The 56,955-nt window shown below is 68.9% G+C and carries 49 protein-coding genes (1 of these 49 running past the window's edge); 21 read left to right on the plus strand and 28 right to left on the minus strand.

Going from position 1 to position 56,955, the window contains the following annotated elements:
* Positions 1–4: 4 nt before the first annotated feature.
* The 9 genes from ftsL to FZ033_RS21100 form a co-directional block, all read right to left on the minus strand.
* Positions 5–616, minus strand: coding sequence for a cell division protein FtsL (ftsL, locus tag FZ033_RS21060; RefSeq protein WP_149578010.1), 612 nt, complete (start codon positions 614–616; stop codon positions 5–7).
* Between the two features lie 5 nt (positions 617–621).
* Complete coding sequence (rsmH, locus tag FZ033_RS21065; RefSeq protein WP_149578011.1) at positions 622–1,659, minus strand: 16S rRNA (cytosine(1402)-N(4))-methyltransferase RsmH; 1,038 nt, start codon at positions 1,657–1,659, stop codon at positions 622–624.
* Positions 1,656–2,129 carry a division/cell wall cluster transcriptional repressor MraZ gene (locus FZ033_RS21070; RefSeq protein ID WP_149578012.1) on the minus strand — a complete coding sequence of 158 codons (474 nt, stop codon included), beginning with the start codon at positions 2,127–2,129 and terminating at the stop codon, positions 1,656–1,658. Before FZ033_RS21070 ends, rsmH begins: the two co-directional genes overlap by 4 nt.
* A 345-nt stretch (positions 2,130–2,474) precedes the next feature.
* Positions 2,475–3,380, minus strand: a complete 906-nt coding sequence (locus FZ033_RS21075; protein WP_149578013.1) for a hydroxymethylglutaryl-CoA lyase — start codon at positions 3,378–3,380, stop codon at positions 2,475–2,477.
* On the minus strand, positions 3,380–5,380 hold the full coding sequence (locus FZ033_RS21080; protein ID WP_149578014.1) for an acetyl/propionyl/methylcrotonyl-CoA carboxylase subunit alpha: 2,001 nt from the start codon (positions 5,378–5,380) through the stop codon (positions 3,380–3,382). Before FZ033_RS21080 ends, FZ033_RS21075 begins: the two co-directional genes overlap by 1 nt.
* A gap of 13 nt (positions 5,381–5,393) precedes the next feature.
* Positions 5,394–6,170, minus strand: a complete 777-nt coding sequence (locus FZ033_RS21085) for an enoyl-CoA hydratase/isomerase family protein (RefSeq protein WP_149578015.1) — start codon at positions 6,168–6,170, stop codon at positions 5,394–5,396.
* A gap of 46 nt (positions 6,171–6,216) precedes the next feature.
* Positions 6,217–7,824, minus strand: coding sequence for a carboxyl transferase domain-containing protein (locus FZ033_RS21090; protein ID WP_149578016.1), 1,608 nt, complete (start codon positions 7,822–7,824; stop codon positions 6,217–6,219).
* 203 nt (positions 7,825–8,027) lie between these two features.
* Entirely contained in the window at positions 8,028–8,789 is a 762-nt protein-coding gene (locus tag FZ033_RS21095) for a TetR/AcrR family transcriptional regulator (protein ID WP_232847594.1), read from the minus strand.
* A gap of 225 nt (positions 8,790–9,014) precedes the next feature.
* Positions 9,015–10,598, minus strand: a complete 1,584-nt coding sequence (locus FZ033_RS21100) for an AMP-binding protein (RefSeq protein ID WP_210247929.1) — start codon at positions 10,596–10,598, stop codon at positions 9,015–9,017.
* Between the two features lie 220 nt (positions 10,599–10,818).
* Between FZ033_RS21100 and FZ033_RS21105 the strand changes: the two genes are divergently transcribed.
* From FZ033_RS21105 to FZ033_RS21135, 7 genes are all read left to right on the plus strand, one after another.
* A complete protein-coding gene (locus FZ033_RS21105) occupies positions 10,819–11,661 on the plus strand; it encodes an ABC transporter ATP-binding protein (protein WP_232847595.1) in 843 nt (280 codons plus the stop codon).
* Between the two features lie 8 nt (positions 11,662–11,669).
* Positions 11,670–13,634 carry a long-chain fatty acid--CoA ligase gene (locus tag FZ033_RS21110; protein ID WP_149578018.1) on the plus strand — a complete coding sequence of 655 codons (1,965 nt, stop codon included), beginning with the start codon at positions 11,670–11,672 and terminating at the stop codon, positions 13,632–13,634.
* Between the two features lie 130 nt (positions 13,635–13,764).
* A complete protein-coding gene (locus tag FZ033_RS21115) occupies positions 13,765–14,658 on the plus strand; it encodes a branched-chain amino acid ABC transporter permease (protein ID WP_149578019.1) in 894 nt (297 codons plus the stop codon).
* 3 nt (positions 14,659–14,661) lie between these two features.
* Positions 14,662–15,732: a branched-chain amino acid ABC transporter permease gene (locus FZ033_RS21120; protein WP_012113886.1), complete on the plus strand. Its 1,071-nt coding sequence runs from the start codon at positions 14,662–14,664 to the stop codon at positions 15,730–15,732.
* Between the two features lie 131 nt (positions 15,733–15,863).
* On the plus strand, positions 15,864–17,144 hold the full coding sequence (locus FZ033_RS21125; RefSeq protein ID WP_149578020.1) for an ABC transporter substrate-binding protein: 1,281 nt from the start codon (positions 15,864–15,866) through the stop codon (positions 17,142–17,144).
* A gap of 142 nt (positions 17,145–17,286) precedes the next feature.
* Positions 17,287–18,135: an ABC transporter ATP-binding protein gene (locus FZ033_RS21130; protein WP_149578021.1), complete on the plus strand. Its 849-nt coding sequence runs from the start codon at positions 17,287–17,289 to the stop codon at positions 18,133–18,135.
* A 239-nt stretch (positions 18,136–18,374) separates the two neighbouring features.
* On the plus strand, positions 18,375–19,619 hold the full coding sequence (locus FZ033_RS21135; RefSeq protein ID WP_188079609.1) for a phenylacetate--CoA ligase family protein: 1,245 nt from the start codon (positions 18,375–18,377) through the stop codon (positions 19,617–19,619).
* 34 nt (positions 19,620–19,653) lie between these two features.
* Here FZ033_RS21135 and thiE read toward each other — a convergent pair whose 3' ends face one another.
* The 4 genes from thiE to FZ033_RS21155 all read right to left on the minus strand — a co-directional run bounded on the left by thiE (position 19,654) and on the right by FZ033_RS21155 (position 24,493).
* Entirely contained in the window at positions 19,654–20,289 is a 636-nt protein-coding gene (gene thiE / locus FZ033_RS21140; protein WP_149578023.1) for a thiamine phosphate synthase, read from the minus strand.
* A 66-nt stretch (positions 20,290–20,355) separates the two neighbouring features.
* Complete coding sequence (gene glcF / locus FZ033_RS21145) at positions 20,356–21,675, minus strand: glycolate oxidase subunit GlcF (protein WP_149578024.1); 1,320 nt, start codon at positions 21,673–21,675, stop codon at positions 20,356–20,358.
* Positions 21,676–21,733: 58 nt separating this feature from the next.
* The gene (glcE, locus tag FZ033_RS21150; RefSeq protein WP_149578025.1) at positions 21,734–22,957 is read right to left on the minus strand and encodes a glycolate oxidase subunit GlcE; all 1,224 of its coding nucleotides are present in this window, start codon (positions 22,955–22,957) and stop codon (positions 21,734–21,736) included.
* A gap of 27 nt (positions 22,958–22,984) precedes the next feature.
* Entirely contained in the window at positions 22,985–24,493 is a 1,509-nt protein-coding gene (locus FZ033_RS21155; protein WP_149578026.1) for an FAD-linked oxidase C-terminal domain-containing protein, read from the minus strand.
* Between the two features lie 153 nt (positions 24,494–24,646).
* On the opposite strand from FZ033_RS21155, the gene FZ033_RS21160 reads away from it, so the two are divergent.
* Both FZ033_RS21160 and FZ033_RS21165 read left to right on the plus strand, forming a co-directional pair.
* Positions 24,647–25,579: a LysR family transcriptional regulator gene (locus FZ033_RS21160; RefSeq protein WP_232847600.1), complete on the plus strand. Its 933-nt coding sequence runs from the start codon at positions 24,647–24,649 to the stop codon at positions 25,577–25,579.
* Between the two features lie 195 nt (positions 25,580–25,774).
* Positions 25,775–26,167, plus strand: a complete 393-nt coding sequence (locus FZ033_RS21165) for a NifB/NifX family molybdenum-iron cluster-binding protein (protein WP_149578028.1) — start codon at positions 25,775–25,777, stop codon at positions 26,165–26,167.
* A 27-nt stretch (positions 26,168–26,194) separates the two neighbouring features.
* Here FZ033_RS21165 and gyrB read toward each other — a convergent pair whose 3' ends face one another.
* From gyrB to FZ033_RS21180, 3 genes are read right to left on the minus strand one after another with little or no spacing between them, the layout of a single operon-like run.
* Positions 26,195–28,636, minus strand: a complete 2,442-nt coding sequence (gyrB, locus tag FZ033_RS21170) for a DNA topoisomerase (ATP-hydrolyzing) subunit B (RefSeq protein WP_149578029.1) — start codon at positions 28,634–28,636, stop codon at positions 26,195–26,197.
* Between the two features lie 53 nt (positions 28,637–28,689).
* Positions 28,690–29,439, minus strand: coding sequence for a 7-cyano-7-deazaguanine synthase QueC (queC, locus tag FZ033_RS21175; RefSeq protein ID WP_149578030.1), 750 nt, complete (start codon positions 29,437–29,439; stop codon positions 28,690–28,692).
* 45 nt (positions 29,440–29,484) lie between these two features.
* Positions 29,485–29,787 (minus strand): BolA family protein, encoded by a 303-nt coding sequence (locus FZ033_RS21180; RefSeq protein ID WP_232847596.1) that lies wholly within the window; start codon positions 29,785–29,787, stop codon positions 29,485–29,487.
* A gap of 229 nt (positions 29,788–30,016) precedes the next feature.
* Between FZ033_RS21180 and FZ033_RS21185 the strand changes: the two genes are divergently transcribed.
* From FZ033_RS21185 to FZ033_RS21210, 6 genes are all read left to right on the plus strand, one after another.
* Positions 30,017–30,634 (plus strand): J domain-containing protein, encoded by a 618-nt coding sequence (locus FZ033_RS21185; protein WP_149578032.1) that lies wholly within the window; start codon positions 30,017–30,019, stop codon positions 30,632–30,634.
* A 103-nt stretch (positions 30,635–30,737) separates the two neighbouring features.
* The gene (gene cobS / locus FZ033_RS21190) at positions 30,738–31,721 is read left to right on the plus strand and encodes a cobaltochelatase subunit CobS (RefSeq protein ID WP_149578033.1); all 984 of its coding nucleotides are present in this window, start codon (positions 30,738–30,740) and stop codon (positions 31,719–31,721) included.
* Between the two features lie 46 nt (positions 31,722–31,767).
* Positions 31,768–33,666 carry a cobaltochelatase subunit CobT gene (gene cobT, locus FZ033_RS21195; protein WP_149578034.1) on the plus strand — a complete coding sequence of 633 codons (1,899 nt, stop codon included), beginning with the start codon at positions 31,768–31,770 and terminating at the stop codon, positions 33,664–33,666.
* Positions 33,663–34,688, plus strand: a complete 1,026-nt coding sequence (locus tag FZ033_RS21200; protein WP_188079610.1) for an esterase-like activity of phytase family protein — start codon at positions 33,663–33,665, stop codon at positions 34,686–34,688. The genes cobT and FZ033_RS21200 overlap by 4 nt, the downstream gene beginning before the upstream one ends.
* 325 nt (positions 34,689–35,013) lie before the next feature.
* The gene (locus FZ033_RS21205) at positions 35,014–36,012 is read left to right on the plus strand and encodes an SPFH domain-containing protein (RefSeq protein ID WP_188079616.1); all 999 of its coding nucleotides are present in this window, start codon (positions 35,014–35,016) and stop codon (positions 36,010–36,012) included.
* A gap of 9 nt (positions 36,013–36,021) precedes the next feature.
* Positions 36,022–36,486 (plus strand): NfeD family protein, encoded by a 465-nt coding sequence (locus tag FZ033_RS21210; RefSeq protein ID WP_149578037.1) that lies wholly within the window; start codon positions 36,022–36,024, stop codon positions 36,484–36,486.
* A gap of 166 nt (positions 36,487–36,652) precedes the next feature.
* Here the strand turns inward: FZ033_RS21210 and FZ033_RS21215 are convergent, their stop codons facing one another.
* The 3 genes from FZ033_RS21215 to FZ033_RS21225 all read right to left on the minus strand — a co-directional run bounded on the left by FZ033_RS21215 (position 36,653) and on the right by FZ033_RS21225 (position 40,734).
* Positions 36,653–39,262 (minus strand): TIGR02302 family protein, encoded by a 2,610-nt coding sequence (locus tag FZ033_RS21215; protein ID WP_149578038.1) that lies wholly within the window; start codon positions 39,260–39,262, stop codon positions 36,653–36,655.
* A 163-nt stretch (positions 39,263–39,425) separates the two neighbouring features.
* Positions 39,426–40,205 carry an RluA family pseudouridine synthase gene (locus tag FZ033_RS21220; RefSeq protein ID WP_149578039.1) on the minus strand — a complete coding sequence of 260 codons (780 nt, stop codon included), beginning with the start codon at positions 40,203–40,205 and terminating at the stop codon, positions 39,426–39,428.
* Complete coding sequence (locus FZ033_RS21225; RefSeq protein WP_149578040.1) at positions 40,165–40,734, minus strand: O-acetyl-ADP-ribose deacetylase; 570 nt, start codon at positions 40,732–40,734, stop codon at positions 40,165–40,167. The genes FZ033_RS21220 and FZ033_RS21225 overlap by 41 nt, the downstream gene beginning before the upstream one ends.
* A gap of 110 nt (positions 40,735–40,844) precedes the next feature.
* Here FZ033_RS21225 and FZ033_RS21230 point away from each other — a divergent pair, with 110 nt between their 5' ends.
* A complete protein-coding gene (locus FZ033_RS21230) occupies positions 40,845–41,369 on the plus strand; it encodes a hypothetical protein (protein WP_149578041.1) in 525 nt (174 codons plus the stop codon).
* A 94-nt stretch (positions 41,370–41,463) separates the two neighbouring features.
* Here the strand turns inward: FZ033_RS21230 and FZ033_RS21235 are convergent, their stop codons facing one another.
* Positions 41,464–42,504: a patatin-like phospholipase family protein gene (locus FZ033_RS21235; protein WP_149578042.1), complete on the minus strand. Its 1,041-nt coding sequence runs from the start codon at positions 42,502–42,504 to the stop codon at positions 41,464–41,466.
* Positions 42,505–42,529: 25 nt separating this feature from the next.
* Positions 42,530–43,312 carry a 3-hydroxybutyrate dehydrogenase gene (locus tag FZ033_RS21240; RefSeq protein ID WP_149578043.1) on the minus strand — a complete coding sequence of 261 codons (783 nt, stop codon included), beginning with the start codon at positions 43,310–43,312 and terminating at the stop codon, positions 42,530–42,532.
* A 220-nt stretch (positions 43,313–43,532) separates the two neighbouring features.
* On the opposite strand from FZ033_RS21240, the gene FZ033_RS21245 reads away from it, so the two are divergent.
* The 4 genes from FZ033_RS21245 to FZ033_RS21260 all read left to right on the plus strand — a co-directional run bounded on the left by FZ033_RS21245 (position 43,533) and on the right by FZ033_RS21260 (position 47,074).
* A complete protein-coding gene (locus FZ033_RS21245; RefSeq protein ID WP_149578044.1) occupies positions 43,533–44,051 on the plus strand; it encodes a Fur family transcriptional regulator in 519 nt (172 codons plus the stop codon).
* Positions 44,052–44,168: 117 nt separating this feature from the next.
* Positions 44,169–45,515, plus strand: a complete 1,347-nt coding sequence (gene ispG / locus FZ033_RS21250; protein WP_149578045.1) for a flavodoxin-dependent (E)-4-hydroxy-3-methylbut-2-enyl-diphosphate synthase — start codon at positions 44,169–44,171, stop codon at positions 45,513–45,515.
* Positions 45,516–45,666: 151 nt separating this feature from the next.
* Positions 45,667–46,533 (plus strand): DUF2076 domain-containing protein, encoded by an 867-nt coding sequence (locus FZ033_RS21255; RefSeq protein ID WP_149578046.1) that lies wholly within the window; start codon positions 45,667–45,669, stop codon positions 46,531–46,533.
* Between the two features lie 175 nt (positions 46,534–46,708).
* Complete coding sequence (locus FZ033_RS21260) at positions 46,709–47,074, plus strand: helix-turn-helix domain-containing protein (RefSeq protein WP_149578047.1); 366 nt, start codon at positions 46,709–46,711, stop codon at positions 47,072–47,074.
* A gap of 28 nt (positions 47,075–47,102) precedes the next feature.
* On the opposite strand, the gene FZ033_RS21265 is transcribed toward FZ033_RS21260, so the two are convergent.
* The 3 genes from FZ033_RS21265 to FZ033_RS21275 form a co-directional block, all read right to left on the minus strand.
* Positions 47,103–47,546, minus strand: coding sequence for a Crp/Fnr family transcriptional regulator (locus tag FZ033_RS21265; protein WP_188079611.1), 444 nt, complete (start codon positions 47,544–47,546; stop codon positions 47,103–47,105).
* A 171-nt stretch (positions 47,547–47,717) separates the two neighbouring features.
* Positions 47,718–50,396 carry an ABC transporter ATP-binding protein gene (locus FZ033_RS21270; protein ID WP_149578049.1) on the minus strand — a complete coding sequence of 893 codons (2,679 nt, stop codon included), beginning with the start codon at positions 50,394–50,396 and terminating at the stop codon, positions 47,718–47,720.
* 60 nt (positions 50,397–50,456) lie between these two features.
* The gene (locus FZ033_RS21275) at positions 50,457–52,646 is read right to left on the minus strand and encodes a CHASE2 domain-containing protein (protein ID WP_149578050.1); all 2,190 of its coding nucleotides are present in this window, start codon (positions 52,644–52,646) and stop codon (positions 50,457–50,459) included.
* A gap of 425 nt (positions 52,647–53,071) precedes the next feature.
* On the opposite strand from FZ033_RS21275, the gene FZ033_RS21280 reads away from it, so the two are divergent.
* Positions 53,072–54,085, plus strand: coding sequence for a KpsF/GutQ family sugar-phosphate isomerase (locus FZ033_RS21280; protein ID WP_232847601.1), 1,014 nt, complete (start codon positions 53,072–53,074; stop codon positions 54,083–54,085).
* Positions 54,086–54,099: 14 nt separating this feature from the next.
* Here the strand turns inward: FZ033_RS21280 and FZ033_RS21285 are convergent, their stop codons facing one another.
* The 4 genes in view from FZ033_RS21285 to FZ033_RS21300 are tightly spaced (at most 60 nt apart) and all read right to left on the minus strand, a layout consistent with a single transcriptional unit that may run on beyond the window.
* A complete protein-coding gene (locus tag FZ033_RS21285) occupies positions 54,100–54,897 on the minus strand; it encodes an N-acetylmuramoyl-L-alanine amidase (protein WP_232847597.1) in 798 nt (265 codons plus the stop codon).
* Positions 54,894–55,601: a molecular chaperone DjiA gene (locus tag FZ033_RS21290; RefSeq protein ID WP_149578052.1), complete on the minus strand. Its 708-nt coding sequence runs from the start codon at positions 55,599–55,601 to the stop codon at positions 54,894–54,896. The genes FZ033_RS21285 and FZ033_RS21290 overlap by 4 nt, the downstream gene beginning before the upstream one ends.
* A gap of 60 nt (positions 55,602–55,661) precedes the next feature.
* Positions 55,662–56,495: a GNAT family N-acetyltransferase gene (locus FZ033_RS21295; protein ID WP_149578053.1), complete on the minus strand. Its 834-nt coding sequence runs from the start codon at positions 56,493–56,495 to the stop codon at positions 55,662–55,664.
* 37 nt (positions 56,496–56,532) lie between these two features.
* Positions 56,533–56,955, minus strand: partial view of a pyrimidine 5'-nucleotidase gene (locus FZ033_RS21300; RefSeq protein WP_149578054.1) — the 3' portion only. 327 nt of this gene lie beyond the right edge of the window; only the last 423 of its 750 coding nucleotides appear in the window; the start codon falls outside the window, past its right edge — the gene reads right to left on this strand; its stop codon occupies positions 56,533–56,535.

Consider the following 56,955-nt stretch of genomic DNA (forward strand, 5'->3'; position numbering starts at 1 on the left):
CTCTTCAGCGTTGCCCGGAGAACAGGCGCTTGAGCCCTTCGATGAGGTCCGGCCCCGGATCGGGACGGGCCTCAGGGGCCGCAGGCGGCGCAGCGGGGGCATTCTGGACAATGGGGGCAGTCGCGCGGGGCGGCCGGGGCGGCGCGCTCGCCGACGCGGTGCTCGCGGCGGGCTTGGGCGGAGTGGCGGGGCGCAGGGCCGAGGTGGCCGGCACCGAGGCGCCGCCCGTGCCGGTGGGGGCGGTGGGCGAGGCCGACGGCTTCGACGACGCGGAAGAGGTGACCAGCGGCGCATCCACCAGCGCCTCGAGCAGGCCGCCGATGCCGTCCGCGCTGTTGGCGGGCTTCTCGGGCAGGTCGTCGAGGCTGGAGATGGAATCGATGTCCAGCCGCTTCATGTCGAGGTGTCGCTCGGCAAGGCCCTGGATATAGATGGGCGAGGTGCGGCGCGCCCATTCGGCCCGCATCATGGAGATGGAGTCGCGTTCCTTGCGGATTTGCGTGCGCAGGGTGGCGAGGCGTTCGGCTTCGGCGGTGGACGCGTATTTCAGCTGGTAGACCACCGCGGCGGTCACCAGAAGCGCGACGACCATCACGACATTGGCGACCCGGAACATGTCTTCTAGCGTCTCCGCCCGTGGCGTTGCGGTGACGGGGCTGGAAGCAACCCCATCAGGTCACCGCCCGGATGCGCCGGGGCCTCCGTGCGCTCGGCCGCGCGAAGCTTCGCGGACCTTGCGCGCGGATTGCCTGCTACTTCGTCGGGACCGGGTTCCACCGCGCCTTTCGCCACGAGGCGGAAGGACGGCTCCGGCCCTTCCGCTTGTGGCATATGGCGCGAGGCGGAGGGTGCCTTTGCCCGGTTTGACAGAAAAGTCTTAACGATCCTGTCCTCTAGGGAATGGAAGGTGACCACCACCAGCCGCCCGCCCGGGGCAAGCGCCCGCTCGGCCGCCACAAGGGCTTGCACTAGCTCGGATAATTCCTCGTTCACGGCGATGCGCAGGGCCTGGAAGGTGCGGGTCGCCGGGTGCATCTCGCCGGGCTTTTGCCAGACGATGCGGGACACGATCTCCGCCAGCTGGGCGGTGCGGGTGATGGGCGATTCGCCCCGCGCCTTCACGATGGCGCGGGCGATGGGGCGCGAGTGCCGCTCTTCCCCCAGGCTCCAGATGAGATGGGCGAGCTGCACCTCGTCCAAAGTCGCCACGAGGTCGGCGGCGGAGGGGCCGGTGTCGCCCATGCGCATGTCGAGGGGGCCGTCGCGGCGGAACGAGAAGCCGCGCTCCGCCTGGTCGAGCTGCATGGAGGAGACGCCGATGTCCAGCACCACGCCGTCGAGGGGCGAGAAATCGTGCTCCTGCGCCACCGCGTCGAGCCGGGAGAAGCGGTCGTTCACCAGGCTGAGCCGCCCGGCGGCCTCGGCCACGAGGTCCGCGCCCGCGGCGATGGCGGTGGGATCGCGGTCGATGGCCAGCACCCGGCAATCGGCGGCGTTCAGGATGCCCCGCGTGTAACCTCCCGCGCCGAAGGTGCCGTCCACATAGCGGCCGGCGTCCTTCGGCGCGAGGTGCGCGAGAACCTCGGCGAGCATCACAGGCAGGTGACGGGCCGGTCCGCCAGCGGCGTCGGCGGGGCCGACCCCGTGGCCCGTCGTCATGCCTTGGTGCTCCTCGGGTTCTCCGCTCGGGAGCCGATGGCCTGGCGCAGCGCGCGCACCCGTTGGGTGGCCTCCGCGAGATGCGCCTTCAGCCGCTCCGGTTCCCAGATCCGGAATTTGTGCCCCAGCCCCACGAACGCCACCTGGTCGGTGATCGCCGCATGGGCCTTCAAGGTATCGCTCAGCACCACCCGGCCTTCCGGGTCGATGCGCAGGGTCTCGCTGGTGCCGTAGAGGGCGGCGGCCAGCTCCTCGCGCGCCTCGGAATAGGGCGGGTAGCTCTCGATCAGCGTGTCGATCTCGCCGATCAGGCGGTTTCCGCCCGCGTCCAGCGCGGGTTCGGCAAGGCTCGGATGGCAATGGAGGCCGTCCGTGCCGTCCTTGGCCAGCACCGTGCGGAAGGGCGCGGGGATGGAAACCCGGCCCTTGGCGTCGAGCCGCATCGTGTAGGTGGACACGAAGCGGTCCATGGCGCCCGGGTGCCCCTCTCTTCCGGCAGGCAGCGCTCAAAGCCGCCTGCGCGACGGCGAAGGCCGTCCATCGTGTTCATGGGTAACAATGGGCTAACATGGGATTTCATGGGCGTCAACGGAATGGCATGGGCGCATGCATGCGGAGGCGCCCCCTGTCCGGCTCGGGAAGGGGGTGCGGGGTTTCGTGGCCTGTTCGGGAGTTTGTGCGCGCGGCACGGCGTGGATGCCCGGGACGAGCCCGGGCATGACGCGGTTGCTACCGGCGAGCGCGCGGTGGTTTGGAACGAACGAGGACGGCGAAGCGCACGCGTGTCCGCCTTGCGGACTGGGCTGCGTCCCGCCTCACCCGGCCTTGGCGGCGAGCGCCTGTGCCACCTTCGAGGCGGGCGTGCGGCCCAAAGCGGCGGTGATGGCGCGGCCGGCGCCCGCGAGGGCGTTAAGGTCCACGCCGGTGTCCACGCCGAGGCCGTCCAGCATGTAGACGAGGTCCTCGGTGGCGAGATTTCCCGAGGCGCCCTTGGCGTAGGGGCAGCCGCCGAGGCCGGCTACCGCCGCGTCCACCGTGGCGATGCCCAGCTCCAGGCAGGCCAGCACATTGGCCAGCGCCTGCCCGTAGGTGTCGTGGAAATGCAGCGCCGTGCGCTCCACCCCGATCACGCCGGCCACCGCCCGCGCCATGGCCTTCGCCTTGTCCGGGGTGCCGACGCCGATGGTGTCGCCCAGCGAGACCTCATAGCAGCCCATGGCGATGAGGCGCTCGGACACCTCCACCACCTTGGCCACCGGCACCTCGCCCTGATAGGGGCAGCCCAGCACGCAGCTCACATAGCCGCGCACCGCCACGCCTTGCGCCTTCGCGAGGTCGAGCACAGGCGCGAAGCGCTCCAGGCTCTCGGCGATGGAGCAATTGATGTTTTTCTGGCTGAAGGCTTCCGACGCGGCGGCGAACACCGCCACCTCCTCCACGCCGGAGGCGAGCGCCAGCTCCAGCCCCTTCAGGTTGGGGGTGAGAACCGGATAGCGCACGCCGTCGCGCCGATCGATCTCAGCCAGCACGTGCGCCGTGTCCGCCATCTGCGGCACCCATTTGGGTGAGACGAAGGAGCCGCTCTCGATCATCGTCAGCCCGGCGCCGGCGAGGGCGTCGATGAGCGCCACCTTGGCGGCGACGGGGACGAGGCCGGGCTCGTTCTGGAGCCCATCGCGCGGCCCTACCTCGACGATGCGCACCGATGCCGGGCGGGTCATCACGCGTCCTCCAGAACCAGAAGCTCGGCGCCCTCGTCCACGAGGTCGCCCACGGCGAATTTCAGCGTCTTCACCTTGCCGTCGCGCGGCGCGGCGACGGTGTGCTCCATCTTCATGGCCTCCACCACCACGAGGGCGGCGCCCTTCGCCACCTCCTGGCCTTCCTCCACCGCGATGCGGATGATGGTGCCGGGCATGGGCGCCACCAGCCGGCCGGCGGTGCCGGTGGCGGCCTGGGAGGCAAGGCGCGGGTCGATGAACTCGACGCCATATTCCCCGCCCCGCACGAACACGGTGAGATGCGCGCCGGTGCGGATGACCCGCGCCGACAGGGCGACGCCGTCGAGCCGGGCGCGCAGGGTGCCATCGGCCTCCGTGTCGCCTTCCACGCTCATGTCGCCGCCCGGCAGGCTGAGGACGAAGCCGGAGGGCCGGAAATGGGCGCGCACGGCGATGCGTCGTTCGCGGTCGGCGAAGGTCAGGTCCACATGGGCGTCGCGGTTCAGCCGCCAGCCCGGCGCGAGGCCCCACGGCGAGAACGGGTCGGCCGCATCCACCGCCTCGGCGGACTGGCGCGCTTCCTCCTTCAGGATGGAGAGGGCGGCGAGCGCCAGCACCGTATCGTCCACCGGCTGGGGCGGGGGCAAAAGCTGGTCCTGGTGGCGGGCGATGAAGTTGGTGTCCAGCTCCGCCGCCGCGAAAGCGGGATGGGTGGCGATGGCCTTCAGGAACACCCGGTTGGTGGCAAGGCCCACCACTTCCGTGGCCGCGAGGGCGGCGTCCAGCCGGCGCACCGCCTCGGTGCGGTCGGCGCCGGAGACGATGATCTTGGCGATCATGGGATCGTAATGGATGGAGACCGTGTCGCCTGAACGCACGCCCGTATCCACCCGCGTGCCCTGGAGATGGAAGGGCAGCACCAGATGGTCGAGACGGCCCACCTGCGGCAGGAAATCCCGCGCCGGGTCCTCCGCATAGAGCCGCACCTCGATGGCGTGGCCCTTGAGCGGGATGTCGGCCTGGGCGAGGGGCAGCTTTTCGCCCTGCGCCACCTTGATCTGCCACTCCACCAGATCCTGCCCGGTGATGCTCTCGGTGACCGGATGCTCCACCTGGAGGCGGGTGTTCATCTCCATGAAGTAGAAGTGCTCGCCCTCGGCGATGAATTCCACCGTGCCGGCGCCCACATAGCCCACCGCCTTGGCGGCATCCACCGCCGCCTTGCCCATGGCGGCGCGGCGCTCCGGTGTCATGCCGGGGGCGGGGGCTTCCTCCACCACCTTCTGGTGGCGGCGCTGGATGGAGCAGTCGCGCTCGTGCAGATAGACCGCGTTGCCGTGGCTGTCGGCGAAGACCTGCACCTCGATATGGCGGGGGGTGGTGAGATATTTCTCCACCAGCACCCGGTCGTCGCCGAAGGCGCTTTTTGCCTCGCGCTGGGCCGAGGCGAGGGCATCCGGAAATTCTTCCGCCGACCGCACCACCTTCATGCCCTTGCCGCCGCCGCCGGCGGACGCCTTGATGAGCACGGGAAAGCCGATGCGTTCGGCTTCCCGGGCGAGCAGGTCCGGATCCTGGTCCTCGCCGTGATAGCCGGGCACCAGCGGCACGCCGGCCTTCTCCATCAGCGCCTTGGCCGCGCTCTTGGAACCCATGGCGCGGATGGCGGAAGCCGGCGGGCCGACGAAGACGATGCCCGCCTTCTCGCAGGCCTCGGCGAAGGCGGCGTTTTCCGACAGGAAGCCGTAGCCGGGATGGATGGCATCCGCCCCGCTCTTCCGCGCCGCGTCGAGGATGGCGTCGATTCGCAGGTAGCTCTCGCGGGCGGGTGCCGGGCCGATGGGATAGGCCTCGTCCGCGCTCGCCACGTGGAGCGCATGGGCGTCCGCCTGCGAATAGACGGCGACGGTGCGCAGGCCCAAGGCCTTGGCGGTGCGCATGACGCGCACGGCGATCTCGCCGCGATTGGCGACGAGCAGGGTGCGGATCGCTTTGGTCATGCGGCCCCCCGGTTCATGCGGTCCCCCATTTGGGTTTTCTTTTTTCGAGGAAGGCGGAAACGCCCTCGCGCCCGTCGGCGCTCACGCGCTGGTCGGCGATGCGGCGGGCGGTGTCCTGCAGCACGGTCTGGTCGAAGGGCCGGTCCACGGCGGCGATCAGCGCCTTGGTGGCAGCCATGGCGCCGGGGCTTGCCGCCTTCAGCGCCTTGAGATGCCGGGCGATGGCGGCGTCCAGTTCCTCGGCCGGCACAACCTCGTGCACGAGGCCCAGGGCGAGCGCGGTTTCGGCGGAGAAGCGCTCGGCGGTGAGGAAATAGCGCCGCGCCTGCCGCGCCCCCATGGCCCGCACCAGATAGGGGCTGATGACCGAGGGAATGAGGCCGATGCGCACCTCGGTGACGGCGAATTCCGCTTCCGGCACCGCCACCACGATGTCGCTCGCGGCGATCAGCCCGGTGGCGCCGGCGAAGGCCGAGCCGTGCACCCGCACCAGCGTCGGCTTGGGGCACAGGTCGATGGTGCGCATGAGCGTCGCCAGCGCCATGGCGTCGGCGAGGTTCTCCTGCCGCGAATAGGCGGCCATGCGGCGCATCCAGTTGAGGTCCGCGCCGGCGCAGAAGGTGGGGCCGTTGGCCCGGAGCAGGACGGCGTAGACCTCCGGATCGATGGTGGCGGCGTCATAGGCGCGGGTGAGCGCGGCGATGAGCGCATCGTCGAAGGCGTTGCGCACCTGCGGCCGATCCAGGGTGATGATGGCGACGCCATCCTCGACGGTGGTGATGAGGCTCATGGAGCGGTCCTCCGGACCCGGCCGTGAACGCGGGTGGCGCGCGCCATCACATGCGGAACACGCCGAAGCGCGTCTCCTGCTCGGGGGCGTTCAGTGCGGCGGAGAGGGCGAGGGCCAGCACCATGCGGGTGTCGGCGGGGTCGATGACGCCGTCGTCCCACAGCCGCGCCGAGGAATAATAGGGATGGCCCTGCACCTCGTACTGGGCGCGGATGGGGGCCTTGAAGGCCTCCTCCTCGTCGGCCGACCAGGTGCCGCCGCGGGCCTCGATGCCGTCGCGCTTCACCTGGCCGAGCACGCCGGCCGCCTGCTCGCCGCCCATCACCGAGATGCGGGCGTTGGGCCACATCCACAGGAAGCGGGGATCGAAGGCGCGCCCGCACATGCCGTAATTGCCGGCGCCGAAGGAATTGCCGATCACCACCGTGAACTTGGGCACGGCGGCGCAGGACACGGCAGTGACGAACTTCGCCCCGTCCTTGGCAATGCCGCCGGCCTCGTACTTCCGGCCGACCATGAAGCCAGTGATGTTCTGCAGGAACACGAGGGGAATATTGCGCTGGCAGCACAGTTCCACGAAGTGGGCGCCCTTCAGCGCGCTCTCGGAGAACAGGATGCCGTTGTTGGCGATGATGCCCACGGGATAACCGAAGATGCGGGCGAAGCCGGTCACCAGCGTCTGGCCATAGAGCGGCTTGAACTCGTCGAACTCCGACCCGTCCACGATGCGGGCGATGATCTGCCTCACGTCGAAGGGCTGCTTGGGGTCGGCTGAGACGATGCCGTAGATGTCCTTCGTATCGTAGAGCGGCGCGCGCGGCTCGCGGATGTCGAGGGAATGGGCCTTGGTGGCGTTGAGATCGGCCACGATGGAGCGGGCGATGCCCAGTGCGTGGGCGTCGTTCTCCGCCATGTGGTCGGCAACGCCGGAGGTGCGGGTGTGCACGTCGGCCCCGCCCAGCTCCTCGGCGGTGACCACCTCGCCGGTGGCGGCCTTCACCAGCGGCGGCCCGCCGAGGAAGATGGTGGCCTGGTTCTTCACCATGATGGACTGGTCGGCCATGGCCGGCACATAGGCGCCGCCCGCCGTGCACGAGCCCATGACCACGGCGATCTGCGGGATGCCGTCCGCCGACATGTGGGCCTGGTTGAAGAAGATGCGGCCGAAATGCTCGCGGTCGGGAAAGACCTCGTCCTGATTCGGCAGGTTGGCACCGCCGGAATCCACAAGGTAGATGCAGGGCAGGTGGTTTTCCCGGGCGATGGCCTGGGCCCGCAGGTGCTTCTTCACCGTGACGGGATAATAGGTGCCGCCCTTCACGGTGGCGTCGTTGGCGACGATGACGCATTCGCGGCCCGAGACCCGGCCGATGCCGGTGATGATGCCGGCGGCGGGCACCTCGTCGCCATACATGCCGTGGGCGGCGAGCTGCGACAGTTCGAGGAACGGCGAGCCGGTGTCGAGCAGAGTGCGGATGCGGTCCCGCGGCAGCAGCTTGCCGCGCTTCAGGTGTCGCTCGCGCGCCACTTCCCCGCCGCCCTCGGCGACGCGCTCCACCGTGGTGCGCAGGTCGGCGACGGAGGCCTCAAGGGCCTGACTGTTGCGGCGGAAGGTGTCGGAGCGGCGGTCCACCGCGTCCTCAATGATCGCCATGAGCGCTCTCGCCCCCGAAAAGACGGGCCGATGACCCCGGCCCAACTGCGATTGACCGAACGGAGAAGGACGCGCGCCCGTCGCCTCGATGGGCGGGCGGCAGGTGGGCGCGTCATCCTCCGGTGCCGGTCATTGCCGGCTTGGAAACGATCGTACGTTTTTTTCCGGGGCGCGCAAGGGCCATGGCGGCATGAAAAGGGCTTTTACGCGCGCGCCGTTTTGGGCCGTGCGACGCGGGGCTTGGCGCGCGTGCCGCTGTCGCGGGGCTGGGCGGCGACGGCTTCCAGCGGTTTGGCGCGGGCGGCGGTTGCCGGGCCGGGTCCGGTGGCGCCGTCCACCACGAGGCCGGTGTAGATCTCCACCAGCTCGTCCTGGGAGAGCCGCCCGCCGGGGCGGTACCACATGCAGATGCCGGTGAGCATGGAGATGATGGCGTAGGTGGCGACCTTGGGCTCGCTCACCTGGAACACGCCGTCCTGCGCACCCTGCCGCAGGATCTCCTCCAGCAGTCCTTCGTAGCGCCGGCGCAGGGCGACCACCACGGCGCGATGCTCGTCCTCCAGGCTGCGGATCTCCATGTTGGCGATGAAGACATGGGCCATGCGCGTCATGTGGTAGCGCAAATGGAAGGCGGAGAAGGTCTTCAGCTGCGCCAAGGGGTCGGTGATGCCCTCGAGGTCCGCCTCGGCCTTGCCGAGCAGGTCCTCCATGTGGTCGCGCACGATGTCGAACAGCAGGTTCTGCTTGTTCGCGAAATATTTGTAGAGCGAGCCGGACTGCAGCCCCACCTCGGCGGCGAGCTGCCGGAGGCTCATGGCCTCGTAGCCGTGCTTGTAGATGAGCTTGACGCCCGCCTGGCGGATGGCTTCGGCGGTACGGGCGCCGTTGGAACCGATGGTGCGCGCCATGGCCTTCTGGAACTTTTGTGCGCCCGGCCGCCGGGCGGTCGGAAGCGGGTGGGACATGCGGATCGAGGATCCGGCCCGGAGGGCGACTTTAGTCTGACGTGCGCCGCCCCCGCTCGGCAATGGCATCCTGCGACAAGAATTGCCGCTTGACCACAATAAAAAAGAACGCTTGATTGTTTATTGAACTCGGCAAAACGACCGGGCATGCGCCAAGCCAGCCGCATCAAGCGGGGCGCAAAGAACGAAGGGAGACGCAGACATGGCGACCGACAGGGCGCGACATCAATCCTTGTGCATCGAGATGGCGTGGGATGCCTGCCCGCTGTAGTGGACGCAGCCGTCGGCATCCATGTGGCCGGTATCCCCGATGATGTAATAGGCGCTTCCGAACCTGAATCTGGCTTTCGTTGCGGCCTCGTCCTTCCTGTAGGCACGAAACCAGAAAAGCGGCGAGCGCCGGACGTGGATCGCCAGTATTCCTTCGGTGCCCACGCCCAGTTCTGCACCATTGTCGTCGAGGACGACCAGGGAAAAGCCGGGCGCGACCTGGCCGACGGAAACCCGGTTCAGGGAGCGGGGGTCATGCGGGTCATGCTTCATGCCTATGATCATCCCCGCCTCGCGGTGTCCGTACTGGTTGATCAGGGGCACGCCGAGCTTCTGCGTCACCCAGGCGATGATGTCCCGAGGCAACGGCTCGCCGCCGACGGTCACCACGCGCAGCGCGAGCTGGTGCGAGGCCGCGCTGGGATCGCCGCGCCACCAGGCCTTGATCTGGGAGGGTGCGGCGGTGAGGTTGGTGACACGGAATTTCGACAGGACGCGATAGCCCTGCGAGACATCGTAGGGTCCATCGCAGAACAGGATGGAGCTGCCGATCAGGAGCGGGCCGACGAGACCGTAGAAGATCCCGTATTCCCAGCCCTGGTCGGTCATGTTCCAGAACACGTCCTCGTCCCGGACATCAAGCCCGAGACGCATGTATTGCTCGATTGCGGCCAGGGCGCGGACGGGGGTGAACAGGCCGTACCTGGGTTCGACCGTCTTCGTTGAATAGGTCATGATGAAAGGGTCGTCTGCCGCATAGGTCGCGGCTTCGGCCAACGGCTCGGCCTCGTAGATCGATGACCAGAACTGGGTGACCCGGCCTTCTATGCGGTTGATGTGGTCCCCTTCCACGAGAAAGACCGGCGTTGATGGCTTGATGTATTTGCGGGCGCGCTCCACCAGCACCCGATCTGCAACGATGGCCTTGACGCCGCTCGTTTCCAGGCGGGCGTTCACCGCCGAGGCGGAATAGGTGGAGAACAGCGGCATGTAGACGGCGCCGACCCGCCAGATGGCGAGCGCGGCGATGATCAGTTCGACGCCCTTGGGCAGCATGACGGCAACGCAATCGCCTTTCCTGATGCCGATGGTCGCCAATACACGGGCAAAGCGTGATGAATAGTCGGCAAGCCTGCCAAAGCTCAGTTCCGAAGTCTGGCCCGAGACGGATTCATGGATCATGGCCGGATGCGAGCGCTTGCCGGGCAGATGCCGGTCGCAGAGCAGATGAGCGAGGGCAATGGCGTCTCCACGATACTCCGGCCGTTGGTACAGGCTCGGAACCGATGCGGCATCGCTCTCCGTCGCGGTCTCCGCCGGCATCGTGCCCGCGCGGCGGCCGAGGCTCAGGCAGAAGGCGCCGAGCGTGTAGAGGCGGGTCGCCGGATCATAGGCGAGAAGGCCCTCGTGAACGAGCGTCGCAGCCAGGCGGTGGGTCGTGGGCTTCGACAGGCCGGTGCTCGCCGTGAGGTCGGCTAGCCGCGCGCCATGGGTCGGCGCGTCGGCCACCGCCCGCAGAACGGCAACGGCACGGGACAAGCTTTGAGCCCCCTTGGGGGAGGTAGAGTCGGGATCCAAAGGCTCAGTCATGTCTCATAATGTGAGACTAACAGGGGGTGTTGGCAATATTTTTTCGAAGTTGTCCGGATGCTCTTGAAACATTCGAGATGCCGCTGGATAATGATGATTAATACCGTCTCACAATATGAGACGATGGCTCAGAGAAGCCGCCCCGTGTACGGGAATGAGGGAGGGGAATATGTCGCTACCCGCAGCTTCGGCTGGGGCTGATCCGGGCACGGCTGCCCTCTTGAGTATCGAGAACATTTCGCTCCGGTTCGGCGGCCTCAAGGCGCTGTCCGATGTGAGCTTCCATGTGCGCCACGGCGAGCTGTTCTCCATCATCGGGCCGAACGGCGCCGGCAAGACCTCCATGCTCAACTGCATCTCCGGGCGCTACACGCCGAGCGAGGGGCGGGTGGTGTTCGACGGCGAGAATGTGACCCGGCTGAAGCCCAACCGCCGCGCCGCCATCGGCATCGGCCGCACCTTCCAGAATCTGGCGCTGTTCAGCCACATGAGCGTGCTCGACAACATCATGGTCGGCCGCCACCATCTGTTGAAGAACAACTTCCTCACCGGCGCGCTCTACTGGATCGGCGGGGCGCAGAAGGAAGAGCTGGAGCATCGCCGCAAGGTGGAGGAAGTGATCGACTTCCTCGACATCCAGCATGTGCGCAAGGCCGCCGCCGGCACTCTCTCCTACGGCCTCCGGAAGCGGGTGGAGCTGGCCCGCGCGGTGGCGCTGGAACCCAAGCTCATCCTGCTCGACGAGCCCATGGCGGGCATGAACCTGGAAGAGAAGGAGGACATGGCCCGCTACATCGTCGACCTCAACGAGGAGTGGGGCATGACCATCATCATGATCGAGCACGACATGGGGGTGGTGATGGACATTTCCCACCGCGTCATGGTGCTGGATTTCGGCAAGAAGCTGGTGGAGGGCGAGCCCGCCGAGGTGCTGGCCGATCCGCATGTGCGCAAGGCCTATCTGGGCGAGGACGATCTCGACGAGGCGGCCCCCGCCGCCATGACCGCGTGAGGTCCGCCATGTCCGATATCACCGCCGCCCCCCTTGCAGCCTATCCGGACGTTGCCGTCCACGACACCATGCCGAAGCTGCTGGCGCTCAACGCCCGCACCCACCCGAACGACACCTGGCTGCGCGAGAAGGACCTCGGCATCTGGATCTCTTACACCTGGGCGCAGGTGGCCGAGCGGGTGCGCAACATCACCCTCGGCTTCACCACGCTGGGGGTGGCCCGCGGCGACGTGATTGGGCTGCTGGGCGACAACCGCCCCGAATGGCTGATGGGCGAGATCGCCACCCACGCGCTGGGCGGCATGAGCCTCGGCATCTATCGCGACGCCCTCGGGGACGAGGTGGCCTATCTCATCACCTATGCGGACGTGGCGGTGGTGTTCGCCGAGGACGAGGAGCAGGTGGACAAGCTGCTCTCCCTCGAGGAGAAGATCCCCACCGTCCGCCACATCGTCTATGCGGACCCGCGCGGCATCCGCAAATATGACGACCCGCGCCTGATCTCCCTGAAGGATCTGGAAGCGCGCGGCGCGGCGGAGGCGGCGCGCGATCCCGCCGCCTATGACCGGCTGGTGGCGCAGGGCAAGGCTGACGACGTGGCCATCCTGTGCACCACCTCGGGCACCACGTCCCATCCCAAGCTCGCCATGCTCACCGGCGGCGCGCTGCTGCGCCACTGCCGCGCCTATCTGGACATGGACCCGCGCACCAGCGCCGACGAATATGTCAGCGTGCTGCAGATGCCGTGGATCATGGAGCAGATCTACGCCTTCGGCCAGGCGCTCATCTCCCGCATGAAGGTGAACTTCGTGGAGGAGCAGGAGACGCTCATGGCCGACATGCGCGAGATCGGCCCCTCCTTCGTGCTGTTCGCCCCCCGGGTGTGGGAGCAGATCGCCGCCGACGTGCGCTCCCGCATGATGGATTCTTCGGCCCTGAAGCGCGGCATGTTCGAGCTGGGCATGAAGCTGGGGCTGAAGGCGCTGGACCAGGGCCGGCGCTCGCCTTTGGCGGACTTCATCCTGTTCCGGGCGCTGCGCGACCGGCTCGGCTTCTCGCACCTGAAATCCGCCGCCACCGGAGGCGCTGCGCTGGGGCCGGACACCTTCCGCTTCTTCCTGGCGCTCGGCGTGCCCATGCGCCAGCTCTACGGCCAGACCGAGCTGCTCGGCGCCTATACGCTGCACAAGGCGCAGGACGTGGATTTCGACACCGTGGGCGTGCCCTTCGACGGCGTGGAGATCCGCATCGACGATCCCGATCCCAACGGCCTCGGTGAGGTGGTGACGCGCCACGGCAACGCCTTCACCGGCTACTTCCGCAATGACGAGGAGACCGCGAAATCCTTCGTGGACGGCGGCTGGATGCGCACCGGCGATGCCGGCTTCTTCAACACGCGCGGCCACCTCGTGGTCATCGACCGCATCCGCGACATGGCGCAGACGGCGCATGGCGATCGCTTCTCGCCGCAATACATCGAGAACAAGCTGAAGTTCTCGCCCTATGTGGCCGAGGCGGTGGTGCTGGGCGATGGGCGTGACAGCCTCGCCGCGCTCATTTGCATCCGCTTCTCCATCGTCTCCAAATGGGCGGAGAAGAACCGCATCTCGTTCACCACCTATACGGACCTCTCGGCCCGGCCCGAGGTCATCGCGCTGTTGCGCAAGGAAGTGGAGGCGGTGAACCGCACCCTGCCGGAGAAGCAGCGCATCGGCCGCTTCCTCCTGCTCTACAAGGAGCTGGACGCCGACGACGGCGAGCTGACGCGCACCCGCAAGGTGCGCCGGGGCGTCATCAACGAGCGCTACGGCACCATCATCGACGCCATGTACGCGGGCGAGAAGGTGATCGACGTGGACACCACCATCACCTTCCAGGACGGCACCCGCCAGCGCATCCAGACCAAGCTCGATGTCATCGACCTCGGCGCGCCATCGCCCCGCAAGGACGACGGGAAGAGGAGGGCGGCATGATGGTCTGTTCCGTTTCGCTCCGGCTTTCGCCCTCTGCGTGCAGAACCATTGCCGGTGCGGCATCCCGCCGCCCCTTCCCCCTCCCAACCCTCCCCCGCAAGCGGGAGAGGGCTTTTGACGGGAGCCTCTGATGCAATCCCAGCTCCTTCTCCAGCTCATCATCAACGGGCTCATCATCGGCACGCTCTATGGCGTGGTGGGCATGTGCTTCGTGCTCATCTACAAGGCGTCGCAGGTGGTGAACTTCGCCCAGGGCGAGTTCCTGCTCATCGGCGCCTGGACCTGCTGGTGGCTGCTGACGGCGTGGAACATCCCCTTCTTCTGGGGTTTCCTCATCGCCGTGTGCTTCATGATGGTGTTCGGCATCGTGGTGCAGATGGTGGTGCTGCGCCCGCTCATCGGCGAGCCGATCATCTCGGTGATCATGGTCACCATCGGCATGTCCATCTTCTTCCAGGCGCTGATGAAGTGGATGTTCGGCACCTTCGCCCAGCCGTTCCCGCCCATCTTCAGCGTGGACAAGGTGAACATCCTCGGCCTGCAGGTGCAGACCGCTTACCTGATGTCCACCGGCGTCAGCCTTGCCATCATGGCCGGCTTTGCGTGGTTCTTTAAGTATTCGCGGCTGGGGCTCGCCATGCGCGCCACCGCCTTTTCCCAGCAGGTGGCGCAGTCGCTGGGCATCTCGGTGCGCCAGGTGTTCGCCCTGTCCTGGGGCATCTCGGCGGCGGTGTCGGCGGTGGCCGGCGTGGTGGTGGGCATCGTGAACGGGGTGTCCTCCGCGCTGTCCTATTTCGGCATCAAGGTGTTCCCGGCGGTGATCCTCGGCGGTCTCGACAGCGTGTTCGGCGCGGTGGTGGGCGGCCTCATCATGGGCTTGCTGGAAAACCTCGCCCAGTTCGTCGACAGCCAGTACCTGAAATGGGGCAACCTCTATGAGATCGTCCCGTTCTACGCGCTCATCATCATCCTGATGATCAAGCCCTACGGGCTGTTCGGCACCCGCGACATCGAGAGGGTCTGATCCATGGCCATCGACACCCTGCGCCCGTGCGGCGACTACCGCACCAGCTACAAGGCCGACCAGACCATCTTCGCGACCCGCCTCACCATGCTGTTCTGCGTGGCGGGCGTGGTGCTGGCCTGTTTCGCGCCCTTCTTCTTCTCGCGCTACATTCTGAGCCTGATGATCCAGATCGGCTATCTGGGCATCGCCGCGCTGGGGCTGAACATCCTCGTCGGCTTCTCCGGGCAGATCTCGGTGGGCCACGCGGTGTTCTTCGGCTTCGGCGGCTTCGCCTCCGCCTTCCTCGCCGACAAGGGCGTGCCGGTGCCGCTGGCCATCGTGCTGGCGGGGCTGTGGACGACCGCGGTGGGCCTTCTGTTCGGCCTGCCGGCGGCGCGGGTGAAGGGGCTGTATCTCGCCATCGCCACGCTCGCCGCCCAGTTCATTCTGCAGGATTTCTTCGTGCGGGCGGAATGGTTCACCGGCGGCACACACGGCGCCATGGCCGCGCCCTTCACCCTGTTCGGCTACGACCTGTCCGGCGACGATCGTTATTTCTACGTGGTGCTGTTCTTCGTGGTGGTCATGTATCTGGGCGCCGCCAACCTCATGCGCTCGCGCGATGGCCGGGCGCTGATCGCGGTGCGCGACCATTATCTCTCCGCCGAGATGATGGGCGTGAACCTCACCAAGTACCGCACCATGGCGTTCGGCATCTCCTCCTTCTATGCCGGCATCGGTGGCGCGCTCTATGCGCACTATGTGGGCTTCATGTCGGTGGAGGGGCTGGATATCCTGTTCTCCATCCAGTTCCTCGGCATGATCATCATCGGCGGGCTCGGCTCCATCATGGGCTCGCTCATGGGCACCATCTTCATGGTGCTTTTGCCCGAGGCCACCGGCTGGCTCGCCTCGGCCCTGTCGGGTAGCGTCATCGACCAGGTGCTGCACCTGAAGGACGGCCTCACCTACATGCGCGAGATGCTGATCGGCCTCACCATCATCCTGTTCCTGATCTTCGAGCCGGACGGCCTCGCCCACCGCTGGCGCCTCATCAAGGCCTATTGGAAACTCTATCCCTTCTCTTACTGATCAAAAGCCCGCGCGGCGCTTGAGCGGTTCAAGGTGCGGATGCGTCAGCATCCTCGCACCTTGGTGAAAGACCCTGGACAGAGGCCACGCAGAACGGCCCGTCCAAAACGGAAACCCAAGGAGAGAACAAGATGAAGAAGATCGCTTTGTCCCTCGTCTCGGCGCTGGCGCTCACGGCCGCCGCGCCGGCTCTGGCCCAGTCCATCAACATCGGCCATCTCGCCGATTATTCCGGCGGCACCTCGGACGTGGGCCAGCCCTATGGGCAGGCCGTCCAGGACACCATCGCCTGGATCAACGCCAATGGCGGCGTCAACGGCAAGAAGATCGATTCCGACTTCAACGAATACGGCTACCAGGTGCCGCGCGCGCTGGCCGCCTTCAAGAAGTGGGTCGGCACCAACAAGGTGGTGGCCATCCAGGGCTGGGGCACGGCGGATACCGAGGCCCTCGTGGGCATGGTGACCAAGGAAGAGATTCCCTATTATTCCGGCTCCTATTCCGCCTCCCTCACCGACCCCAAGGGCAAGGTGAACGAGAAGAGCGAGCGCGCCGCGCCGTTCAACTTCTTCTACGGCCCGTCCTATTCGGACGCCGCCCGCGCCATGGTGAAGTGGGCCGCCGACGACTGGAAGGCCAAGGGCAAGCCCGGCAAGCCCAAGTGGGTGCACATGGGCGCCAACCATCCCTTCCCCAACTCGCCCAAGGCGGCCGCCGATGCTTATGCGAAGGAGCTGGGCTTCGAGGTTCTGGACCCCATCACCTTCGCCCTCACGCCGGGTGACTACACCCCCCAGTGCCTGACCTTGAAGCAGTCGGGCGCCAACTACGCCTATCTCGGCAACACCGCCGGCTCCAACATCTCGGTGCTGAAGGCCTGCAAGACGGCGGGCGTGGACGTGCAGTTCTTCGGCAATGTCTGGGGCATGGACGAGAACGCCGCCAAGGCCGCCGGCGAGGCGGCGAACGGCGTCGTGTTCCCGGTGCGCACCGGCGTCACCTGGGCCGGCAGCGCGCCGGGCATGGCGACCATGAAGGAGATTTCCAAGATCTCCGATCCCTCCGGCACCGCCTATCGGCCAGTGCACTACCTCGCCGCCGTCTGCACCGCCCTCTACATGAAGGAGGCCATGGAGTGGGCGGACAAGAACGGCGGCGTGACCGGCGTGAAGATCCGCGACGGCATGTACCAGAAGAGCGACTGGGTGCCGAAGGGCACCGAGGGCGTGTGCAATCCCTCCACCTGGACCGCCACCGACCACCGCCCCACCACCCGTGTCGACCTCTACCGCTCGGTGGTGAACGGCCCCACCGACGCCTCCGTGGCGGACCTGGTGAAGAGCGGCGTCATCAAGCTGGAGAAGGTCGCCACCATCGACCTGCCGCGCAAGACGGAATTGCAAGGCTGGTGAACGGAACAGCGAGCGTCATGGCCGGGCTTGTCCCGGCCATCCACGCCCGGCGGCCGGGCACCACGCCTCAATGTCGTGCAAGCGGCACGGCGTGGATGCCCGGGACAAGCCCGGGCATGACGGTTCGACAGGGATGAATGCCATGGCAGAGGCCGCACTGAAGTTCGAAACACCCGCCGATCCTTCGGCCGAGACCGCGCCGCCGCTGTTGGCGGTGGACAATATCGAGGTGGTCTACAACGACGTTATCCTGGTGCTGCGCGGGCTTTCGCTGAAGGTGCCCAAGGGCCAGATCGTCGCCCTGCTCGGCTCCAACGGCGCCGGCAAGTCCACCACGCTGAAAGCCATCTCCGGCCTGCTCAAGACCGAGGACGGCGAGATCACCCGCGGCGACGTCACCTTCCTCGGCGAGAAGATCAACGGCATCGAGCCGGACAAGATCGTCCGGCGCGGCATCTTCCAGGTGATGGAGGGCCGGCGCATCATCGCCGACATGACGTGCCTGGAAAACCTGCGCCTCGGCGCCTTCACCCGGCGCGACAACGAGGTGAAGAGCGACATCGAGCGCGTCTACGAATACTTCCCGCGCCTTCGGGAGCGCACCGGGCTCGCCGGCTATCTCTCCGGCGGCGAGCAGCAGATGCTGGCCATCGGCCGCGCCATCATGTCCCGCCCCAAGCTCATCCTCATGGACGAGCCCTCCATGGGCCTGTCGCCGCTGCTGGTGAAGGAGGTGTTCTCCATCATCAAGAAGCTCAACCAGGAGCTGGGCGTGACCATCCTTCTGGTGGAGCAGAACGCGCGGGTGGCGCTCTCGGTGGCGGACTACGGCTACATCATGGAGCAGGGCAAGATCGTGCTCGACGGCACGGCGGACATGCTGCGCTCCAACGAGGACGTGAAGGAATTCTACCTCGGCCAGGGCGGCGGCGAAGAGCGCAAGTCGTTCAAGAACCTGAAGAGCTTCAAGCGCCGGAAGCGGTGGCTGTGACGGCTTGAACATGGCTTTCGGCCCCGCCGGCTCCGCCCCCACCCAATCCTCCGCCGCAAGCGGGAGAAGGCTTTTCCCGCTTGCTCCGCCGTGGCCCCCCTCCCGCCCGAGGACGGATGTTTCCGGCCTCGGCTCATGGGAACCGAACTCGGCAACAGCCGAGTTCGGGCGGGGGAGGGCTGGGGAGGGGGCAAGGGCGTGCGGTTTCCAACGTGTCCCGCGGCAATAGAGACTGTCAGATGACCGATCCGAACCGCCATTACGATGCCTGCGAGATCCGCGATCCCGAAGCCCGCGAACAGGCGCTGATGGCGGCGCTTGCCGCCCAGGTCGCCCACGCCAGGGCGAAGGCGCCTTACTTCGCGAGCCTCTTCAAGGACGTGGACCCGCAGGCGGTGAACACCCGCGCCGCTCTCGCAAAGCTCCCGGTCACCCGCAAGTCGGACCTGCTGGAGATCCAGCCGAAGAGCTACCCCTTCGGCGGGCTCAATGCGACGGCGCCGGGCAAGCTGGCGCGCATCTTCATGTCGCCGGGGCCGATCTATGATGCGGAAGGCCATGGCGCCGATTTCTGGCGGTTCGCGCGCGGCCTGTTCGCCGCCGGCTTCCGCGCCGGCGACATCGTCCACAATTGCTTTTCCTATCACCTCACCCCCGCCGGCTCGATGGTCGAGAGCGGCGCCCATGCGCTCGGCTGCGCGGTGGTGCCGGCGGGGGTCGGTCAGACCGACCTGCAATTGCGCGCCATCGCCGACATCCGCCCCCAGGGCTATGGCGGCACGCCGTCCTTCCTGAAGATCCTGGTGGACAAGGCGCGCGAGACCGGCACCGACATCTCCTCGCTCAAGAAGGCGCTGGTGTCTGGGGAGGCCTTCCTGCCGCCCCATCGCGCCGAGTTGAAAGCCGCCGGTATCGCCGCCCGCCAGTGCTACGGCACGGCGGACCTCGGCCTCGTGGCCTACGAGAGCGAGGCGGAGGAGGGCATGATCGTGGACGAGGGCTGCCTCATCGAAATCCTGCGCCCCGGCACCGGCGATCCGGTGGAGGCGGAAGGCGAGGTGGGCGAGGTGGTCGTCACCCTGTTCGAGCCCGACTATCCCCTCGTGCGCTTCGCCACCGGGGACCTCTCCGCCGTGCTGCCGGGCCTCAGCCCATGCGGGCGCACCAACATCCGCCTTAAGGGCTGGATGGGTCGGGCCGACCAGGTGACCAAGATCCGCGGCATGTTCGTCCACCCGGTGCAGGTGAGCGCGGCGGTGAAGAAGCATCCGGCCGTGGCGAAGGCCCGCCTCGTGGTGGATCGCATGGGCGATCAGGACGACATGCTGCTTGAAGTGGAAGTCGCCGATGTCGGTGAACTTTCCGAAGCCGCGCTGCTGGAGGACCTGCGCGCCACCACCAAGCTGCGCGGCCGCGTGGCCCTGCTGGCGCCCGGCACCCTGCCGGCCGACGCCAAGACCATCGAGGATCGCCGGCCGGTGTGAAGCCCGCGCCGCCTCAGCCGAAGTCGGTAACGTCTCAGCGCGCGGCTGCGACAGCCGCTTTCAGCGCCCGGGCGGCCTGCTCGGGATCGCTGGCCGCGCAGATGGCGGAAACCACCGCCACCCCGTCCGCCCCGGCGCGGATCACGTCAGCCACGTCTGCCGTTCCAAGACCGCCGATGCCGACGATGGGCAGGCGCGTCAGCGCCCGGATGGCCGCCACCCCGGCGGCTCCGATGGCGCCACCCGCGTCGGCCTTGGTGCCGGTGGCTTTCACCGGGCCGACGCCGAGATAATCCACGCTGCCAAGGTCCGACGCGGCATATTCCGCCGGATTGCCCACCGACAAGCCGAGGATGCGCGACGGCCCCAGCACGGTGCGGGCGTCGGCGGGGGTCATGTCGTCCTGGCCCAGATGCACCCCGTCCGCATCCGCCGCCACCGCCACGTCCACCCGGTCATTGATGATGAGCGGGATGCCGAGCGGCGCGAGCAGCGCCTTCAGCGCGCGGGCCTGCTCCACCAGTGCCCGGCCGTGGGCGTCGGGATCGCGCAGCTGGACGATGGTGGCGCCGCCTCTCACCGCCGCATCCACCGTCGCCAGCAGGCCGCGTGTCGCAACCAGGCGCGGGTCAGTGACGAGATAGAGGGTGAGGTCGAAGGGCTTGGGCATCCTGGATCCTGCGTGGGTGAATTATTGCCAGCGATCCGGGATCGCCGGCGACCGCGTTCCGTACGCTCACGCCGCCTTGGCGGTTCCGGAAAACCCCGCCGGCGCCGGGCCGCCCATGGCCCAGTCCAGCAGCTCCACCGTGTGCGCCACCGGCACGCCGGTTCCGGAGCCGATCTGCGCCATGCAGCCGATGTTGCCGGCGGCGATGATGTCGGGCGAAAGCGCCTCCAGCGTCCCCACCTTCTTCCCCTTGAGCTGATCGGCGATCTCGCTCTGGAGCATGTTGTAGGTGCCCGCCGAGCCGCAGCACAGGTGCGGGTCGAACGGCTCGGCCACCTCGAAGCCCACCGCGCGCAGCAGTTCCACCGGCGGGCCCTTCACCTTCTGCCCGTGCTGGAGCGAGCAGGCCGAATGATAGGCCACCCGGCGGCCCAGCGGCGCCGGAGCCTTCGGCAGGCCGAGGCCGTAGAGGAACTCGCTGATGTCGCGGGTGATGGCCGAGACCCGCGCCGCCTTGTCCTTGTAGGCGGCATCGAGGCGCAGCATGTGGCCGTAATCCTTGATGGGCGTGCCGCAGCCGGAGGTGGTGACGAGGATGGCGTCGAGCCCCGGCCCGTCCATCTCGCGGGTCCAGGCGTCCACATTGGTGCGGGCGAAGGCGTGGGCCTCCTCCTCGCGCCCCATGTGGTGGACCAGGGCACCGCAGCAGCCTTCACCCTGCACCCGCACCACCTCGACCCCGAGCCGGGTGAGCAGGCGGATGGCGGCATCGTCGATCTCGGGGCGCAGCACCGGCTGGGCGCAGCCGCGCAACAGCGCCACCCGCGCCCGCCGCTCGCCTTGGGCCGGGAAGGTGCCCGGCGCCTCGTGGTGGGAGCGGCCGTTGGGCATGCCGGGCGACAGCCGGAGCATGGCGGCGAGCGGCTTCAGGCCGGGGATCTTCGCCAGCAGGGGCGCGAACGGCTTGCCCACCATGGCGCCCATGAGGGCGAGGCGGAAGCGGTCCGGATAGGGCAGCACCTTGGCGAGCATGGCCCGCATGAGCCGGTCGCCGGACGGCCGCACATAGGTCTTCTCGATGTGGACGCGGGCCTGGTCCACCAGGTGCATATAGTTCACGCCCGAGGGGCAGGTGGTCATGCACGACAGGCAGGAGAGGCAGCGGTCGATGTGCTTGACCTCCTGCTCTGTGGCCGGCCGGTCGTTCTCCAGCATGTCCTTGATGAGGTAGATGCGCCCGCGCGGGGAATCGAGTTCATCGCCGAGCAGCACGTAGGTGGGACAGGTGGCGGTGCAGAAGCCGCAATGCACGCAGGTGCGCAGGATCTTTTCCGCCTCCGCCACATGCGGATCGGCGAGCTGGGCGAGGGAGAAATGGGTCTGCATGGTCGCTCAGCCGTGAAAGGGAGGCAGGGAACGGGAAGGACGGGGACGGCTTGCCATCTCACATCCCCGCATGCATGCGGCCCGGGTTCAGCACCAGGCCGGGGTCGAAGCTTTCCTTGACCCTTTTGGTGAGGGCCGCCAGCGGCCCGTCGAGGGGCTGGAACACCGAAGTACGGGCGCGCTCGGCGGCGGTGGCGCGGATCAGCGTCGCATGGCCGCCATGGGGAGCGAGGGCAGCGCGCACTTCATCCGCGTGGGCGCTTTCTCCGGGCAGGCACAGCCAGATGAGGCCACCGGCCCAGTCGCAATAGGCCTCGCCACCAAGATCGGCCGCAAGGCGCGTGGCCAGGGCCGGCCCGGCCATGGGCTGGGTGGAAAGGCGCCACACCGCCCGCTCGCCGAGGCCGCAGAAGGGTGCCACATCGCGCACGCCCAGCCATAGGGCGCGGGAGGCGTCGGTTTCCAGCACATCCGCCGCGCCGAAGGGGGCGAGCACCGCGCGCAGCATGGCCCGCCGCGCGGTGACCGAAGGCGCGACGCCCTCAAGGCGCAGCGCCACCACGGCGGGCGAGCCGGACAGCCCCGGCAGGCGCCCGGCCACCCCCTCGGGCAGGAAGCCGGCGCCGGACACCTCGCAGGACGAGCCCATGGCCGCCGACAGCGCGGCCGCCGCCGCCTCGGGAGAGGCGACCTTCGCCACCAAGGTCTCTTCCATGGGCGGGCGGGGCAGCACCTTCAGGGTGATCTCGGTGGCGACGCAGAGCGTGCCGAAAGCGCCGGCCATGAGGCGCGGCAGGTCGTAGCCGGTGACGTTCTTCACCACCCGGCCGCCGGACTTGAACGGCTCGCCGCGGCCGGACACCGCCTTGATGCCGAGGGCATGGTCGCGCACCGCCCCATGGCTGATGCGGCGGGGACCCGACAGATTGACCGCGAACAGGCCGCCAAGGGTACCGGAGGTCGTGCCGGCCCCGGCCGGGCTGCCGAGGAGGGGGGCAGGATCCATGGGCTCGAAGGCGAGCATCTGTCCGCTCGCCGCCAGCATGTCCTCGATGTCCGCGCGCGGGGTGGCGGCGCGGGCGGAGAGCACCAGCTCCTCCGGCTCGTAGAGGGTGACGCCGGTGAGGGCGGACAGATCGAGGGTGAGGTCGGTCTGGCTCGGGCGGCCCACGGTGCGCTTGGAGCCGTGGCCGCGGATCTCAAGCGTCTTGCCGGCGGAAAGCGCGGTGCGGACCGCGTCCGCGACCTCGCCGTCGTCGCGCGCTGCGATGATGTCGCTCATCGGATGGCCTTAGGCTGTTGGCGCGCCCTAGAAGCGCGGCAGGTCCGGGAAGGGCAGGGCGCCGCCGCTCACATGCATGCGGCCGAACTCGGCGCAGCGGTGGAGGGTGGGGAACACCTTGCCGGGATTGAGCAGGCTCTTGTCGTCGAACGCGCATTTCATGCGCTGCTGCTGGGCGAGGTCGACCTCGTTGAACATGGTGTCCATGAGGTCGCGCTTCTCCACCCCCACCCCGTGCTCGCCGGTGAGCACGCCGCCCACCTCCACGCACAGGCGCAGGATGTCGGCGCCGAAGCTCTCGGCCGCGTGCAGTTCGCCCGGCGCGTTCGCGTCATAGAGAATGAGCGGGTGCAGGTTGCCGTCGCCGGCATGGAACACGTTGGCGCAGCGCAGGCCGTATTTCGCGCCAAGCTCCCGCATGCGGGCGAGCACGAAGGGCAATTGCCGGCGCGGGATGGTGCCGTCCATGCACAGATAATCGGGCGACAGGCGCCCCACCGCCGGGAAGGCGGCCTTGCGCCCGGCCCAGAAGCCGAGCCGCTCGGCCTCGCTGGTGGAAACCCGCAGGGTGACGCAATTGCAGGCCTGCGCGATGCGCGTCACCTCTTCCAGCAGGTGGGCGCACTCCGCCTCCGGCCCGTCCAGCTCGACGATGAGCAGGGCTTCCACGTCGAGGGGATAGCCCACGTTCACGAAGGCCTCGGCGGCGGCAATGGCATCCTTGTCCATCATCTCGATGCCGGCCGGGATGATGCCGGCGGCGATGATCCGGGCGACGCATTCGCCGGCGTCTTCCGAGGTGGGGAAGCCCACGAGCACGGCCCGGGCGGTGTCCGGCTTCTTCAGCAGGCGCACGGTGACTTCCGTCACCACGCCCAGCAGCCCCTCCGAGCCGATGACGACGGAGAGCAGATCGAGCCCGCCGGCGTCGAGATGCTTGCCGCCGAGGCGCACGATCTCGCCGGTGATGAGCACCAGCTCGGCGCCGAGCACATTGTTGGTGGTGAGGCCGTATTTCAGGCAGTGCACGCCGCCGGAATTCTCCGCCACATTGCCGCCGATGGTGCAGGCGATCTGGGAGGAGGGGTCGGGCGCGTAATAGAAGCCGAGATGGTCCACCGCCTTGGAGATGCCGAGGTTGGTCACCCCCGGCTGCACCACGGCGCAGCGGTTGGGGGTGTCGATCTCCAGAATCTTGTTGAACTTGCCCATGCCGAGCAGCACCGCATCTTCCAGCGGCAGCGCGCCGCCGGAGAGCGAGGTGCCGGCGCCGCGGGGCACCACGCGGATCTCGTTGTCGTGGCAATATTTGAGCACCGCCGCCACCTGCGCGGTGGTGGAGGGCAGCACCACCACGAGGGGCAGCTGCTTGTAGGCGGTGAGGGCATCCGATTCGTAAGGGCGCATCTCCCGCTCGTGGGCGATGACGCCCTCGCCGGGGACGATGGCCCTGAGGTCGGCGATGATGTCACTGCGGCGGGCGAGCACCCGCGCGTCTGCGTCCGGCATCCTGAGGCCCGGAGCTGTTCCCGTCATGTGGCGGTCCCTCTTTGAGCCCGTTCTCTTTAGGGGGAACTATAATCGGTTCATCGGGAAAAAACGTCGCAGATTGTTTCCGTGGCGGATAAAGTCGTCGTCGCGATCCAAAACAATCGGTCCCTCAGGCGGACGGAGGCGGGCCGGCGCATGATCGGCAATCTGGGCGATCTTGAAATCTTCGCGCGCATCGTCACCGCGGGCAGCCTGTCGGCGGCCGGGCGGGAGATGGGCCTGTCCCCGCCGGTGGTGTCCAAGAGGGTGCAGCGGCTGGAGGAGCGCCTCGGCGCGCGGCTGTTCCAGCGTACCACCCGCAAGGTGACCCTCACCGAGGCCGGCCAAGGCTTCTACGAGCGGGTGGTGGCGATCCTTGCCTCCATCGAGGAGGCGGAGAGCCAGCTCGCCCGCAAGTCGTCGGAGGCGCGGGGGCTCCTGCGTGTATCGGCCCCCACCTCGTTCGGGCGGCTGCACATCGCGCCCCATCTGCGCCCGCTGCTCGACGCCAATCCGGACCTCACCATCGACCTCGAGCTGTCGGATTCCTTCGTGGACATCGTGGGCGAGGGCTTCGACGTGGCGGTGCGCATCGCCGATCTCGACGATTCGAGCCTGGTCGCCCGCCGCCTCGCCTCGGTCCACCGGGTGCTGTGCGCCACGCCGGACTATCTGGCGCGGGTCGGGGAGCCCCGGCACATTTCCGAACTCTCCGGCCATGTGCTGCTCGCCACCCACGGGCAGGACCCGTGGCGGCTGGAGGGGCCTGACGGGCCGGTGACGCTGCGGGTGCATTCCCAATTGCGCACCAATTCCAACGAGGTGGTGCGCGAGGCGGTGCTGGCCTCGGTGGGCATCGCCCTGCGCTCCACCTGGGACGTGGGGCCGGAACTGCGCTCGGGCGCGCTGAAAGTGGTGCTGCCGCGCTGGCGGGCCTCGCACCGGGTGGGGCTGTTCGCGGTCTATCCCTCGCGGCGCTTTCTGCCGCAGAAGGTCCGGGTGTTCATCGACCACCTCGCCGCGCTCTACGGCCAGGTGCCGCCTTGGGACGAAGGCCTTGACCAGCTTCTGGAGCAGCAGCAGGCGGCCTAATACCATCGGCCTCGGTCTTCGACCGATGCGAAGTGGGTACGCTCAAGTGCCGCGCGGGCTTGACCAATACCCCTTGAGCCAAGCTCAAGGGGTATTGGTATGGGCGGGCGACGCGCCCCCTTCCGCATTCCTCCGGAATGTCGCCGCTTGGTCCCCCATGGTACCCGGATCGCTTCACGCGAAGCGGTGACAGCCATGAAAATTGCGATTCCCACCGGGGACTGGGCCAGCGTCGCCGGCCATGCGGGCAAGGCGCGGCGCTGGTTCATCTATGATCTGGCAGGTGTTGCCGCCGGCGATGCCCTGCCGGCGCCGGCGCGGGTGGAACTTGGCAAGGAGGAAGTCCTCCACCATTTCACCGACGATCGCCCGCATCCCCTCGACGGGGTGGCCCTGGTGGTGGCGGGCAGCGCGGGCGATGGCTTCCTGCGTCACATGAAGAAGCGGGGCACGGCCGTGCTGCTCACCGGAGAGAGCGATCCGGCCACCGCGCTGGCCAAGATCCTCGCCGGCGAGGCGCTGCCCGACCAGCGCTTCGACGTGACGACCACCTTATGCAAGGTGCGCGACCTGTTCTCGCGGCACTGAGGCGCCCGCTCCCCGGTACCGCCGGGATCACACGTCCACGCTGGCGCGCAGGGCGTTTTCCTGGATGAACTCGCGCCGCGGTTCCACCGTGTCGCCCATGAGGCGGTTGAAGAGGTCGTCGGCGGCGTCCACTTCCTTCACCCGCACCTGAAGCAGCGAGCGGGCGTTCTTGTCGAGGGTGGTTTCCCAGAGCTGCTCCGGATTCATCTCGCCAAGGCCTTTGTAGCGCTGGAGCGAGAGGCCCTTGCGGCCGGTGTCGGTGACCGCGTCGAACAGGTCAACCGCGCCGAACAGCACCTGCTCGTCATTCTTGCGCTTGAGCACGGAGGCGGCGGTGAACACGCCTTCCAGGTCCCGCGCAAGATTGTCCAGCCGCCGCGCCTCGGGCGAGGCGACGAAGGCGTGGTCGATGCGCGCCACCTCGGCGACCCCGCGCACGGTGCGGGAGAAGGTGTAGCCGGCGTCGTCGAACAGGCCGGTCCAGCCCCGCTCTGTCTCGTCCGCCAGAGCGTCGAGCCGCATGGCGACCTCGGCGGCGGCGGCGATGCCGGCGGCTTCATCCTGCAATGCCGCCGCGCCGAACGCGCCCGCAAGCGCGGCCTGCTCCGCCACCGCACGGTTGTAGCGCGGGTGCATGGCGCCGAGCGCCGCGCGCATCTGGCGTGACACCTCCACCACATGGGCGAGGTCCGAGCCCGTGCGTACCTCGCCGGAGGCCAGGTGCAGGGAGGCCTCGTCGAGCCCGGCGGTGATGAGATAGTCCTCGAGCGCCTTTTCGTCCTTGAGGTAGGTCTCGGACTTGCCGCGCGTCACCTTGTAGAGCGGCGGCTGGGCGATGAAGAGGTGCCCGGCATCCACCAGCTCTGGCATCTGCCGGAAGAAGAAGGTCAGCAGCAGGGTGCGGATATGGGCGCCGTCCACGTCGGCGTCGGTCATGATGATGATCTTGTGGTAGCGCAGTTTGGCGAGATCGAAGCCGCCCGAATAGCCGTCGTCCCGCCCGATGCCGGTGCCGAGCGCGGTGATCAGGGTGCCGATCTGCTCGGACGACAGCATCTTGTCGAAGCGCGCGCGCTCCACGTTCAGGATCTTGCCGCGCAGGGGCAGCACCGCCTGGAAGGCGCGGTCGCGGCCCTGCTTGGCGGAGCCGCCGGCCGAGTCACCCTCGACGATGAAGATCTCGGACTTGGCCGGGTCGCGCTCCTGGCAGTCGGCAAGCTTGCCGGGCAGGGAGGCCACGTCCAGCGGGCTCTTGCGGCGGGTGAGGTCGCGGGCCTTGCGGGCAGCCTCGCGGGCGGCGGCTGCTTCCACCACCTTGCCGATCACGTTCTTGGCTTCCGCCGGGTTTTCCTCGAACCAGACCGACAGCGCCTCGCTCACGAGGGATTCCACCACCGGGCGGACCTCGGAGGAGACCAGCTTGTCCTTGGTCTGGGACGAGAACTTGGGGTCCGGCACCTTCACGGAGAGCACGGCGGTGAGGCCTTCACGGCAATCCTCGCCGGTGGGGTCCACCTTCTCCTTCTTGGCGATGCCGGAGGAATTGGCATAGCCGATCACCTGCCGGGTCAGCGCTGCCGCAAAGCCGGTGAAATGGGTGCCGCGATCCCGCTGGGGAATGTTGTTGGTAAAGCACAGGATATTTTCGTGGTAGCCGTCGTTCCACGACAGGGCGGCTTCCACGGTCATGCCGTCCTTCTCGGCGCGGATCACTACCGGCTTCTGGAGCAGGGCGGACTTGGAGCGGTCGAGGTACTTCACGAAGGCTTCCACGCCGCCCTCGTAATGCAGCTCCTCGCGCTTCACGTCGGCGGTGCGGGCGTCGGTGAGGATGATGAGCACGCCGGAATTCAGGAATGCCAGCTCGCGCAGCCGGTGCTCCAGGGTGGCGTAGTCGAACTCGATCTTGGTGAAGGTCTCGGGGCTCGGAGTGAACGTTACCCGTGTGCCGCGCTTGTCGGCGGGGGCGTCGCCCACCACCTTCAGCGGGGCTTCCGCGTCGCCATGGCGGAAGCGCATGAAGTGCTCCTTGCCATCGCGCCAGACGGTGAGGTCGAGGGTGGTGGACAAAGCGTTCACCACCGAGACGCCCACCCCGTGCAGGCCACCGGAGACCTTGTACGAGTTCTGGTTGAACTTACCGCCGGCGTGCAGCTGGGTCATGATGACCTCGGCCGCCGAGACGCCCTCTTCCTTGTGGATGTCGGTGGGGATGCCGCGCCCGTCGTCGGTCACCGTCACCGAGCCGTCGGCGTTCAGGGTGACCGTGACTTCCTTGGCCCAGCCGGCGAGCGCCTCGTCGATGGCGTTGTCCACCACCTCGTACACCATGTGGTGGAGGCCCGAGCCGTCATCCGTATCGCCGATGTACATGCCGGGTCGCTTGCGCACGGCATCGAGGCCCTTGAGGACCTGGATGGACTGGGCGCCGTAATCGTCGGGGGACGCGGCAGGCACGGGTTCGGCCATGATTGATCTCGAATCGTTGAGCGACTTGTTGCAAATCTAGCGCAAAGTGGCGGTTATTTGGTGGCGGCTGCGCGTCTTTCCACGCCTTGGCCGGCGCGATAGCGTGCAAAGCCGTCCGCGCGCAACTTGCAGGCGGGGCATTCGCCGCAGCCGTAGCCCCAGGCGTGGCGCTTGCCGCGCTCGCCCAGGTAGCAGGTGTGGGTGTCCTCCACGATCAGGTCCACGAGGGCCGTGCCCCCGAGCCGTTCCGCAAGGCCCCACGTCTCGGCCTTGTCGATCCACATGAGCGGGGTGTGGAGGACGAAGCGCTTCTCCATGCCGAGGTTCAGCGCCACCTGCATGGCCTTGACGGTGTCGTCCCGGCAGTCCGGGTAGCCGGAAAAATCGGTCTCGCACATGCCGCCGATGATGTGCCGCAGACCCCGCCGGTAGGCCAGCGCCGCGGCGAAGGTGAGGAACACCAGGTTGCGGCCGGGCACGAAGGTGTTGGGCAGGCCGCCTTCCGCCATCTCCACCGCCACGTCGCGGGTCAGGGCGGTCTCGGAGATCTGGCCGAGCACCGGCATGTCCAGCATGTGGTCGGCGCCGAGCCTTGAGGCCCATTCCGGCTTCAGGGCGGCGAAGGCGTTGCGCAGCACGGGGCGGCGCTCCAGCTCCACCGCGTGGCGCTGGCCGTAATGGAAGCCGAGGGTCTCCACCCGCCCGAAACGCTCCAGCGCATAGGCAAGGCAGGTGGCCGAATCCTGCCCGCCGGAGAAGAGCACCAGCGCGCCCTCCTCCTTCTGGGCCTGTGCCTCAGTCATTCAGGATCGGTCCCCCGATGCTGCGCCCGCACTCATTCACGCTGCTCATTCCCCCGGGGCCTTGGCATCGATGGAGATCGCATGCAGGCCCTTGGCGATCTCGCCCTGGAGCAGGCCGTTGACGATGCGGTGGCGCTCGATACGGCTCTTGCCGGTGAATTCGGGGGAAATGACGCGGACGCGCAGGTGCGTCACTCCGCCATCCTCGCGGTGCTCGGCACCCTTGTGCTGGTGGCTCACGCCCGCATGGCCGGCGTGCTTGTGGCTCTCGTCCTCAAGCTCGAGAACTGAAGCGCTAAGGCCCTGTTCGAGGGTCTGGCGGATGGCGGAAAGGGAGGTCTGCGACATGGAAAATCCAATAGCTGAAATGGAACACGCAAAAGGCGCGGCGCCCAAGTGGCGCTCTGCCGGAGGGCGCATTATATGGGGATTGTCGCAGCCCGCCTAATCGTCACGCGGGCGGGGTGCCAAGGCTCAGCCGGCAGCCGCGACGATGCATCCGTTACCGCCCCTTCCGTGGGTCTTCTCCACCACGTTTCTTGCCGCGCCGCGGGACGGCGCTCATAATCGCCGCGCCATGAAATTGAATTCCCCCCTCTTCGACCGAATCCGGGTGAAGCCCGCGGAGGACCGGCGCACCCGCCGGTTCCTCCAGGGCTGCCAATGGCCCGGCTGTGCGGCGGAGGGAAGCCACAAGGCGCCCAAGGGTCGGCACCAGGAAGGCCAGTACTGGCACTACTGCATCGACCACGTGAAGGCCTACAACCAGTCGTACAATTATTTCGCCGGCATGACCGACGACGCCGTCTACGCCTACCAGAAGGATGCGCTGACCGGCCATCGCCCCACCTGGAAGATGGGCGCGAAGGGCGACGGCCAGCCCGGCGCCTCCGCCAATGGCCCCCCCGACCCGGACGGCATGCGCGACCCCTTCGGCTTCACCGCCGAGATGGGCGGCGCCTTCCGCGCCGACCGGCCGGAGCCCGACGGGCGCATCGTGCGCACCACCGAGCGCCGGGCGCTGGAGCTGATGGGGCTGGAGATGTCCGCTGAGCCGGCGGAGATCAAGGCCCGCTACAAGGCGCTGGTGAAGCTGCACCACCCGGACGCCAACGGCGGCGACCGCTCGTCCGAGGACCGGCTGCGCAGCGTCATTCAGGCCTATAACAGCCTCAAGCAGGCGGGTTTCTGCTGACCGATCCGAAGGATGGCCGGCTTCACGCGGCTGCGGACCTCAACGGCCCCGCACCGGAACGAACACAGGGAAGAGGCGCGCCGCGCGCGTCGACGGAGGAGTTATGAGCGTCACGGAGACCATTGCCCCGACCCCGGACATGAAGGTGTCGGTTCGCCAGACGTTCGGCATCGACATCGACATGGATGTTCCGGCCTTCTCCGAGGCGGACTCCCACGTGCCGGAGCTCGATCCCGATTATCTGTTCGATCGGCCCACCACCCTCGCCATTCTCGCCGGCTTCGCCCGTAATCGTCGCGTGATGGTTACCGGATACCATGGAACCGGCAAGTCCACCCATATCGAGCAGGTGGCGGCGCGGCTGAACTGGCCGTGCGTGCGCATCAACCTCGACAGCCACATCTCGCGCATCGACCTCATCGGCAAGGATGCGATCGTGGTGAAGGACGGCCTGCAGGTCACCGAATTCCGCGACGGCATCCTGCCCTGGGCCTACCAGAACAATGTCGCCCTGGTGTTCGACGAATATGACGCCGGCCGCCCGGACGTGATGTTCGTGATCCAGCGCGTGCTGGAATCCTCCGGCCGGCTCACCCTGCTCGACCAGAGCCGGGTCATCCGCCCCCATCCCGCCTTCCGGCTGTTCGCCACCGCCAACACCATCGGCCTCGGCGACACCACCGGCCTCTATCATGGCACCCAGCAGATCAACCAGGCGCAGATGGACCGCTGGTCCATCGTCACCTCGCTGAACTATCTGGCCCACGACAAGGAAGTGGACATCGTGCTCGCCAAGGCGAAGCACTTCCAGAACACCGAGGGACGCGACACGGTGAACCGCATGGTGCGCCTCGCCGACCTCACCCGGCAGGCCTTCATGAACGGCGATCTCTCCACCGTCATGAGCCCGCGCACGGTGATCACCTGGGCCGAGAATGCGGACATCTTCCGCGATATCGCCTTCGCGCTCCGGGTCACCTTCCTCAACAAGTGCGACGAGCTGGAGCGGCCGCTGGTGGCCGAGTTCTTCCAGCGCTGCTTCGGCCAGGAGCTGACCGAGAGCACCGTGAACGTCGCCTTGTCCTGAGCCGGGATCTCCCGGCTCCCTCCATCCTGACTTGCGAGACGCCGCCATGGCCCCGACCAACCGCACCCCCGGAAAGGCGCCGAAGGAAGCCCCCGCCGAGCCCTTCAAGCGGGCGGTGGCGGGCTGCTTCAAGGCCATCGCCGGTGTCTCCGAGTTCGAGGTGACCTTCGCCTCGGAGCGGCCGGCGCTGGCGCCCGACCGGGTGCGCCTGCCCGAGCCGCCCCGCCGCTTCACCCTGCAGGACGCCGCCATCGTGCGCGGCCATGCGGACAGCCTCGCCCTGCGCCGGGCGTGCCATGACCCCAAGGTCCATCGCAAGATGCTGCCCCAGGGCGAGGTCGCCCGCGCCGTGTTCGAGGCGGTGGAGCAGGCCCGGGTGGAGGCCATCGGCGGCATCCGCATGCCGGGGGTGAAGCGCAACCTCGCGGCCATGCTGCAGGACCGCTACCACCGCGGCAGCTTCGCCGACATCACCGAGCGTTCGGAAGCGCCCATCGAGGACGCCATCGCCCTCATGGTGCGCGAGCGCCTCACCGGCGAGCCCCCGCCGCCTGATGCGCGCAAGATCGTGGAGCTGTGGCGCTCCTATATCGAGGACCGCGGCTCCGCCGACCTCGCCCGCCTGTCCGACAGCATCGAGAACCAGAAGCGCTTCGGCGAGATCGCCCGCGATCTCCTCGCCTCCCTGGACATGGGCGAGGAAAGCGGCCTCGACACCGATCAGGAGCCCGACGATTCCGACAGTGAGGGCGGCTCGCAGGAAGAGGGCGGCGAGAGCGGCGACGCCAAGGAGGACGACAGCCAGCAGGGCGCTACCGAGGTCGAGGCCGAACTGTCCGAGGAGGACATGCCCGACAGCGCCGCCGAGAGCGATGCCGCCCCGCCCGCCGAGGCGCCGGACGGCACCGAGATGGGCGACAGCGATGAGCCGGCGGAGCCCTGGCAGCCGCGCCCGCCCATCACCCATGACAATCGCGGGCCGGAATACCACGCCTTCACCACCAAGTTCGACGAGGAGACCACGGCGGAGGACCTGTGCGACCCCGAGGAGCTGACGCGGCTGCGGTCCTATCTGGACAAGCAGCTCGCCCATCTCCAGGGCGTGGTGGCGCGCCTCGCCAACCGCTTGCAGCGGCGCCTGATGGCCCAGCAGAACCGGGCCTGGGAGTTCGACCTGGAGGAGGGCGTGCTCGATCCGGCGCGGCTCGCCCGCGTCATCATGGATCCCACCGCCGCCCTGTCCTTCAAGCGCGAGCGCGACACCGACTTCCGCGACACGGTGGTGACGCTGCTCATCGACAATTCCGGCTCCATGCGCGGCCGGCCCATCACGGTGGCTGCCACCTGCGCCGACATCCTCGCCCGCACGCTGGAGCGCTGCGGGGTGAAGGTGGAGGTGCTGGGCTTCACCACCAAGGCGTGGAAGGGCGGGCAATCCCGCGAGGGGTGGCTCGCCGCCGGCAAGCCGGTGGGTCCCGGCCGGCTGAACGACCTGCGCCACATCATCTACAAGTCGGCCGACGCTCCCTGGCGGCGGGCGCGGCGCAACCTCGGCCTGATGATGCGCGAGGGCCTGCTGAAGGAGAATATCGACGGCGAGGCGCTGGACTGGGCCCACAAGCGCCTTCTGGCCCGCACCGAATCGCGTCGCATCCTGATGATGATCTCCGATGGCGCGCCGGTGGACGACAGCACCCTCTCGGTGAACGCCGGCAACTACCTGGAACGCCACCTGCGGCACATCATCTCCGAGATCGAGACCCGCTCGCCGGTGGAGCTGATCGCCATCGGCATCGGCCATGACGTGACGCGCTATTATCGCCGCGCCGTCACCATCGTGGATGCCGAGGAGCTGGGCGGGGTGATGACCGAGAAGTTGGCCGAGCTGTTCGAGGACGAACCGAAGGCCGCCCCCAAGGCCGCATCGCGCGGTCGGCTTCATTGAGGAGGCGCACCCGCTTCGCCTTCGGTTTTGCGGCGGCGGGGCTGGGCCTTGCCGCCGTGGTCGCGGTGGCGACCTCCGGGCTACTGGCCAAGCCGCTGGCGCTGCCGGTCACGCCGGAGGCGATCACGGTTGCGGCCCGTCCCATCGCCAGCTTCCGCTCGGGCGAGGATAAAAGCCGCTTCGGCGCCCTCGATTTCCGCGGCGGTCTGGTGCTGTCCTCCGACTTTGCCGGGTTCGGCGGCATTTCCGGCTTCTCGCTGGGTCCGGATGGCCGCTTCCTCGCCGTCACCGACGCCGGCCTGTTCCTCTCCGGCCATCTTGACACCGACGGCGACCGGCCCACCGGCCTGTCCGATGTTCAGGCCGCGGCGCTGCTCGACGGGCAGGGCCGGGTGCAGGCCACCCGCGGGCGCGGCGATGTGGAAGCGGTCACGGTGGCGCCCGACGCCGTCTATGTCGGCATGGAAACCATCAACGAGATCTGGCGCTATCCGCGCGATCCCCTGGGCCAGAAGGGCACGCAGGTGCCGGCGCCGGCCATTCGCGGCCTGCGCATGAATCTCGGCGTGGAAAGCCTCGCCTATGTTCCGACCGGCGCGCTGAAGGGGACGCTGGTCGCCATCGGCGAGCAGGGCGCGGACAAGGCGGCGGACCTGCCCGGCTTCCTCATCGGCGGGCCGAAGCCCGGCACCTTCACCGTGGCGAAGAGCGGCCCCTTCAGCGCCACCGATCTCGCCCTCGGCCCCGAGGGCGAGATGTATCTGCTGGAGCGCCACTTCTCGCCCCTCACGGGGGTTAAGATGCAGCTCCGCCGCTTCGCCCTGGCCGATGTGCAGCCGGGCGCGCGGCTGGAGGGCGAGGTGCTGGGCACCTTCGACATGGGCTATGAGATCGACAACATGGAAGGGCTCGCGGTGACCCGCAACGCCGCCGGCGAGACCCTGTTGACCCTGGTTTCCGACGACAATTTCAGCATGCTCCAGCGCACCATCCTGCTGCGCTTCGCCGTGGTTCGGGACTGAGGCGGCCTCGCGTCCCGAAACGGGACGGTGGTCCTGCGTCCGGCGGAACCGGCCGGGAACGAAAGGCGCGCGAATCGCGAGCCGGTTTAAAAACCGCCTTTGTTCTTCCCGTCCCGTTTCCGCACGGCCTTAGCTCCCTTGCCGTCCAACGCCGGCACACATGGGGAACGGAGCCGGACCGAATCGGCTGCGGTCCGCAGGTCCGGTTCCGTTCCGCGTTGCGCCGTCCGTTCCCGCCCGCGTTCCCGGCTCCCTTGCCGCGCAGGGCGCCCCATGCCCATATGCGCCCGGCCCAGAGGGCCGAACGAAAGGGCGTTCCATGCTGCTGACCGGACCGAACGTGTTCGTGCTCGTCCTGCTCGTGCTCGCGGTGGCGGTGGTCTTCTCCGGGGTGAAGACGGTGCCGCAGGGCTACCAGTACACGGTGGAGCGCTTCCGCCGATACACCAAGACGCTCCAGCCGGGCCTCAACCTCATCGTCCCGTTCATCGACCGCATCGGCAACAAGGTGAACGTGATGGAGCAGGTGCTCCCGGTGCCGACCCAGGAGGTCATCACCAAGGACAACGCCACCGTCGCGGTGGACGGGGTCGCCTTCTACCAGGTGTTCGACGCGGCGCGCGCGTCCTACGAGGTGGCCCGGCTCGACACCGCCATCCTCGCCCTGACCATGACCAACATCCGTACCGTCATGGGCTCCATGGACCTCGACCAGCTCTTGTCCCACCGCGACGAGATCAATGTGCGCCTGCTGCGGGTGGTGGATGCCGCCGCCTCGCCATGGGGCATCAAGATCACCCGGGTGGAGATCAAGGACATCGTGCCGCCGGCGGACCTGGTCAACGCCATGGGCCGGCAGATGAAGGCGGAGCGCGAGAAGCGCGCCATCATCCTGGAGGCCGAGGGCCAGCGGCAGTCCGAGATCCTGAAGGCGGAAGGCCAGAAGCAGGGCCAGATCCTCCAGGCCGAGGGCCGCCGCGAGGCTGCCTTCCGCGATGCCGAGGCGCGCGAGCGCCTGGCCGAGGCCGACGCCAAGGCCACCCAGATGCTCTCCGCCGCGGTGGAGAGCGGCGATCCGGCGGCGCTGAACTATTACATCGCCGAGAAATACGTGAAGGCGTTCGAGGCCATGGGCACAGCGCCCAACCAGAAGGTGGTGCTGGTGCCCTATGAGGGCACGGCGCTCCTCGGCTCGCTCACCGGCATCGGCGAGATCGCCCGCGCTGCGTTCGGCGGCGATGGGCCGGCGGGGGCGCGGCCGCCGCTTTCCGGCAGCCGGCGGCCCACCGGTCCCGCCACGGTGCCGCCCCCGGCCCACGGCTGAGGGCGCACCATGCTCGCCGATCTCGGACCACTGCTTGGAACGGTTCTTGGACCTTGGACCTGGTTCATCCTGGGCGGCCTGCTGCTGGTGGCGGAGATCGCCGCGCCGGGGGCCTTCCTGCTCTGGCTGGGCCTCGCGGCGCTGGCCACCGGGGCATTGTCCTACGTGGTGGGCCTGAGCTGGCAGGGCGAAGTGCTGGCCTTCGCTGCGCTGGCGGTGGTCGCGGTGCTCATCGGCCGCAGGATCAGCCCGGCGCCGGGCCGGGCCTCGGACAGGCCGTTCCTGAACCGGCGGTCGGAAGGCTTCGTCGGCCGCGTGTTCACGCTGGATGAGCCCATCCTGGGCGGCGTCGGCCGGGTGCGGATCGACGATTCGGTCTGGCGCATCGAAGGACCGGACCTTGCGGCCGGCCGGGACGTGAAGGTGGTGGCCGCCGATGGCGCCATCCTGAAGGTGGAAGCGGTGGAGGGCTGAGAGGCCGTCTGGTAACTTAAAACGCCTTGCCCCGTTCCCCCCTTCATGCCCAGGCGTGTCCCACGCATCTACGCCGAACCGCTTGCGATAACGCGCGAAAGCCCTTCCCAGCGCCCGCATGGATGGCCGGGACAAGCCCGGCCATGCCAGTCCCTCCGGCCGGCTCTCAGTTCAGCCCGCGCAGCAGGCGATCGAGATAGTCGAGTTCGAGCTGCGGCCGCGTCGGCTCTTCCAGGCGCCTGCGCAGTTCCTCCAGCACACGGCGGGCGCGCTGGGCGTCCACCTCGTCGGGCACCTTCACCGAGAAGTCGTCGCCATAATCCTGGCTGCGCAGGGGCCGGCCCATGGGGTCGGTGCGCTGGGCGGCTTCCTCACCGGGTCCGCCGGGGCCTTGGCCGTCCTGGTTGCCGCGCTGGCCCTCGGCCATGGCCTGCGCGCCCTGGCGCAGGGACTGGAGCGCCCGGCCTTCGGCGTCGAGCGCGCCCTGGCCTTCGCCACGGCCCAGCGCCTCCTCGGCCTCGCGCATGGCGTCGCCGGCGCGGCCCAGCGCATCGCCGGCCCGGTCCATGGCCTCGTTGCCCTCGCCGTTCTGGCCCTGCTGGCCGGGGCCGCCCTGTTGACCTTGCTGGCCCTGCTGCATGCGGCGCATCTCGTCCAGCATGCGGCCGAGGCGGCGGCGCAGCTCCTGCTGGTTCTGCTGGAGATCGCCGAAGCCGTTCTCCCCCTGCTGGCCTTGCTCGCCCTTCTGACCTTGCTGTCCGCGCTGTCCCTGTTGACCCTGCTGGCCGTTCTGCTGGCCCTGCCGGTTCTGGCGCCAGGTGCGGTCGCGCAGGCGCTGCTGCTCCTGGATCATCTTGCCCAGCTCGTTCTGCTGCTGGTTCTGGCGCCCGGCCTGCTGGCGTCCGCCGGGCTTCATGTTCTCCATCATGGCCTGCATCTCGTCGAGCAGGGCCTTGGCGGCGTCGCGATTGCCGGAGCGGGCGAGATTCTCGATGCGGTCCAGCATGCGCTGGAGATCCTGCGGGCGCACGATGCGGGTGTTGGGATCGAGCGGGCGCGCATCGGTGTTGCCGTCCCGCTGCGCCTGCTCGGCCAGCTGGCGCATCATCTTGTCCATGGCGGTGCGCAGGTCCTGGGTGAGGCGCTTGATCTCCTCCTCGCTCGCCCCGCGCTCCAGCGCCTCGCGCAGCGCCTCCTGCGCGGCCTTCAGCTCGCGCTCAGCCTCCGACAAGGTGCCGTCCTCGATCAGGACCGCCACCTCCCACAGATAGTCCACCAGCGCGCGCAAATCGTCGTCGTTGCGGGCGGTCCTGGCACGGGCGAGAGCGGTGGTGAGGCCGAGATATTCGCCCGCCGCCGGCGTGAACTGCTCGGGGGCGGTGGTGAGCGCATTGAGCACCGCCACCAGTCGCTTGCGGTTGGCGGGATCGAAGGCGAGGCGCCGCCGCTCGTCGATGAGGGCGCGGGCCAGCGGCTTGGAGAAGGTGCGCGCGGGCAGGCGCACGGTCTTGGTCTCGCTCAGCCCTTCGTTGCCCGCCTCGTCGCGAGCCTTGAGGGTCACGCTCACCCGGGCGCCGGCCCAGGGATGGGCGATCAGATCCTTGGAGGTCTGCGCCGCGCCGCTCTTGCCGCCGGCGGGCAGGGACAGCTTTAAGTCAGGCGCCGGCACCAGCGGCTGCGCCAGCTTGGGCGGCGTCGCGCCGGGGCGCGGGAATAGGGGCGGCTCGGGTGGCAGCGGGGCGAACACGGCCTCGGCCTCCTTCACCCCGTAGTCGTCCTCCATGCGGTAGGCCAGCACAAGCGCGTTGCGCGGCCCGGTCTGCGGGTCCTTGGCGAAGGCGATGGAGGGGGCCATGTCCGGCAACGCCTTGAAATGCCACATGAGGCGGCGCTGGTCGGGACCCAGGAAGGTGACGTCCGCATCGGTCTTGATCACATAGCGCCGCTCACCGCCGGTAGCGGGGGCATCGCCTTCGGGCTTCACCTCGGAGACGCCGCCTTCCAGTTTCAGGGAGGCGGCATCGATGCCCGCGCCGCGCACCACCAGCACGCTGCCGGTGGGTACCTGCAGCGCCGCGGCGTTCAGGGAGGAGGGATCGTCCGAGCGCAGGCCCGGCAGAACCACGGGCGGGCGTCCGGTATAGCCCGGCGGATCGACCCAGGCATCGAGCCGGTAGGGGGTGGGCGGGGTCAGGGCCTTCCAGTCGAAGGCGGCGCCGATGCGCGACAGGTGCGCGCCGGGCGCCATGAAGAAGGTCGCGATCAGCGCCAGCACTGCCAGCGCCCGCACCGCGCGGGGATCGAGCCGGGCAAGTCCGGGCTCGGGGGGCCCGGCGCGCAGGGTGCGGGCGGCGTCGAGCGCGCGGGCGAGGTGGGCGCGCCACAGGGCGGCGCCCACCGGATCGTCGGGCTTGGTGGCGAGGCTGTCGGAAATGGCGGTGGCGGGCCGGTGGGCGAGGGCGCTCCTGCGGTCGAGCCGGGCGACGCCGTCATCCTCGCTGGGCCAGCGCAGGGTCAAGAGCGGGCGGGCGGCGAGCACGAGCAGGAGGGCGAAGGCGACGACGCCGGCGATGCGCACCGCCACCGGAACCGAGAGCCACAGGCCGGCGAAGGAGAGGGCGAGGAAGGCGGCCGCGACAATGCCCACCCGCGCGAGGCCCGGCCAGGCGCGTTCCCAGAACAAAGCGAGGCGGGCGCGGCTGACGGCGCGGGCCAGAAGGAAGCGCGCGTCGCCTTCCGGCGTGCGCGGGAGCTTTCCGTCGCGAGGTGCGCTCACACTCTCTCCCTTCTTCCCGCCGGCGGCCGGGATCGGACGCGGCACACGCAAAGCCAGCTTAAAACGAGCCTAGCATGACGCAAGGAGCGGGCCAGCGCACGCCCTTCGCGTCGGCTTCACAACTCGTTCATGCGCTGCAACATGGCGCTGTGGAGGCCAGCAGCTACCGCTGCTTGGCATCCCACTGCACCGCATCCGCCGCGCGGCCGATCTCGTCCGGGGAAAGGCCCAAGGCTGAAAGCGTCTCGCAGATATGCGGCGGCAAAGGGGCGCTGGCCTCCACCGGCGGGCCGTTCGGCTTCAACGGCACCACGATGCGGCGGGAATGCAGATGCAGCTTCGGCCCGCCCGGCAGGCGCGAGGCGCCGCCATAGATGGCATCTCCGAAGATGGGGTGGCCAAGGTTGGACAAATGCGCCCGCAACTGGTGGGTGCGGCCGGTGACCGGGCTGAGCGCCATCACGGCGAAGCCGCCGGCGCGGTGGAGCACGCGATAGTCGGTGATCGCCTCCTGCGCGCCTGGCGTGCCCTTGGGCACCGCCTGCATCCACCAGCCGCGATGGGGCGAGCGCTTGGCCAGAGGCTGGTCGATGCGGCCTGCATCCTCCGCCGGCGCGCCCTGGGTCACCGCCACATAGGTCTTGCCCACGCTCCCGTTGGCGAACATTTTTCCCAGTAATGCCAGCGCCTTGGCGTGACGCCCGAGGACCAGGCAGCCGGAGGTGTCCTTGTCGAGCCGGTGGGCCAGCTCCGGCGCGCGGGGCAGGCCGAAGCGCAGGGCGTCGAGATGGTCGGCCAGCGTCTCCCCGCCCTTGGGGCCGGCATGGACCGGCAGGCCATGGGGCTTGTCGATGATCAGCATCATGCCGTTGCGGTAGAGCACCGGCAGGTCGGGGGCGGGCTCAGGCGGACGGGGTGATGCCGTGGGCGCGGAAGGCGTCATGATGAAGGTCGGCGGCCTCATGGGAGAAGCAGCAGAACACCACGCGGGTGACACTGCCGGGTGCCCCAAGATGGGCCAGCACGGCGCCGACCGCCAGTGGCGCCGCGCGATCGGCGGGAAATCCATAGATGCCGGTGGAGATGGCGGGGAAGGCGATGGAGGCAAGCCCTGCCCCATCCGCCAGCCTCAGGCTCTCGCGGTAGCAGGAGGCCAGAAGCTCTTCCTCTCCCGCTCCGCCGCCGCGCCACACCGGACCCACAGTATGGATCACATGGGCCGCCGGCAGGCGAAAGCCCGGCGTCAGGCGCGCCTCGCCGGTGGGGCAGCCGCCGAGGGTGCGGCAATAGGCGAGAAGCTCCGGCCCCGCCGCCCGGTGGATCGCCCCGTCCACCCCGCCACCGCCGAGCAGGCTGGAATTGGCCGCGTTGACGATGGCGTCGAGGGCGAGGCGGGTGATGTCGCCCACCACGATGTCGAGCCTCGCCTGCCGTCGCGCGGCAACAGCGCCGGACGCAATGGGCTGGGCCATGGCAAGGTCCCTCCAAAGCTGGGTGTTGCGCCCATCACATGGGTGTCAACCTCTTCGTATTTACACGTTTTCCGATTATGCCTGCAGTCCCGTAAAGAAGGACGAGCACCATGGCACATACGCGCAAGAACGAGCGCCGGCTTCTGACCGGCGACGAAATGGAGTTCGTTGAAAAGGCCCGTCACCCGGTGCTGGGCGCGCTCTCCGACGACGACCTGCACCACCTCGTCGGCTATCTGAGTGATCGCCGCGCGCGGGCGCTCACCATCGCCAACAACCAGCGCCGGGCGTTGCGCGGCAAGGGCGGCCGGGGCGAGGTGACGTTCGAGAAGGCGGATTCCGGCAACCGCCAGAAGGCTGCCGTGCTCACCGACGCCCTCACCCGCGCCCGGCGCGAGGCGAGCCGCCGGGCCGCCGAGGCGGCGCGGGACGAGCTGATGGCCAATGCGCAGCGCGCCCTCGAGCTGAAGCGCGATTCCAAGCGCGCCAAGCGCCCGGCCAATCTGCCCCGCCCCAACCAGGGCATGCGCGCCAAGGCGCGGACCCGCATCGATCCCATCGGTGCGGCGGGCGAGGCCGGCCGGGTCACCAAGTTCGTGGCAGTGGCGCAGGCCAAGAAGGATTCGCGCGGCTGAGGATTCGCGCGGCTGAGGCTGCGGGCAGACGTGTTTTGAAGTGGGAGGGCAGGCCGACGGCCTGCCTTTTCACGTTTTCGTCAGATCACTCCGGTCAGTCCGCCAGCTCCAGCTTGAGGTCCAGGGTGGAGCGGCGGCCGAGATCGTCGAAATGGGCCTCCAGGAAGACCTCGGCGGCCTCCCGGCCGAGGTCGCGCAGGTGCTGGAGGAAGGTCCATTCCGCATTCATCTTCGAGGTGGCGTCCAGCGCCATCAGCTGGTCCTCGCCGCCGATGCGGTGCAGCCGCACCCGCCGGAAGCTCGACCCGCCCAGGGTCCAGCGGCTGAGCAGCCCCTGGTCGATGAGCTTGGCCGCATGGTCGATGGCGCGCAGCTGGGCCAGCAGCGAGGCGTTGAAGGTGATCTCGTTGATGCGGTTCTGGATTTCAGCCGCGGTGCGCGGCGTGGTCTCGCGCATCACCGGGTTGATCTGGACCAGGATGATGTCGTCCGCGTCCGCCTTCTCGTAGAGCGGGAACAGCGGCGGGTTTCCCATGTAGCCGCCGTCCCAATAGGGCACGCCGTCGATCTCCACCGCCTGGAACAGGAACGGCAGGCAGGCCGAGGCCATCACCGCGTCGGCGGTCATCTCGTCGTGGCCGAAGATGCGGGCGCGGCCGGTGTGAACGTTGGTGGCGGAGATGAAGATCTTTACCTGCGAGCGGCGCAGGGCCTCGAAATCCACGTGCGCTTCCAGGATCTCGCGCAGCGGATTGATGTTCAGCGGGTTGAAGTCGTAGGGCGAGAAGAAGCGCGAGGCCACCTCGAAGGCGAGATAGGCGGGATTGCGGGCCAGCGACCAGTTGCCCATCACCCGGTCGAACGCGGTACGCTGGAGCGGCGACATGCGCCCGTCGCGGGACACGTCGCGCCAGAACTGGGTCAAGGCGTGGCGGGCCTCTTCCGGGTCGCCCTTGGCGAGGCCCGAGGCCAGCACCACCGCATTCATGGCGCCGGCGCTGGTGCCGGTGATGCCGGAGACGACCAGCCGGTCGTCTTGCAGCAGGCGGTCCAGCACGCCCCAGGTGAAGGCGCCATGGGCGCCTCCCCCCTGGAGCGCGAGGCTCACCGGCTTGGCGCCTTCGCGGCGACTCACGGTGCGCGTCCGGGTCGGGCCGCGCTCACGCAGCGGTCCAGCCGCCGTCGATCACCTGCATGGCGCCGGTGATGGAGCGGGCGTTGTCGGAGGCGAGGAACACCGCGTAGGCCGCGACCTCTTCCACCGTCACGAATTCCTTCGTGGGCTGGGCGGCCAGGATCACTTCCTTCTTCACCTGCTCCTCGGTCATGCCGCGGGCCTTGGCGGTGTCGGGGATCTGCTTCTCGACAAGAGGCGTCCACACATAGCCAGGGCAGATGGCGTTGACGGTGATGCCGAATTCCGCCGTCTCCAGCGCCGCGGTCTTGGTCAGGCCGGCGATGCCGTGCTTGGCCGAGACGTAGGCCGACTTGAAGGGCGAGGCCACCAGCGCATGGGCGGAGGCGGTGTTGATGATGCGGCCCCACTTGCGCGCCTTCATGCCGGGAATGGCCGCGCGCATGGCGAAGAAGGCCGCCGACAGGTTGATGGCGATGATGGTGTTCCAGGTGTCGATCGGGAACTCCTCGATGGGCGCCACGTGCTGGATGCCCGCATTGTTCACGAGGATGTCGCAGGCGCCCAGCTCAGTCTCGGCCAGCTGCACCATGCCGGCGATTTCATCGGGCTTCAGCATGTTGGCGGGCGAATAGAGGGCCTTCACGCCAAAATCGCTCTCGATCGCGGCACGCTCCTTCTCGATGGCGGCGGCGTCACCGAGGCCGTTGATCACGATATTCGCACCTTCCTTGGCGAAGGCCCGGGCATAGGCAAGCCCGATTCCGCTGGTGGACCCGGTGACGACGGCGACTTTACCCTTGAGCATGGCTGTTCCCCAACAAAGGCGCGACGCGGCCCGGCCTGTGGCCGAGGCTCACGGTTTAGCGAAGCGGTGTGACGGTGCTGTCACGCGCACAGGCGAACCTGTGGCCGGCAGATTGCAACGCTCCTCCCTGCGGCGCAACGCGACGTTGGAGTGGCTGCCTTGCACCTGCGGATGGCAGGAGCCGATGGCAGGAGTTGCGCCGATGTATTAGATATGGAGCGTGACCCATCCTGCCGACCATCCTAGTGACCATGATCACGGCCAATGCGTGGCCGGCGCCTTGGCGCGCATGGAAAAGTGCTGCGCGGAGAAAGGCCTCCGCCTGACGCCCCTGCGCCGCAGCGTCATGAAGGCGCTGGCGCAGACCCATGTGCCGCTCGGCGCCTACGAGATCGTGGAGCGCCTGGGTGCCGGCGGTGAGCCGACGCCGCCCATGTCGGTCTACCGGGTGCTGGATTTCCTGGTGGCCGAGGGGCTCGCCCACCGCATCGAGAGCCGTAACGCGTTTCTCGCCTGCGGCCATCCCCATGATGCCGAAGAGGTTGTGGTGTTCCTCATCTGCGAGCGTTGCGGCCTCACCAGGGAAGTGGCCTCCCACGCGGTGGGACGTGACCTTGCCTGGGCGGCGCGGGCCGCCGGCTTCGAGCCGCGCCAGCGGGTGCTGGAGGTGGCGGGCGCCTGTGCCGGTTGCCGGGAACTCGCTGCGGCCGGTGTGGCCGGGAGCGCCGGCGCTGGTTGACGCTCGACGCCACGGGGCCTACTCGAACCCGTCCGTGCCCCGTCCCGCCCCGTATCAGGGCTGGACACGCCCCTTGAAGTGTTGCCGCGCGGACGATCTGCCGAGGATGGAATGCCCATGACCACCCTTCAGTCCACCCTTCAGTCCCCCGATCTCCAGTCCGCCGCGACCACCCCCGTGGTCCCCGCCGAGCTGCTTCAGGCAGGTCCCGCCGCGCGGCGTCCGACGGTGGGAGTGCCGGTGGGCCGGGTGATGGTGGGCGGCGGCGCGCCGGTGGTGGTGCAGTCCATGACCAACACCGACACCGCCGACATCGAGGGCACGGTGCGCCAGGTGGCGGCGCTGGCCCGCGCCGGATCGGAGATCGTGCGCATCACGGTGGACCGCAACGAGGCCGCCGCCGCCGTGCCGCACATCAAGGAGAAGCTGCTGGCGCAGGGCATCGACGTGCCGCTGGTGGGCGATTTCCATTACATCGGCCACAAGCTGCTGGCCGACTACCCGGCCTGCGCCGAGGCGCTGGATAAATACCGCATCAACCCCGGCAACGTGGGCTTCGGCGACAAGAAGGACCGGCAGTTCGCCGCCATCGTCGAGACCGCCATCCGCCACGACAAGCCGGTGCGCATCGGCGCCAACTGGGGCTCCCTCGACGGCGAGCTGCTGACCCGCCTCATGGACGAGAACGCCTTGCTGCCGCAGCCGGCGGAGGCCCGCGCGGTGACCCGCGAGGCCCTGGTGCGCTCGGCCCTGCTGTCGGCGGGGCTGGCGGAGGAGATCGGCCTTCCCCGCAACCGCATCATCCTCTCCGCCAAGGTCTCGGCGGTGCAGGACCTCATCGCCGTTTATGGCGAAATGTCCCGCCGCGCCGACTATGCGCTGCATCTCGGCCTCACCGAGGCGGGCATGGGCTCGAAGGGCATCGTCGCCTCCACGGCGGCCATGGGGGTGGTGCTGCAGGCCGGCATCGGCGACACCATCCGCGTCTCGCTGACCCCCGAGCCCAACGGCGACCGCACCCGCGAGGTGCAGGTGGCGCAGGAAATCCTGCAGACCATGGGCCTGCGCACCTTCGTGCCGCTGGTGGCCGCCTGCCCCGGCTGCGGGCGCACCACCTCCACCGTGTTCCAGGAGCTGGCGCAGGGCGTGCAGGACATGATCCGCGCCCGCATGCCGGTGTGGAAGGCCAAGTATCCCGGCGTCGAGACCCTGAACGTGGCGGTGATGGGCTGCATCGTGAACGGGCCGGGCGAGAGCAAGCACGCCGACATCGGCATCTCCCTGCCCGGCACCGGCGAGACCCCGTCCGCCCCCGTCTTCATCGACGGTAAGAAGGTGGCGACCCTGCGCGGCGCCAACATCCAGGATGAGTTCCGCCAGATGGTGGAGACCTATGTGGAGCAGCGGTTCGGCGTCGGCGGCACGGCGTCGGCAGGGGCCTCCCCGGCGGACGCGGCGGAGTAGGGCGCAGCCTCTCGGGGCAGTTCCAAGACCGGGGCCGATGCTCCAGTCGCTTCCGCTACCTCTGTCGTTACCAAAATTTCATGGAGCCCCGCCCTTCCTGCGCCATGGCCGGCTGCTCATATGCGTGTCGTCCAACCCAGTGGAGACGGATATGACTCCCGAGGAACGTGCCCTGATCGACGGCTTGTTCGACCGCATGCGCGGTGTCGCGAACCAGCCGCGTGACGCGGAAGCCGAGGCGCTGATCGCGCGCCGCGTCGCTGAGGCACCCCATGCCACCTACGCCCTCGCGCAGAGCGTGCTGGTGCAGGAGCATGCGCTCCAGCAGTCCTATGCTCACATCCAGGATCTGGAAGCCCAGCTTCAGGATGCCCAGGCCCGCGCTGCGGAGGCGCAGTCGCGTCCGGCCGGCGGCTTTCTCGGCGGCCTGTTCGGCGGCGGCTCCCGCAGTTCCGTGCCCTCGGCTGGCGCGCGCACGGCCGATGCTCCCATGGGGGTTCCGCCCGGATACGCCCAGCAGGGCTACGGGCAGCAGGGCTATCCCCAGCAGGGCGGCGGTTATCAGCAACAGGGATACCCACAACAGGGCTATCCGCAGCAAGGCGGCTACCCCCAGCAAGGCTATCCCCAGCCGCAGCAGGGCGGCCCGTGGGGCCAGCAGCCCCCGCAGCAGCGCGGCGGTTTCGGTGGCGGCGGTGGTGGCGGCTTCCTCCAGGGCGCGCTGGCGACTGCGGCCGGCGTGGCCGGTGGTGCGCTGCTGTTCGACGGCATCAAGGGCATGATGTCCGGCGGCTCCGGCCCCGTGGCCTCTGCGGCGGCGGCCGAACTCGGCAAGCCGGCGGCTGAACCCTCCAGCGGCAATCTCGGCCATGACGCCCAGAACGCGCTGGGCGGCGGTGATCCGAGCCAGGGCGCCGGTCAGGATGACGGCTGGAACGCCGACCCCCAGGACGTCAATTTCGACGACGGCGGCGACTGGGGCAGCGACGACAGCTCGGACGATGGGTCCTGGACCTGAGGGTCTGGCTCCGGTCCTACGTGATCAAAGTGTCGAACGGCGGTGCATGGCACCGCCGTTTTCGTTTGGCGGCCTGCCTGTCCGGCGTCTCATGATCAGCCGGCTTTCGTTTCCCGTCCCGACATTCTAGCTTCTGCGCCAATGCCCCGGTGCACGGGGGCGGCAGGGATACACGATGACGCCGTTCGGAAGCCGGGTGCGCGACCTGCGCGCAGACCGGGGCGTGACACTCACCGAAATGGCCCGTGCCATCGGGGTCACGCCCACCTACCTGTCGGCGCTGGAAACCGGCAAGAGGGGCAAGCCCACCTGGGCGCTGGTGCAGCGAATCATCGCCTATTTCAACGTGATCTGGGATGAGGCGGAGGATCTCCAGCGCCTCGCCGAACTGTCCCAGCCCCGGGTGGTGGTGGACACCGCAGACCTGAGCCCGCAGGCCACTGAACTCGCCAACCTGCTTGCCCGCGAGATCAGCCACCTGCCGCCGGAGGCGGTGGCCGAACTTCTGGGACGCCTCAAGATCCTGCGCCGGCGCGGCTGAAGGCGCGCTTCGGGCCGCCGGGGCAAAATCACCCTCTCGCTTTCACCAGGGCTTGTGTGGTCTCCTGCAGGCGGAAGGCGAGGTCGCGCAGCACCGAGCGGGCCAGCGACGGGGTCTTGTCCAACAGGTTCAGGAACAGGTCGGTCTCCATGCGCAGCACGCTCATGGGCTCGCCGGCCCGCACCGTGGCGGTGCGCGGCTCGCCGGTGAGCACGCCCATCTCGCCCACCACCGTGTCGCGGCCCAGCCGCGCCACCTCATGGGCCGTGCCGCCCGCCGCCACCTCGATCACTGCGGTGCCCTCGAGCACCACATAGGCGGCGTCCGGCGCCTCGCCCTGGGTGAACAGCACGTCGCCCGGCGCCACGTCGAGCCGCGCCGCCGAGAAAGCAAGCAGCCGCAGCTGGCTTGGCTCCAGGTCGCGGAACATGGGGATGCGCGCGAGCGTCCGCGCCTCGTCTTCGATACTCATGGGCCTATGATGCCCCCGTGCCTTGCGGGCACTTGCGGCATCCCTCCTGCAACGGGATCTCGCCCCCACATGGGGCGCCCTGGATGTCGACACGTCCTGATGAAACGTGAAAACCTCCGGGGCCGGCATTTTAGCGCGTTTTCGTTACGTGAAACTCTATTCCTTCCAGGCTCATGCGCCAGTGGCGGCCAGCCCCGCGCCGGCCTCCACAACCCCGGCCTCCACCCGCTCCACCTGTCCGTGGGCGAGGATGATCACCTGCGCGAACAGGTCGAGCGGCTCCCCCGCGTCCAGCACCACCAGGGTGGTGCGTCCCGTGCGCCCCGCGAGCACCGAGCCGATGAGATGGCTCTGCTCGGCCGGAGACAGGGGCACCAGCGCATCGTCGATGACGAGGATGGCGGGATCGGCCAGCAGGCAGCGCGCCAGCGTGAGCTTGCCGCGCTCGGCCGCCGACAGGGGCAGGCCGCCTTCCCCCACCGCCACGTCGAGGCTGAGGCGCTCCACCTGGCCGATCAGGGCATCGAGCGCCAGGCATTCGCGGACGATCTCGTCCACCACCGCCGCGGCACCGGCGCGGTCGGCGGCGATGCGGCCGAACAGCAGGTTGTCGCGCACCGTCAGCGCCCGGCAATAGCTATCGGGCTGGTAGCGGGCCAGCGCGATGCCCGACACGTCCTTGAGGTGCGCGAGCTGGGCGCGGCCGGCCAGCGCCCGCTCCTGCCAGTCTTCGTCGATGAGGCCGAAGCGGTGGCGCGGCTCGCAATAGCGGCCGGCGATGCGCAGCAGCAGCGCCCGCTCGTCGGGAGAGGGGTCATCCTCGATGCGGGTGGCGAGCGCGCGGGCCTCGCCCATCTCCTCCGCGCGCAGCAGGCCCTTGGTGTCGATGCCGGCCAGATCCTCGGGACCGCCGGCCAGCTCGGACAGGGTGCGCAGGGCGGAGCGGCCCAGCGCGATCAGGTCGGCGGCGAGCCCTGCCTTCTCCAGCAGCGGCAGCAGCCCCGGCTCGGCCAGCAGGGAGGCGGCGCCGCGGGTGTCGTTCAGCGGGGTCGCGAACAGGATGTTCTCGGCTAGCGTCATCCAGCGGTTGAAGGCGGCGAAACGGAACGGCTCGATGAGCACCCGCCCGCTCTGCGCCTGCCGCTGGGCGACGGCATCGGTGACCGCTGCGCGCAGGGACACGATGCGCTCCGCCAGCGCCGGGGCCTGGTCCGGATCCAGCCGGCGCTCCAGGCCAAGCCGCACCACGAGATCCCCGAGCCCCGCCCCGGCGAGGGCGGCAAGCGCCTTGCGGTCCAGGGCCGCCTCGTCGGCGAGGCCGAGGGCGGAAAGGTCGATGGCCTCGGCGAGGGCGCGGCCGGGCCGGCGCTCCAGCGCGAACAGCAGGTTGGTCCGCAGCGTGCCGGTGATGACGATGGGGTCGCCCCCCGCATAGGCCACGTGCCGCCCCACCACGGCCTCGGGGACATGGGCGAGATCGTGCCCGCCCACGCGGACGGTGCCGCTGTAGAGCGAGATGGCGCGGCCGCAGACGCGGGCGACCGCATGCTTGCCGCCGGCATCAGGTCCCTTCAGCGCCACCGCCGTGCCGGGGGGTACCTCGAAGCTCACCCCTTCCAGCAGCAGGCTGCCGGCCGGGTCCACCACGCCGAGGTCCGCCACCTTTATGCTGCCGTCGAACGCCGGTTCCGGGCCCGGCGGCATCTCCTGCGAGTGCTCGGGCCAGACCTCGCGGGTTTCGAGGTAATAGCGGGCGAAATCGTAGCGCACCTGGGCGATGAGGCGCTTCTCGTCCCAGTCGATCAGTTCCTTCAGCGGCTCGGGGATCTGGCCATAGGCCGCCACCACCGCCACCAGCTGGCCGATATTGATGGCCCCCGACAAGGCAAGCCAGCCGCCGACCGAATAAAAGACCAGCGTCGGCACGTCCGACATCAGCAGGTTGAGGACCCGGTCGGTGAAATTCTGCCGCTTCAGGTCGAGGCTGGCCTCGGAGACGACGCCGAGGCGGTGGTCCACCGCGCCGCGCTCGAACGGGCTGGTGGCGAAGCCGTGGACGAGGGGCAGGCGGTCGATGCCCGCCATCACCCTTTTGCCCAGCGCCACCGCCTCGCGCTGGTAGACCTGCAGCTTGCGCGCATTGTCCGCCCGCTGGATGCCCAAGAGCACGTAGTTCAGCACCAGGATGCCGATGGCGAAGCCGCCGAGCACGGCATTCTGGGTGAAGATGAGCAGGGTCGCCGAGCCGATCAGGCCGGCCGACTTCAGCGGCTGGGCGAAGGCCATGCCGGCGAAGGGGGAGATGGGCCCCACCTCGAACCGCATCATGTTGCCCACTTCCAGCGCCTTGCTTTTCATGGGCGCTTCGGGCCGCAGCCGCTGGATCACGTCGAACAGCTGGCGCCTGAGGCCGACGATGATGCGCTCGCCAAGCCGCGCCTTCGCCATCTCGATGAGGCGGGTGATGTGCTGCTGGATCAGCTGGAGCGCGAACAGCACCAGTGCGAGCCCGGCGAGCAGCCCGAAGGCGCTCACCTCGAAGCCCTTCGAGCGGAACAGCACGAAGCCGCCCAGCGCATCGGGCAGGCCGATGTCGAGTTCGAGCAGGCGCGGAACCGTGCCGCCGATGGCATCCGTCACGCCGTTGACGATCAGGCGCGGCAGTTCCAGCGAGGCATAGTTGAAGGGCAGCAGCATGAGGACGAGGGCGAACAGCTTGATATGGCTCGCCGGAGCCGCCCGCCAGAGGTAGCCGAGCACGTCGCGGGGCAGTGCGCCATCGGATGCCGCACCCTGCCGGGCCGGAGCGTGTGTCTTGCTGTCAGGAGGGGTGGAAGGCACGCCGCTCATGAAACCGTTTTGCTGACGCAGCGGCCGCTTTGCAAGTGCGAAGCGGCCTAAGGATAAGCTCTAGCTGGCGCTTCCGGCAGGCGTCGGGACGGTGGAGGCATCTTGGCACCTCTCGGCATAGAGGGTGTAGAAGCGCGACAGCCGCTCGGGGCCTTCGCCGGCGAGGGCCTCGGCCATGGGGCGGGCCTCCTCGAAGCGGCCGGCGCCATAGGCCGACATGAGCGCCGCATGGCGCCGCGCCAGCGCGTCGAAGCCATCGCAGCTGGCGAAGGCGACATCTCCCGCCAACAGGTAGAGCTGGCTTGCCCGCGACTTGCCCTTCAGCATCAGGAGATCGGCCTCGAGGAAGGGCAGGTCGGCCACGGCGGCGCGCGTCGCCTCGGAGACCAGGATGTCCACGCGCATGGACTTGGTCGCCCCCTCGATGCGCGAGGCGAGGTTCACGTCATCCCCGAGGCAGGAATATTCGAGCCGCTGGTCGGAGCCCAGATTGCCCACGCAGCACGGCCCCGTGGCCAGCCCGATGCCGCAGCGCACCGGCGAGAACGGCCGCCCCGCCGCCTCCGCATCCCGTCGCCATTCCACGTTCAGCGCATCGAGCCGGGCCGACATGGCCAGCGCGCACAGGGCGGCGTTGCGGGCGTGGGCCGGATCGTCCATGGGCGCGTTCCAGAACGCCATGATGGCATCGCCGATATATTTGTCGATGGTGCCGCCATGGGCGAGCACCACCTGCGTCATGGGCGTGAGATAGGCGTTCATGAAGCGGGTGAGCGCCTGCGCGTCCATGGTCTCCGACAGGGAGGTGAAATCGCGCAGGTCGCAGAACAGGATGGTGATCTCCCGCGTCTCGCCGCCGAGCACCAGGCGCTCGGGATTTTCCGCCAGCTTCTCCACCACCTGCGGCGAGACGAAGCGCCCGAACACCGAGCGCACCCACTTCTTCTGCTGCTGCTCGTCGCGATAGAGCGCCAGCACCCCCATGAGATAGACGCCGAGCACCGCCCAGCCCGGCCCCATGGGGTCGAGCAGCAGGTCGAGCCGGGTGAAGGCGAACCACGCCCCCGCCGCCAGCGCCGCCACCACCACCAGTCCGGCCACCCCCGCCGCCAGCGCCGAGACACGGGGCAGCACCAGCGCCAGCAGCAGGCCCAGCACCGCCGTGAGCACCATTTCCGCCCCGCGCGCCCAGTCCGGCCGCACCAGATTGGCTCCCGTCACCATGTGCTCGATGAGCTGGGCCTGGATCTCCACCCCCGCCACCGCCGCGTCGATGGGGGTCGCCCGCGTGTCCATGAGGCCGGCGGCGCTGGTGCCCACCAGCACGATGCGCCCCTCCAGCTCCTCCCTTGGAACCGTGCCGTCGAGCACCGCGGCGGCGGAGAGGAAGCGGCGCGGGTCGGTGGGGGTAAAGCGCACCCGCACCTCCCCCTGCGCATCGGTGGGCACGTCGAGGGCGCCGATCTTCACCGCGGTGATGCCGGACTTGGTGCCGAAGCCCTCATCGCCGCTGGCGTTGGAGGCGCGCACCACATAGGTGGTCGCCCCCTGCGCCACCCGCAGAGCCTCGGCACCGAGGCCGGGCACGAGCTTGCCGTCGAACGCGAGCAGCAGCGGCACGCGGCGCACCACCTGGTCGCGATCGGGCAGCCAGTTCAGCGCGCCGATGCCTCTTGCCGCCGCCGCGAGGCCCGGCAAGGGCGCCACCGCGCCGGCAAAGCGTGGCGCGAAGGCGAGCGGATCGTCCCCGGCGGCGGCGATGCCCCATTTCGCCGGATAGGTCGTGCCGGTACGGGCACCCGTGAGCACCGCGCCCAGCACGGACGGGCTTTCGCGCAGCGCGCGGGCGAGGATCTCGTCGTTGCTCTCGCGGCCGGCCAGCGCGGTCTGGACCGGCGCGCGCACGTCCTCGGGCAACAGGCCCACCACGGCGGCGGGGTCGAGCCGATCCGGCTCGGAAAACACCATGTCGAAGGCGATGGCCCCGGCGCCCGATGCGGCCAGCGTCTCCACCAGCCGGGCCACGGTGGCGCGGGGCCACGGCCACTGGCCGATGCGGGCGAGGGAGGCGTCGTCCACGTCCACCACGCGCACCGGCAGGTCCGGGTCGTAGGCGCGGGGCGCGGCGCGCTGGTAGAGGTCGAACAGACCATTGCGCGCGTCCGCCAGCGGGCCGGGATCGGCGCCCATGACCAGAAGGCCGGCGGCGAGGGGGCCGCCCACGGCGAGCCAATAGAGGCGGGACCACATGCGGCCGGCGCGCTTTCGCTGGATCGAACGGGTGGATCGAACGGGGCGAGCCTAGAGCAAATCGGCGCCGACCGGAATCGGGGGGCGGGCGGAGGGGACGTGGACGCGGGGACTTGGAGGCGGGCCGGAAGCCCCCTCCCGCTTGCGGGCAGGGTTGGGAGGGGGAAGCGGCCTCCGCAGTTCTGGCTTAACGGGACAAGGCCGCGTCCCACTTCGGCACACCCTCCGCTCCAAGGCCTGCACGCAGCGGGAACACAGCATGACCGAATCGGTTGCGGCTGGATTTTCCCGGTTCGTTCCTTCAAGGGTGGGCCTCGATCCTGCGTGCAGGCTCCCTCTCCGGCCCTCCCTCGCAACCGGGCGCACGACCGGCGGATGGGCCGTCTCTCCCCTTTGCCGGCGATCGGTGCTATCCAGTCGCCATGATGCGTTCTCCGGTGAATAAAGTCCCGGCCGACGACGGGCCGCATGTGCATCCCGCCTCGGTGGTCTCCGCGCTTGCAACCCTCGATGCGGAAAAGGCGGGCCTCGCGGCTCTGGCCGAAGCCATGGCCGGCCCGCTGGGCGCGGCCTTCGACGTGGCCGTGGCCACCATCCAGAATTCCCACGGCCGGGTCATTGTCACCGGCATGGGCAAGAGCGGGCACGTGGCGCGCAAGATCGCCGCGACGCTCGCCTCGACCGGCACGCCGGCCCATTATGTCCACCCCGCCGAGGCCAGCCACGGCGACCTCGGCATGATCACCACCGACGACGTGATCGTGGCCCTCTCCTGGTCCGGCGAGACGGTGGAACTGCACGATATCGTGGACTATTCGCGCCGCTTCGACGTGCCGCTCATCGCCTTCACCTCCAACACCGAGAGTGCGCTAGCCTCCAGCGCCAGCGTGGTGCTGAGCCTGCCGGTGGCGCAGGAGGCCTGCCCCCACGGGCTCGCCCCCACCACCTCCACCCTCATGCAGCTGGCGCTGGGCGACGCGCTGGCTGTGGCATTGCTGCAGAGCCGGGGCTTCACCGCCCTCGATTTTCGCCAGTTCCACCCCGGCGGCAAGCTGGGCGCGAGCCTGAAGTTCGTGCGCGACGTGATGCGCCAGGGCGATGCGGTGCCGGTGGTGCCGGCCGGCACCCTCATGGGCGCCGCGCTGGTGGAGATGAGCACCAAGGGCCTCGGCTGCGTGGGCGTGGTGGGGCCGGACGGCGCCCTGACCGGCATCGTCACCGACGGCGACCTGCGCCGCCACATGGCCAACGACCTCCCCGCCCGCAAGGTGGAGGAGATCATGACCCTCGCGCCCAAGACGGTGCGGCCGGACCAGCTCGCTTCCGAAGCCCTGAACATTCTCAACAGCCGTAAGATCACGGCGCTGCTGGTGGTGGACGGCAAGGCGCCCGTGGGCGTGCTGCACATCCACGACCTGCTGCTGACCGGCATCGCCTGAGGGTCAGGCGCGGCTCAGGCCACGGCGGGCGCGTCCCCCGGCCGTGTCGCGATCAGGTCGCGCAGGGTGAGAATGGTGGCGGCGTCCGCCACTCCGTCCACCTTGGCAGGGCGGAAATGGCGCTGGAAGGCGGCCACCACGTCGGCGGTTTCGGTATCGTAGGCATCGGTCAGCGCGATGCCGTAGCCGTAGAGCGCGAGCATGGCCTTCAGAGCCGCCACCGGCTCCCCCGCATCCCCCAGCATGAAGAAGCGCCCGCCCTCGGCCCGCGATGGCGGCACCAGATGGCCGATGCCGGCGGCATAGAGCGTCGCCCATGGGAAGTTCTCCCCCGGATCGCGCTTGCGGGCGGGGGCCACGTCCGAATGGGCGAGCACCCGGTCGGCTCGGATGCCGTGGCGGGCGACGATATCGGCTGAAAGGGCGATCACCGCCGCGATCTGCTCCGCCGGAAAGTCCGGTAGGCCGAAATCATGGCCGCCATTGACGATCTCGATGCCGATGGAGCGGGAATTGGTGTCGGTCACGCCCTCCCAGGACGAGCGGCCGGCATGCCACGCCCGCGCCGCCTCCGCCACCATCTGCACCACGCTGCCGTCCTCGCGCACCACATAGTGGCAGGACACTTCGGAGGCGGGGGTACGCAGCAGGTCGATGGCGGCATCCGCGCTCGCCATGCCGGTATAGTGCAGCACCAGCATGTCCACCTTCGCCCGGCGCGCCCCGAAATTGGGCGAGGGCACGAGGCTGTCCACGCATGGGCTGTCGGCGGCGGACAGAAGCGCGGGAATGGGCATATCCGGCAAGCTCATGCCAGCCTCCGCTGCCGGGTGATGACCGAATAGGCGGCATTGAGCGCCGCGACCCGGTCATTGGCGAGCTTGATGGCGGCAGGCGGCAGGCCGCGCCCGGCGATCTTGTCGGGGTGGTGGCTCGCCACCAGTGCCCGCCAGCGCGCCTTCACCTCCTCGTCCGAGGCGCCCGGGTCGAGGTCGAGCACGGCATAGGGATCGCCCGGCCGGCGCACGTGGCGCGCCTCGATGCGCGCATAAGCGGCACCGGTGAAGCCGAGGATGCGGCCGACCTCCTCCAGGAACACCAGTTCCTTCTCGTGCAGGGCATGGTCGGCCTTCGCCACATGGAACAAGGCGTCGAGCAGGTCCTCGCGGGTGTCGGGATCGTCGGCGAACATCTGCGCCACCTGCCGGGCGTAGGAGTCGAAGCCGGCAGTGTCCTGCTTGGCGAGATTGAACAGGCGGGCCACGGCGTCGAGGTCCTCGGGCGGGATGTCGAACACCTCGCGGAAGGCCTCAACCTCCGCCGGCACCACCACCCCGTCGGCCTTGGCCATCTTGGCCGACAGCGCGATGAGCGCCACCGAGAAGGCGGCCGGCTTTTCCGCCGGCGCGAGCAGCAGCCGGTCGAGGGCGTGCCCCGCCAGCGCGCCGAGCAAGGCGCCGAGCGGCCCGCCTAGCGCAAATCCCACACCCGCTCCCCCGATCAGACCGTAAGCCACGCGTCCCTCCGCCGTTGCTGCGTTGCAGCTAATGCGGCGGCGCGGCGCTCTCAAGGCGGATCAGCCCAATTCGAAGCTGGTGATGCCGAAAATCCGTGCGAGCGGCAGGTCCGGGGCGGGGCCGCGATACATGCGTGCGGTCTCGAACACTGGCGCGAGCCCCGCCCCTTCGGCGAGGGCGCGAGCGGTGGCATTCGGCTCGGGCACGTCGAGGAACACCGGCCCGCCCTGCGCGGTGGCCACCAGCGTGCCGAACAGGGCGGCGGCCGCCTCCGCGTCGTCGGCGAACAGGGGGCCGATCTTGTGGCCCTCGCGGCAGCGGCGGATGACGCCGTAGCCCTTAACCGCGCCCTCCGCGACGAACGCGCAGGCGCGGCCGAAGGGAGGGGCAAGCCAGGCCTTCAGGAATTCGGGGCGGGCAAAGCCGAAGCAGGCGGCATCCATCGCCGCCACGCCGTCGCGATGGGCCGTCGCGATGTCCACCACGCGGGGATCGCTCGCGCCGGCCGGCGCCGTCCCGCCATAGCGGATGTTGCGATGGGCGAGGACGAAGCCCGAGCGGGCGTAATTCTCCTGCTGCGTCAGCACCCCGTCGAGGCCGACCGTGCCCTGAAGGCCGGTGAAGGTGTCCTGCCACAGGGCATAGCCAAGCCCCCGGCCGCGCAGGTCCGGCCGGCAGATATAGAAGCCGACGAAGGCGAAGCCACCCTGATAGGCGGTGGAGGAGATGACCGCCGCCAGCGCGCCGTCGCGGAACAGGCCGCGGAAGGCGTTTCTGTCCTGGGCGAGGAAGGCGTTCGCATCGGAAAGGCCGGGGTTCCAGCCCTCCCGCGCGGCCCAGTCCACCGCGGTTTCGACCTCGGCGGGATCGAGGGTGCGGATGGTGGTGGTCATGGCCTCCCCTCTGCCTTCAAGGTCCCGTGCCCTGTTCCTAACCCTGCTCGCTCACCGGCGGCGGGGCTTGCCGCGCAACGGTTTCGAGGAAGCCGGCGAGGTCCTCGGTGATGTGGTCCACATAGGCGTCCTCGCGGCCCTCGAACTCCCAGCTCTCGCGGGCGGCGATGGTCTCGTCCGGTGGCACCACCAGCACGGTGACCATGCCCAGCCGGTGCGGCACCTCCAGGTTGCGGGCGAGGTCCTCGAACATGGCCGAGCGGGTCGGGTCCACGCCATGGGCCCTCAGGAAGCGCAGATAGGCTTCCTCGGTGGGCTTGGGGTGGAATTCGGCGGCCACGATGTCATGCACGGCGGCGAAATGGGCGTCGATGCCGAGCTTTTCCAGCACGTTGCGGGCGTGGCGCTCCGAGCCGTTGGTGTAGACGATCTTCGCCCCTGGCAGTGCCTCGATGGCGGC

The organism is Xanthobacter oligotrophicus (assembly GCF_008364685.1).
GTDB lineage: Bacteria > Pseudomonadota > Alphaproteobacteria > Rhizobiales > Xanthobacteraceae > Xanthobacter > Xanthobacter oligotrophicus.

Excerpts from the sequence above, each read along its gene's own strand:
- ftsL (WP_149578010.1), bottom strand. The coding sequence starts at position 616 with ATGTTCCGGGTCGCCAATGTCGTGATGGTCGTCGCGCTTCTGGTGACC.
- rsmH (WP_149578011.1), bottom strand. The coding sequence starts at position 1,659 with ATGACGACGGGCCACGGGGTCGGCCCCGCCGACGCCGCTGGCGGACCG.
- FZ033_RS21070 (WP_149578012.1), bottom strand. The coding sequence starts at position 2,129 with ATGGACCGCTTCGTGTCCACCTACACGATGCGGCTCGACGCCAAGGGC.
- FZ033_RS21075 (WP_149578013.1), bottom strand. The coding sequence starts at position 3,380 with ATGACCCGCCCGGCATCGGTGCGCATCGTCGAGGTAGGGCCGCGCGAT.
- FZ033_RS21080 (WP_149578014.1), bottom strand. The coding sequence starts at position 5,380 with ATGACCAAAGCGATCCGCACCCTGCTCGTCGCCAATCGCGGCGAGATC.
- FZ033_RS21085 (WP_149578015.1), bottom strand. The coding sequence starts at position 6,170 with ATGAGCCTCATCACCACCGTCGAGGATGGCGTCGCCATCATCACCCTG.
- FZ033_RS21090 (WP_149578016.1), bottom strand. The coding sequence starts at position 7,824 with ATGGCGATCATTGAGGACGCGGTGGACCGCCGCTCCGACACCTTCCGC.
- FZ033_RS21095 (WP_232847594.1), bottom strand. The coding sequence starts at position 8,789 with ATGTCCCACCCGCTTCCGACCGCCCGGCGGCCGGGCGCACAAAAGTTC.
- FZ033_RS21105 (WP_232847595.1), top strand. The coding sequence starts at position 10,819 with ATGTCGCTACCCGCAGCTTCGGCTGGGGCTGATCCGGGCACGGCTGCC.
- FZ033_RS21110 (WP_149578018.1), top strand. The coding sequence starts at position 11,670 with ATGTCCGATATCACCGCCGCCCCCCTTGCAGCCTATCCGGACGTTGCC.
- FZ033_RS21115 (WP_149578019.1), top strand. The coding sequence starts at position 13,765 with ATGCAATCCCAGCTCCTTCTCCAGCTCATCATCAACGGGCTCATCATC.
- FZ033_RS21120 (WP_012113886.1), top strand. The coding sequence starts at position 14,662 with ATGGCCATCGACACCCTGCGCCCGTGCGGCGACTACCGCACCAGCTAC.
- FZ033_RS21125 (WP_149578020.1), top strand. The coding sequence starts at position 15,864 with ATGAAGAAGATCGCTTTGTCCCTCGTCTCGGCGCTGGCGCTCACGGCC.
- FZ033_RS21130 (WP_149578021.1), top strand. The coding sequence starts at position 17,287 with ATGGCAGAGGCCGCACTGAAGTTCGAAACACCCGCCGATCCTTCGGCC.
- FZ033_RS21135 (WP_188079609.1), top strand. The coding sequence starts at position 18,375 with ATGACCGATCCGAACCGCCATTACGATGCCTGCGAGATCCGCGATCCC.
- thiE (WP_149578023.1), bottom strand. The coding sequence starts at position 20,289 with ATGCCCAAGCCCTTCGACCTCACCCTCTATCTCGTCACTGACCCGCGC.
- glcF (WP_149578024.1), bottom strand. The coding sequence starts at position 21,675 with ATGCAGACCCATTTCTCCCTCGCCCAGCTCGCCGATCCGCATGTGGCG.
- glcE (WP_149578025.1), bottom strand. The coding sequence starts at position 22,957 with ATGAGCGACATCATCGCAGCGCGCGACGACGGCGAGGTCGCGGACGCG.
- FZ033_RS21155 (WP_149578026.1), bottom strand. The coding sequence starts at position 24,493 with ATGACGGGAACAGCTCCGGGCCTCAGGATGCCGGACGCAGACGCGCGG.
- FZ033_RS21165 (WP_149578028.1), top strand. The coding sequence starts at position 25,775 with ATGAAAATTGCGATTCCCACCGGGGACTGGGCCAGCGTCGCCGGCCAT.
- gyrB (WP_149578029.1), bottom strand. The coding sequence starts at position 28,636 with ATGGCCGAACCCGTGCCTGCCGCGTCCCCCGACGATTACGGCGCCCAG.
- queC (WP_149578030.1), bottom strand. The coding sequence starts at position 29,439 with ATGACTGAGGCACAGGCCCAGAAGGAGGAGGGCGCGCTGGTGCTCTTC.
- FZ033_RS21180 (WP_232847596.1), bottom strand. The coding sequence starts at position 29,787 with ATGTCGCAGACCTCCCTTTCCGCCATCCGCCAGACCCTCGAACAGGGC.
- FZ033_RS21185 (WP_149578032.1), top strand. The coding sequence starts at position 30,017 with ATGAAATTGAATTCCCCCCTCTTCGACCGAATCCGGGTGAAGCCCGCG.
- cobS (WP_149578033.1), top strand. The coding sequence starts at position 30,738 with ATGAGCGTCACGGAGACCATTGCCCCGACCCCGGACATGAAGGTGTCG.
- cobT (WP_149578034.1), top strand. The coding sequence starts at position 31,768 with ATGGCCCCGACCAACCGCACCCCCGGAAAGGCGCCGAAGGAAGCCCCC.
- FZ033_RS21210 (WP_149578037.1), top strand. The coding sequence starts at position 36,022 with ATGCTCGCCGATCTCGGACCACTGCTTGGAACGGTTCTTGGACCTTGG.
- FZ033_RS21220 (WP_149578039.1), bottom strand. The coding sequence starts at position 40,205 with ATGACGCCTTCCGCGCCCACGGCATCACCCCGTCCGCCTGAGCCCGCC.
- FZ033_RS21225 (WP_149578040.1), bottom strand. The coding sequence starts at position 40,734 with ATGGCCCAGCCCATTGCGTCCGGCGCTGTTGCCGCGCGACGGCAGGCG.
- FZ033_RS21230 (WP_149578041.1), top strand. The coding sequence starts at position 40,845 with ATGGCACATACGCGCAAGAACGAGCGCCGGCTTCTGACCGGCGACGAA.
- FZ033_RS21240 (WP_149578043.1), bottom strand. The coding sequence starts at position 43,312 with ATGCTCAAGGGTAAAGTCGCCGTCGTCACCGGGTCCACCAGCGGAATC.
- ispG (WP_149578045.1), top strand. The coding sequence starts at position 44,169 with ATGACCACCCTTCAGTCCACCCTTCAGTCCCCCGATCTCCAGTCCGCC.
- FZ033_RS21255 (WP_149578046.1), top strand. The coding sequence starts at position 45,667 with ATGACTCCCGAGGAACGTGCCCTGATCGACGGCTTGTTCGACCGCATG.
- FZ033_RS21260 (WP_149578047.1), top strand. The coding sequence starts at position 46,709 with ATGACGCCGTTCGGAAGCCGGGTGCGCGACCTGCGCGCAGACCGGGGC.
- FZ033_RS21265 (WP_188079611.1), bottom strand. The coding sequence starts at position 47,546 with ATGAGTATCGAAGACGAGGCGCGGACGCTCGCGCGCATCCCCATGTTC.
- FZ033_RS21270 (WP_149578049.1), bottom strand. The coding sequence starts at position 50,396 with ATGAGCGGCGTGCCTTCCACCCCTCCTGACAGCAAGACACACGCTCCG.
- FZ033_RS21275 (WP_149578050.1), bottom strand. The coding sequence starts at position 52,646 with ATGTGGTCCCGCCTCTATTGGCTCGCCGTGGGCGGCCCCCTCGCCGCC.
- FZ033_RS21280 (WP_232847601.1), top strand. The coding sequence starts at position 53,072 with ATGCGTTCTCCGGTGAATAAAGTCCCGGCCGACGACGGGCCGCATGTG.
- FZ033_RS21285 (WP_232847597.1), bottom strand. The coding sequence starts at position 54,897 with ATGAGCTTGCCGGATATGCCCATTCCCGCGCTTCTGTCCGCCGCCGAC.
- FZ033_RS21295 (WP_149578053.1), bottom strand. The coding sequence starts at position 56,495 with ATGACCACCACCATCCGCACCCTCGATCCCGCCGAGGTCGAAACCGCG.